This is a genomic window from Tardiphaga sp. 37S4, assembly GCF_021044645.1.
GTDB lineage: Bacteria > Pseudomonadota > Alphaproteobacteria > Rhizobiales > Xanthobacteraceae > Tardiphaga > Tardiphaga robiniae.
The window spans coordinates 4,331,903-4,387,582 of the sequence record NZ_CP088008.1 but is presented as its reverse complement, the minus strand read 5'-3'; the positions used below and the strand labels follow the sequence as shown (position 1 = coordinate 4,387,582).

57 protein-coding genes (2 of these 57 only partly in view) are annotated in these 55,680 nt (G+C 61.8%); 23 read left to right on the top strand and 34 right to left on the bottom strand.

Going from position 1 to position 55,680, the window contains the following annotated elements; genetic code table 11:
- Together LPB73_RS20865 and LPB73_RS20860 are read right to left on the bottom strand one after the other, a co-directional pair.
- Positions 1-930 carry the 5' portion of an MFS transporter gene (locus tag LPB73_RS20865; protein ID WP_231078030.1) on the bottom strand. It extends 288 nt beyond the left edge of the window, so 930 of the gene's 1,218 nt are visible here — the first part of the coding sequence; its start codon is at positions 928-930; its stop codon lies beyond the left edge, outside the window.
- Between the two features lie 241 nt (positions 931-1,171).
- Complete coding sequence (locus LPB73_RS20860; RefSeq protein WP_231078029.1) at positions 1,172-1,729, bottom strand: chlorite dismutase family protein; 558 nt, start codon at positions 1,727-1,729, stop codon at positions 1,172-1,174.
- Positions 1,730-1,906: 177 nt separating this feature from the next.
- Here LPB73_RS20860 and LPB73_RS20855 point away from each other — a divergent pair, with 177 nt between their 5' ends.
- The 4 genes from LPB73_RS20855 to rpoD all read left to right on the top strand — a co-directional run bounded on the left by LPB73_RS20855 (position 1,907) and on the right by rpoD (position 8,416).
- Positions 1,907-2,299, top strand: coding sequence for a hypothetical protein (locus LPB73_RS20855; RefSeq protein WP_231078028.1), 393 nt, complete (start codon positions 1,907-1,909; stop codon positions 2,297-2,299).
- Positions 2,292-3,692: a hypothetical protein gene (locus LPB73_RS20850; protein ID WP_231078027.1), complete on the top strand. Its 1,401-nt coding sequence runs from the start codon at positions 2,292-2,294 to the stop codon at positions 3,690-3,692. Before LPB73_RS20855 ends, LPB73_RS20850 begins: the two co-directional genes overlap by 8 nt.
- A 284-nt stretch (positions 3,693-3,976) precedes the next feature.
- A complete protein-coding gene (gene dnaG, locus LPB73_RS20845; RefSeq protein WP_231078026.1) occupies positions 3,977-6,007 on the top strand; it encodes a DNA primase in 2,031 nt (676 codons plus the stop codon).
- 279 nt (positions 6,008-6,286) lie between these two features.
- Positions 6,287-8,416: an RNA polymerase sigma factor RpoD gene (gene rpoD / locus LPB73_RS20840; RefSeq protein ID WP_175368825.1), complete on the top strand. Its 2,130-nt coding sequence runs from the start codon at positions 6,287-6,289 to the stop codon at positions 8,414-8,416.
- A 188-nt stretch (positions 8,417-8,604) separates the two neighbouring features.
- On the opposite strand, the gene LPB73_RS20835 is transcribed toward rpoD, so the two are convergent.
- The gene (locus LPB73_RS20835) at positions 8,605-9,429 is read right to left on the bottom strand and encodes a LytTR family DNA-binding domain-containing protein (protein ID WP_231078025.1); all 825 of its coding nucleotides are present in this window, start codon (positions 9,427-9,429) and stop codon (positions 8,605-8,607) included.
- A 120-nt stretch (positions 9,430-9,549) separates the two neighbouring features.
- Here LPB73_RS20835 and LPB73_RS20830 point away from each other — a divergent pair, with 120 nt between their 5' ends.
- The 4 genes from LPB73_RS20830 (at position 9,550) to LPB73_RS20815 (ending at position 12,787) form a co-directional block, all read left to right on the top strand.
- Positions 9,550-10,521, top strand: a complete 972-nt coding sequence (locus LPB73_RS20830; RefSeq protein WP_231078024.1) for an alpha/beta hydrolase family protein — start codon at positions 9,550-9,552, stop codon at positions 10,519-10,521.
- A gap of 203 nt (positions 10,522-10,724) precedes the next feature.
- Positions 10,725-11,660, top strand: coding sequence for a Ku protein (locus LPB73_RS20825; RefSeq protein ID WP_231078023.1), 936 nt, complete (start codon positions 10,725-10,727; stop codon positions 11,658-11,660).
- Complete coding sequence (locus LPB73_RS20820; RefSeq protein WP_089262085.1) at positions 11,657-12,004, top strand: hypothetical protein; 348 nt, start codon at positions 11,657-11,659, stop codon at positions 12,002-12,004. Before LPB73_RS20825 ends, LPB73_RS20820 begins: the two co-directional genes overlap by 4 nt.
- A 372-nt stretch (positions 12,005-12,376) precedes the next feature.
- On the top strand, positions 12,377-12,787 hold the full coding sequence (locus LPB73_RS20815; protein WP_231078022.1) for a DUF4345 domain-containing protein: 411 nt from the start codon (positions 12,377-12,379) through the stop codon (positions 12,785-12,787).
- Between the two features lie 78 nt (positions 12,788-12,865).
- Here the strand turns inward: LPB73_RS20815 and LPB73_RS20810 are convergent, their stop codons facing one another.
- From LPB73_RS20810 to LPB73_RS20800, 3 genes are all read right to left on the bottom strand, one after another.
- Positions 12,866-13,726 carry an SIR2 family protein gene (locus LPB73_RS20810; protein ID WP_231078021.1) on the bottom strand — a complete coding sequence of 287 codons (861 nt, stop codon included), beginning with the start codon at positions 13,724-13,726 and terminating at the stop codon, positions 12,866-12,868.
- The gene (locus LPB73_RS20805) at positions 13,723-14,721 is read right to left on the bottom strand and encodes a ParA family protein (protein ID WP_231078020.1); all 999 of its coding nucleotides are present in this window, start codon (positions 14,719-14,721) and stop codon (positions 13,723-13,725) included. Before LPB73_RS20805 ends, LPB73_RS20810 begins: the two co-directional genes overlap by 4 nt.
- Before the next feature lie 358 nt (positions 14,722-15,079).
- The gene (locus tag LPB73_RS20800; protein ID WP_068733419.1) at positions 15,080-15,316 is read right to left on the bottom strand and encodes a hypothetical protein; all 237 of its coding nucleotides are present in this window, start codon (positions 15,314-15,316) and stop codon (positions 15,080-15,082) included.
- Between the two features lie 910 nt (positions 15,317-16,226).
- Here LPB73_RS20800 and LPB73_RS20795 point away from each other — a divergent pair.
- Complete coding sequence (locus LPB73_RS20795; protein WP_231078019.1) at positions 16,227-17,054, top strand: lytic murein transglycosylase; 828 nt, start codon at positions 16,227-16,229, stop codon at positions 17,052-17,054.
- A gap of 260 nt (positions 17,055-17,314) precedes the next feature.
- Positions 17,315-18,544, top strand: coding sequence for a GGDEF domain-containing protein (locus LPB73_RS20790; protein WP_231078018.1), 1,230 nt, complete (start codon positions 17,315-17,317; stop codon positions 18,542-18,544).
- Positions 18,545-18,549: 5 nt separating this feature from the next.
- Here LPB73_RS20790 and LPB73_RS20785 read toward each other — a convergent pair whose 3' ends face one another.
- Positions 18,550-19,062, bottom strand: coding sequence for a PAS domain-containing protein (locus LPB73_RS20785; RefSeq protein WP_089262075.1), 513 nt, complete (start codon positions 19,060-19,062; stop codon positions 18,550-18,552).
- A gap of 173 nt (positions 19,063-19,235) precedes the next feature.
- Between LPB73_RS20785 and LPB73_RS20780 the strand changes: the two genes are divergently transcribed.
- Entirely contained in the window at positions 19,236-19,754 is a 519-nt protein-coding gene (locus LPB73_RS20780) for a DUF4112 domain-containing protein (protein ID WP_414716915.1), read from the top strand.
- A gap of 38 nt (positions 19,755-19,792) precedes the next feature.
- Here LPB73_RS20780 and LPB73_RS20775 read toward each other — a convergent pair whose 3' ends face one another.
- The 6 genes from LPB73_RS20775 to LPB73_RS20750 all read right to left on the bottom strand — a co-directional run bounded on the left by LPB73_RS20775 (position 19,793) and on the right by LPB73_RS20750 (position 23,874).
- Positions 19,793-20,077 carry a hypothetical protein gene (locus LPB73_RS20775; protein ID WP_068733430.1) on the bottom strand — a complete coding sequence of 95 codons (285 nt, stop codon included), beginning with the start codon at positions 20,075-20,077 and terminating at the stop codon, positions 19,793-19,795.
- A gap of 246 nt (positions 20,078-20,323) precedes the next feature.
- Complete coding sequence (locus tag LPB73_RS20770; RefSeq protein WP_139285870.1) at positions 20,324-20,704, bottom strand: hypothetical protein; 381 nt, start codon at positions 20,702-20,704, stop codon at positions 20,324-20,326.
- 165 nt (positions 20,705-20,869) lie between these two features.
- Positions 20,870-21,283: a peptide-methionine (R)-S-oxide reductase MsrB gene (gene msrB, locus LPB73_RS20765; protein ID WP_093759446.1), complete on the bottom strand. Its 414-nt coding sequence runs from the start codon at positions 21,281-21,283 to the stop codon at positions 20,870-20,872.
- Between the two features lie 40 nt (positions 21,284-21,323).
- Positions 21,324-22,040, bottom strand: a complete 717-nt coding sequence (msrA, locus tag LPB73_RS20760; RefSeq protein ID WP_089262069.1) for a peptide-methionine (S)-S-oxide reductase MsrA — start codon at positions 22,038-22,040, stop codon at positions 21,324-21,326.
- Between the two features lie 215 nt (positions 22,041-22,255).
- A complete protein-coding gene (locus LPB73_RS20755) occupies positions 22,256-22,645 on the bottom strand; it encodes a BA14K family protein (protein ID WP_068733438.1) in 390 nt (129 codons plus the stop codon).
- A 119-nt stretch (positions 22,646-22,764) separates the two neighbouring features.
- A complete protein-coding gene (locus LPB73_RS20750; protein ID WP_093759443.1) occupies positions 22,765-23,874 on the bottom strand; it encodes an ATP-dependent DNA helicase in 1,110 nt (369 codons plus the stop codon).
- A gap of 174 nt (positions 23,875-24,048) precedes the next feature.
- On the opposite strand from LPB73_RS20750, the gene LPB73_RS20745 reads away from it, so the two are divergent.
- Together LPB73_RS20745 and LPB73_RS20740 are read left to right on the top strand one after the other, a co-directional pair.
- Entirely contained in the window at positions 24,049-24,435 is a 387-nt protein-coding gene (locus LPB73_RS20745) for a DUF4345 domain-containing protein (RefSeq protein ID WP_231078017.1), read from the top strand.
- Positions 24,432-24,614, top strand: a complete 183-nt coding sequence (locus LPB73_RS20740) for a hypothetical protein (RefSeq protein WP_093759441.1) — start codon at positions 24,432-24,434, stop codon at positions 24,612-24,614. Before LPB73_RS20745 ends, LPB73_RS20740 begins: the two co-directional genes overlap by 4 nt.
- On the opposite strand, the gene LPB73_RS20735 is transcribed toward LPB73_RS20740, so the two are convergent.
- The 8 genes from LPB73_RS20735 to LPB73_RS20700 all read right to left on the bottom strand — a co-directional run bounded on the left by LPB73_RS20735 (position 24,615) and on the right by LPB73_RS20700 (position 32,591).
- Positions 24,615-26,000: a sigma-54 interaction domain-containing protein gene (locus tag LPB73_RS20735; RefSeq protein WP_231078016.1), complete on the bottom strand. Its 1,386-nt coding sequence runs from the start codon at positions 25,998-26,000 to the stop codon at positions 24,615-24,617.
- Between the two features lie 53 nt (positions 26,001-26,053).
- Positions 26,054-26,398, bottom strand: a complete 345-nt coding sequence (gene fliN, locus LPB73_RS20730) for a flagellar motor switch protein FliN (protein WP_089262063.1) — start codon at positions 26,396-26,398, stop codon at positions 26,054-26,056.
- Positions 26,399-26,419: 21 nt separating this feature from the next.
- A complete protein-coding gene (locus LPB73_RS20725; RefSeq protein WP_231078015.1) occupies positions 26,420-27,040 on the bottom strand; it encodes a FliH/SctL family protein in 621 nt (206 codons plus the stop codon).
- On the bottom strand, positions 27,040-28,131 hold the full coding sequence (gene fliG / locus LPB73_RS20720) for a flagellar motor switch protein FliG (protein ID WP_089262059.1): 1,092 nt from the start codon (positions 28,129-28,131) through the stop codon (positions 27,040-27,042). The genes LPB73_RS20725 and fliG overlap by 1 nt, the downstream gene beginning before the upstream one ends.
- Before the next feature lie 5 nt (positions 28,132-28,136).
- Entirely contained in the window at positions 28,137-29,750 is a 1,614-nt protein-coding gene (gene fliF / locus LPB73_RS20715; RefSeq protein ID WP_089263612.1) for a flagellar basal-body MS-ring/collar protein FliF, read from the bottom strand.
- Between the two features lie 171 nt (positions 29,751-29,921).
- On the bottom strand, positions 29,922-30,197 hold the full coding sequence (locus LPB73_RS20710; RefSeq protein ID WP_002714638.1) for a DUF1153 domain-containing protein: 276 nt from the start codon (positions 30,195-30,197) through the stop codon (positions 29,922-29,924).
- A gap of 146 nt (positions 30,198-30,343) precedes the next feature.
- Positions 30,344-31,057, bottom strand: coding sequence for a flagellar hook assembly protein FlgD (locus LPB73_RS20705; RefSeq protein ID WP_231078014.1), 714 nt, complete (start codon positions 31,055-31,057; stop codon positions 30,344-30,346).
- A 10-nt stretch (positions 31,058-31,067) separates the two neighbouring features.
- Entirely contained in the window at positions 31,068-32,591 is a 1,524-nt protein-coding gene (locus LPB73_RS20700; RefSeq protein WP_231078013.1) for a flagellar hook-length control protein FliK, read from the bottom strand.
- Positions 32,592-32,911: 320 nt separating this feature from the next.
- Here LPB73_RS20700 and mnmA point away from each other — a divergent pair, with 320 nt between their 5' ends.
- Genes mnmA through LPB73_RS20685 form a run of 3 tightly spaced genes read left to right on the top strand, consistent with a single transcriptional unit; the run spans position 32,912 to position 35,186 of the window.
- On the top strand, positions 32,912-34,108 hold the full coding sequence (gene mnmA / locus LPB73_RS20695) for a tRNA 2-thiouridine(34) synthase MnmA (protein ID WP_089263611.1): 1,197 nt from the start codon (positions 32,912-32,914) through the stop codon (positions 34,106-34,108).
- Between the two features lie 17 nt (positions 34,109-34,125).
- Positions 34,126-34,764, top strand: a complete 639-nt coding sequence (locus tag LPB73_RS20690; protein ID WP_089262053.1) for a class I SAM-dependent methyltransferase — start codon at positions 34,126-34,128, stop codon at positions 34,762-34,764.
- 50 nt (positions 34,765-34,814) lie between these two features.
- A complete protein-coding gene (locus LPB73_RS20685) occupies positions 34,815-35,186 on the top strand; it encodes a hypothetical protein (RefSeq protein WP_089263610.1) in 372 nt (123 codons plus the stop codon).
- Between the two features lie 15 nt (positions 35,187-35,201).
- Here LPB73_RS20685 and LPB73_RS20680 read toward each other — a convergent pair whose 3' ends face one another.
- The 8 genes from LPB73_RS20680 to LPB73_RS20645 form a co-directional block, all read right to left on the bottom strand.
- Entirely contained in the window at positions 35,202-37,061 is a 1,860-nt protein-coding gene (locus tag LPB73_RS20680) for a bifunctional sugar phosphate isomerase/epimerase/4-hydroxyphenylpyruvate dioxygenase family protein (protein ID WP_231078012.1), read from the bottom strand.
- Complete coding sequence (locus LPB73_RS20675; RefSeq protein WP_231078011.1) at positions 37,058-37,798, bottom strand: ABC transporter ATP-binding protein; 741 nt, start codon at positions 37,796-37,798, stop codon at positions 37,058-37,060. The genes LPB73_RS20680 and LPB73_RS20675 overlap by 4 nt, the downstream gene beginning before the upstream one ends.
- Positions 37,799-37,808: 10 nt before the next feature.
- The gene (locus LPB73_RS20670) at positions 37,809-38,552 is read right to left on the bottom strand and encodes an ABC transporter ATP-binding protein (protein WP_231078010.1); all 744 of its coding nucleotides are present in this window, start codon (positions 38,550-38,552) and stop codon (positions 37,809-37,811) included.
- Positions 38,549-39,544, bottom strand: coding sequence for a branched-chain amino acid ABC transporter permease (locus LPB73_RS20665; protein ID WP_089262043.1), 996 nt, complete (start codon positions 39,542-39,544; stop codon positions 38,549-38,551). The genes LPB73_RS20670 and LPB73_RS20665 overlap by 4 nt, the downstream gene beginning before the upstream one ends.
- Complete coding sequence (locus tag LPB73_RS20660) at positions 39,541-40,416, bottom strand: branched-chain amino acid ABC transporter permease (protein WP_231078009.1); 876 nt, start codon at positions 40,414-40,416, stop codon at positions 39,541-39,543. Before LPB73_RS20660 ends, LPB73_RS20665 begins: the two co-directional genes overlap by 4 nt.
- Positions 40,417-40,599: 183 nt before the next feature.
- A complete protein-coding gene (locus tag LPB73_RS20655; protein ID WP_089262041.1) occupies positions 40,600-41,742 on the bottom strand; it encodes an ABC transporter substrate-binding protein in 1,143 nt (380 codons plus the stop codon).
- A gap of 60 nt (positions 41,743-41,802) precedes the next feature.
- Positions 41,803-42,693 carry a shikimate dehydrogenase gene (locus LPB73_RS20650; RefSeq protein ID WP_231078008.1) on the bottom strand — a complete coding sequence of 297 codons (891 nt, stop codon included), beginning with the start codon at positions 42,691-42,693 and terminating at the stop codon, positions 41,803-41,805.
- A 104-nt stretch (positions 42,694-42,797) separates the two neighbouring features.
- The gene (locus tag LPB73_RS20645; RefSeq protein ID WP_068733475.1) at positions 42,798-43,736 is read right to left on the bottom strand and encodes a LysR family transcriptional regulator; all 939 of its coding nucleotides are present in this window, start codon (positions 43,734-43,736) and stop codon (positions 42,798-42,800) included.
- 264 nt (positions 43,737-44,000) lie between these two features.
- On the opposite strand from LPB73_RS20645, the gene LPB73_RS20640 reads away from it, so the two are divergent.
- Positions 44,001-45,212: a glycosyltransferase gene (locus LPB73_RS20640; protein ID WP_089262037.1), complete on the top strand. Its 1,212-nt coding sequence runs from the start codon at positions 44,001-44,003 to the stop codon at positions 45,210-45,212.
- Positions 45,213-45,222: 10 nt separating this feature from the next.
- Here LPB73_RS20640 and LPB73_RS20635 read toward each other — a convergent pair whose 3' ends face one another.
- Positions 45,223-45,645 (bottom strand): hypothetical protein, encoded by a 423-nt coding sequence (locus LPB73_RS20635; RefSeq protein ID WP_231078007.1) that lies wholly within the window; start codon positions 45,643-45,645, stop codon positions 45,223-45,225.
- Between the two features lie 95 nt (positions 45,646-45,740).
- Entirely contained in the window at positions 45,741-45,878 is a 138-nt protein-coding gene (locus tag LPB73_RS20630) for a hypothetical protein (RefSeq protein WP_231078006.1), read from the bottom strand.
- Positions 45,879-45,956: 78 nt separating this feature from the next.
- On the opposite strand from LPB73_RS20630, the gene LPB73_RS20625 reads away from it, so the two are divergent.
- The 4 genes from LPB73_RS20625 (at position 45,957) to zigA (ending at position 51,544) form a co-directional block, all read left to right on the top strand.
- Positions 45,957-46,970 carry an NAD(P)H-dependent flavin oxidoreductase gene (locus tag LPB73_RS20625; protein WP_231078005.1) on the top strand — a complete coding sequence of 338 codons (1,014 nt, stop codon included), beginning with the start codon at positions 45,957-45,959 and terminating at the stop codon, positions 46,968-46,970.
- A gap of 219 nt (positions 46,971-47,189) precedes the next feature.
- Complete coding sequence (ggt, locus tag LPB73_RS20620; RefSeq protein ID WP_231078004.1) at positions 47,190-48,767, top strand: gamma-glutamyltransferase; 1,578 nt, start codon at positions 47,190-47,192, stop codon at positions 48,765-48,767.
- Between the two features lie 235 nt (positions 48,768-49,002).
- Entirely contained in the window at positions 49,003-50,151 is a 1,149-nt protein-coding gene (locus tag LPB73_RS20615) for a GGDEF domain-containing protein (protein ID WP_231078003.1), read from the top strand.
- Positions 50,152-50,332: 181 nt separating this feature from the next.
- A complete protein-coding gene (gene zigA, locus LPB73_RS20610; RefSeq protein WP_231078002.1) occupies positions 50,333-51,544 on the top strand; it encodes a zinc metallochaperone GTPase ZigA in 1,212 nt (403 codons plus the stop codon).
- A gap of 4 nt (positions 51,545-51,548) precedes the next feature.
- On the opposite strand, the gene LPB73_RS20605 is transcribed toward zigA, so the two are convergent.
- From LPB73_RS20605 to LPB73_RS20595, 3 genes are read right to left on the bottom strand one after another with little or no spacing between them, the layout of a single operon-like run.
- Positions 51,549-52,250 carry a DUF1045 domain-containing protein gene (locus tag LPB73_RS20605; RefSeq protein WP_231078001.1) on the bottom strand — a complete coding sequence of 234 codons (702 nt, stop codon included), beginning with the start codon at positions 52,248-52,250 and terminating at the stop codon, positions 51,549-51,551.
- A gap of 20 nt (positions 52,251-52,270) precedes the next feature.
- Complete coding sequence (locus LPB73_RS20600; protein ID WP_231078000.1) at positions 52,271-53,458, bottom strand: alpha-D-ribose 1-methylphosphonate 5-triphosphate diphosphatase; 1,188 nt, start codon at positions 53,456-53,458, stop codon at positions 52,271-52,273.
- Positions 53,455-54,105, bottom strand: a complete 651-nt coding sequence (locus LPB73_RS20595) for a chloramphenicol acetyltransferase (protein WP_231077999.1) — start codon at positions 54,103-54,105, stop codon at positions 53,455-53,457. The genes LPB73_RS20600 and LPB73_RS20595 overlap by 4 nt, the downstream gene beginning before the upstream one ends.
- Before the next feature lie 224 nt (positions 54,106-54,329).
- Between LPB73_RS20595 and phnC the strand changes: the two genes are divergently transcribed.
- Positions 54,330-55,139 carry a phosphonate ABC transporter ATP-binding protein gene (gene phnC, locus LPB73_RS20590; protein ID WP_231077998.1) on the top strand — a complete coding sequence of 270 codons (810 nt, stop codon included), beginning with the start codon at positions 54,330-54,332 and terminating at the stop codon, positions 55,137-55,139.
- Between the two features lie 112 nt (positions 55,140-55,251).
- Positions 55,252-55,680 carry the 5' portion of a phosphonate ABC transporter substrate-binding protein gene (gene phnD, locus LPB73_RS20585; RefSeq protein WP_231077997.1) on the top strand. It continues 510 nt past the right edge of the window, so the window shows 429 of its 939 coding nt (coding positions 1-429); it begins with the start codon at positions 55,252-55,254; its stop codon lies off the right edge, out of view.

Here is a 55,680-nt window from a genome sequence, read left to right as displayed (position 1 = left end):
CGTCGCGCCGCCGGTGTGGCCGCCGATCCAGGTCAGCACGAAGCTCACCAGCACCAGCAGCATGGCGGTGACGGTGACGAGATCGCCGCGGCCACGATCCGCCAGGCGTCCCGCAAGCGGCGCCACCAATGCGCCGCCGGCACCCGACAGCAGGAAGGCCGACATGGCGATATGGCCGAACGAAAATGGCGGCTGGTCCAGCACCAGCGGCATCGCCGTCCAGAACAGGCTGAAGGATCCATAGAGCAGGCATTGATAGGCCGAGCGCTGCTGCAGCACCCGGGTGGTCAGCATCAGGTCCCACAGCGAGTGGATCAGCGTCGCATAGGTCAACTCATGCTTCGGTTGCCGGCGCGGCAGCGCGATCACCATCAGTGCGAATACCCCGCACATCAGCACTGCGGACATCACGAACACGGCGCGCCAGCCGAACGAGCCGGCCACCATGGTGGCCAGCGGCCGCGACAGCAGGATGCCGAACAGCAGTCCGCTCATCACGGTGCCGACGATCTGCCCGCGCCGTTGCTCCGGCGCCAGATGCGCCACCACCGGCAGGATCATCTGCGTGCCCACGGCGGCGATACCGAGCAGCAAGGTCGAGGCGATGAAGATCGCTGCAGTGGGGGCGGCTGCGGCGATCAGCAGGCTCACGATCAGGCTGCCCAGCGTGATCAGGATCAGCCGCTTGTTCTCGACGAGATCGCCGAGCGGCACCAGGAACAGAAGTCCCAGCACATAGCCGAACATCACCATGGTGAGCATGATGCCGGCCGACGACAGGTCGAGCCCGAAGCTCTCGCTGATCGGCCCCACCAGCGGCTGCGCGTAATAGATATTGGCGACGGTGACGCCGCAGGCGACGGCAAAGGAAAAAATCAGCCAGCCGCCGGGACCGGAGTCGCGGGCGGGATGTTCGGCAGGATGGGACATGGAGGCTTTCGGGTAGGCGGGGCGGTGGGAGAGATATGGCGCATGTGATGCCGTGCCAGAAGTGCGGCGTCTTGAATGGGAGCCATGCAGCGTGCCGTTCCGGTCTAGCCTCGTCATTCCGGGGCGCGCTCTTGCGCGAACCCGGAATCCCGAAATGTTCAGAACATGTCGGGATTCCGGGTCTGAACTTTGGCCGGCTTCGCCGACCGACGTTCATCCCGGAATGACGAGTGGGGCGCGTTTACACCACCGCCTTCACCACCCGCACATCGACCTCGCGCTCGACATAGCTCCATTCTTCCGTCTCGCGCAGGCCGCCGACGAGATCCTCGAATTCCTGCGCGTGTTCCGGCGCGTATTCGAACCAGGTGAGGAAATCGAAGGGCTCGCCGAGATCGCGCGAATGGTAGAGCTGGCGCGCGATGGCGGGCAGGTATTTCAGGCTGTCGGCGATGTGGCGGGATTTGTCCTCGAAAATCCGGCGCCGCTCGTTCTGGGTCATGTCCCACCACGCCGCGTTCTTCCTGATGGGGATCAGCGCGCCATGGGTTGCCTCAGGTCGGCCGAGCCCGGCCTGTGCCGCAACCAGCGCGATCTTCTCGGTGCGTTCGACATAGCGGACATGGCTGGCGACGCCGGCGAGGCGCCAGGATGTCTGCGACGGCAGCAGCGGCAGCGAGATGGCGTCGGCATGGGTGATGGACAGCGCCGCAACGGGTTTGAGCGTCTCGCCCTTGACGGGCGAGATCGAGATCACCTGCCATGTACCGGTATTTCCGCCGCGGAATGTTGTGAACATGGGATATGTGACCGCGGAACCCGGCGGAGTTCAAGTGCATCGCGTGCGACGACCGCGCGTGCCTACCGTGGCGGAGAAAGGCAACGACGCCTTTTCACAAATGATGATTGCAGAAGAGTACGGGATATTCTATCTTGGGTTGTAATTTGAATTATATCCTTTTTAGAGATGTCATTGATGACTGACTTCGCAAGGGTCGTCGAATTGCTTAAGAAGGCCCGTGACGATTGGGCCGTGGCTAATAACCGGCCACCGCGCCTACGCGTGCATGGCGCCACGTTCGGTTGGGACACGCATGCAAAGTTGCTCGCCGCGAAGGCGTTCGGTCTGCCGCTGATCGCGCCTGAGACGATGGCGCCTGGTGAAGGGCGTAAATCCAATCTTGTCGTAGCGCTGCGCACCGGCGTCGACGGCTTTGCGCGGATGCCGCGCGGGGGGCCGTATCTGAGCGACTCCGAGATCGATGAGATCGCTGATTGGATTTCAGACGGTGCAAAACTAGATGCGCCGCCACCGAGCCCGTCTGATGTGGTGGTGGCAGACAAACCTGCGGAGGGCGATGATGCGTAGACTTCTGGCTTTGCTGGTCCCGTTGATGACGTTGACGTCGCCGCTGTCCGCACAGATCATCGAGCCCGGCGGCCGCCCTGAAGACATTGCGCTCGCAGCAAGCAACCCGGACGAATACGCTTGGCGGCTTTTTCTGTTCATGAACCGGCAGGCCGCGCCGAAAACGGCTGGAGTCGCCGATGCCTCCAAAAGCGACATAAAACAATACGATCCCGACAGGCCGGTGGTGTGGGAGACTTGGGCGTTCGCCAGCGGCGGCAGCGCCACCAACAATCGGAGCGAGGTTTTCAAGTATCCTGCGACAGCTCCGGTCGCCTGGAAAGATCTGGATCGCTCTGAGCCGAAAGAGCCGGTGCTGTCGCCGAGTTTCAAATCGAACATTGCGGTGCTGCAAGCGACGACGCGCCTGCGCTCGGCCCTACGCGCCAATCCCGCGAGTCCGCCAGCGGTCCGGTCGGGGGACGTCAGCGTATTTGCCGCGCCGGTCGGCGTTCGACCGAGCGATCAGGAAGTCCGCATGAACGAGTCCACCTACAATACGGTACGCTCAAAAGTGCTTTATAGCGTCGAAGGGCTTGAGGCCGCGGCGCAAAAGGCGAAAGCGTCGGGCGCAACGAGTCTCGTCACCTTCGAACCCGCTTCAAAAGAGGTCAAGGCGGTGTGGCGGCCGCTGCCCGATTGTCAGGTCGAGCAGCCCTGCATGCAAAAGGATCGCTACCATTGGCGTGTCGTCACCAACCCTGGCAACAACAAGAAAGAAGTGTGGGGTCTCGTCGCGCTTCACATCATCACGAAGGATCTGCCGAACTGGTTCTGGTCGGATTTCGGTCACATCGATTGCGAGACCGCGCAGAGCGCTTGCGACAGCCATACATCGACGGGTGAGAGTCCGCTACGCGATGCGACCACAGGAACGTCGGTGCCGGGTGGCATCGGCCCCTCCGGCAAGAACGGCAAGCGCAACGAGACGCTGGGGTCGAAGTGGGAGAACTATCGCCTGCGCGGCACCCAGATCGCGTTCATCTCGGCCGAGGGGCGCCCAACGATTTTGTCGAACCCGGTGATCGAGGACGGGTTTCAGAAATCGTCCTGTATCGCATGCCATGCCCGGGCGACCGTGGCGCTGCGTGCGGATGTGCCGTTTGGTGGAAAGTTCGACTCGTCGGGCATCGCCGTGTTCAGCAGCCTCAACAATTATGCGCGCAATCTCGGATCGGCCCCGGTCCCGGAGGAGGCGATCGGGATGTCGAACGAAGACTGCCTGCAGTTCTTGCCGAAGACCGTTTCAGCCTGCCCGACCGATCGCGAGCCGAAGGTGCCGGTCTATTTCCAGTCCGACTTCTTGTGGTCGCTGCCGTTCCGGGCGTTCAGCAAGGATAAGGAGTCCAAGTAGGTCGACATCCGTGGCTAACAGCGCGGGAGGCGTTAGCCGCACCCGAACTCAGCCATTCCAATTGGAATGGCGGGGAATCCCGAGGTGTTCATCCCCTCTGACCTCACGGCGGGATAGAAGTGCCTAACACTCAGGGATTCCGGGTTCGCCCGCGCCAAGTGGCGCGGACGCCCCGGAATGTCGAGCGGGGCTGAGGTATCTGGTCGGTGAGCCCCTGTGTATAATGGGGCCGGATCGGCGATTTCTGGCCTTTGCCGCCGCGCGCCCTATATGCAGTACACCCCATGCGCTTCACGCCCCAATTCCTCGACGATCTGCGCGCCCGGCTTCCGGTTTCGGAAGTCGTGAGCAAGCGCGTCAAGTTGAAGAAGGCCGGGCGGGAGTGGAAGGGCCTGTCGCCGTTCCAGCAGGAGAAGTCGCCGTCGTTTTTCGTCAATGACGAGAAGGGATTTTACCACGACTTCTCGTCGGGCAAGCACGGCGACATCATCAATTTCGTGATGGAGACCGACGGCGCCAGTTTCGTCGAGGCGGTCGAGCGGCTGGCGCAGATGGCGGGCGTGGCGCTGCCGGCGGCGACGCCGGACGCGGCGCGCCATGAGCAGCGACGGAAAACGCTCTATGACGTGATGGATCTCGCCGCAAAATTCTTCGCGGACACGCTGGTGGGGCGCGAAGGCGCACGCGCGCGCGGCTATCTCGCCGATCGCGGCATTACGCCTGCGGTGCAGCTCCAGTTCCGGATGGGCTTTGCATCCGAAGATCGTTTCGCGCTGAAGGAATATCTCGGCGCCGCCGGCGTACCCGTGCCCGATATGATCGAGGCCGGATTGCTGATCGGCGGCGAAGACATCCCGGTGCCCTATGATCGCTTTCGCGATCGCGTGATGTTTCCGATTTCCGATGTGCGCGGGCGCATCATCGCCTTTGGCGGCCGTGCGCTGAAGAAAGATGCGCCGGCGAAATATCTGAACTCGCCGGAAACCCCGCTGTTTCACAAGGGCGACAATCTCTACAACCTGCCGATGGCGCGGAAGGCCGCGCATGACGGTGCGCCGCTGGTGGTGGTCGAAGGCTATGTCGACGTCATCGCCATGGTCGGCGTCGGCTTTCCCGGTGCCGTCGCGCCGCTCGGCACGGCGCTGACCGAGAACCAGTTGCAGTTGCTCTGGAAGATGGTCGACGAGCCGATCCTGTGTTTCGACGGCGACAAGGCCGGGCAGAAGGCGGCCTGGCGCGCGGCGGAGCTGGCGCTGCCGCACCTCAAGCCCGGCAAGAGTTTGCGCTTTGCGCTGCTGCCCGAAGGACAGGACCCCGACGACCTCGCCCGCTCCGGCGGCCGCGCGGCGATCGAGGATGTGATGGCCGCGGCGGGTACGCTGTCGGACCTGATCTGGGCGCGCGAGATCGCCGGCGGCACCTTTGCGACGCCGGAGCGCCGTGCGGCGCTAGAGGCGCGCATCAACGAATTGTCGAACGGCATCCGCGACGATGTTGTAAAGAAATACTACCGCCAGGATATGACTGAGCGGCTGCAGCGCGCCTTCGGCACCGGCCCAAAAAACTACGGCGGTAACTACGGCGGCAACAACGGCGGCCGCGGCGGCTTCCAGCAGGGTGGCGGAGGCGGCGGTTTTGCGCGCAGTCCGCGTCCGTTTACCCCCGGTCCAGCCGGGCGAATCAGTGGCGGCGGACGCGGCGGGGCCAGTGCCGGGCCCCAGACCATCCAGCGCGGGCCCTATCAGGTGGTCAGTCCACAGCTTGCGACGTCGTCGATCATGCGCGGCCAGCGCAGCGCCATTTCGAGGCGCGAGGCGCTGATCGTGCAGTCGCTGATCAACCATCCCTGGCTGCTGCATGACCGGCTGGAGGAGGTGGCGGCGCTGGAACTCGCCCATCCAGAGATGCACAAGCTGCGCGCGGCGATCATCGCGGCCTTTGCCCATGAGCATCATCACGGCGATGAGGCCGAGCAAAGTGAGCAAATGCGTTCAGATCTGGTTAAAGCCGGATATTCCGAGCAATTACAACACGTTGAGCAGGCAGTGACCACTCAGGCGGTGTGGGCGGCGCGGCCCGGCGCGGCCCGCGAGGATGTTCTTTCCACCTGGACGCAGCTCGTTGCCTTGCATCGCCAGTGGCACTCATTACTTAGGGAGCTTAAAGACGCGGAGCTTGCTCTGGGCGCAGAAGCGAGTGAAACGAACTACGGCTGGTTGCGCGATGTGAAGGCCCGGTTGGCTGAGGTCGACGGGATCGAGGCGCTGATCGAGGGGTTCGGAGAATCCTCGGGGCGGTTCCAGCGCAGTTCGTGAAGCAACTTTGCTGCGGATGGTGCCCGGGCAAACCGCGAAAAGACTCGCCAAACCCATGGTTTGGCTGCAAAAACAGGGTTAATCCGGGCTTAAGGCTCTCCACGTTAAGGGTCTGGGCTTAAGTAGCGAAAACCGCGAAGACGACGTCGGGGTGGCGATGGATATGCGCCGCCCTTTGTGCGTCAAGCGGTGACGATGATTGGATCGGGGCGCGTGCGCCCCCTGGATTGATAGTGGGGCGGTGACGCCCCCGGCGTGAGCGCGTTTCAGGAGCATTGAATGGCCACCAAGGCAAAGACGCTGCAGACCAAGGACAAGGAAAAAGACGACAAGGCAGCTGACACGCCGGAGAAGGACTCCGCAGACGCGCCGTCACCTTTGCTCGACCTGTCCGACGCTGCCGTCAAGAAGATGATCAAGCAGGCCAAGAAGCGCGGCTTCGTGACCTTCGATCAGCTCAACGACGTCTTGCCATCTGATACCACCTCTCCTGAACAGATCGAAGACATCATGTCGATGCTCTCCGACATGGGCATCAACGTTTCCGAAAACGAAGACTCCGACGGCGAGGAAGAGAGCAAGGACGAGGACGACGATACCGACAACGAACTCGTCGAAGTCACGCAGAAGGCCGTCACCGAAGTCAAGAAGTCGGAGCCCGGCGAGCGCACCGACGATCCCGTCCGCATGTATCTGCGCGAGATGGGCACCGTCGAGCTGCTGTCGCGCGAAGGCGAAATCGCCATCGCGAAGCGCATCGAGGCCGGCCGCGAGGCGATGATCGCAGGTCTCTGCGAAAGCCCGCTGACCTTCCAGGCCATCATCATCTGGCGCGATGAACTCAACGAAGGAAAGATCTTCCTTCGCGACATCATCGATCTCGAAGCGACTTACGCTGGCCCCGACGCCAAGAACAACATGAACCCGGCGCTGATCGCTCCGCCCACGGGCGATGGCGAAGCAGTGGCCGAGGGCGCCGAAGCCGTTGCCGCGCCGCCTGCGGCCCCGCCGTCCGCCACGCCGTTCCGCCCCGCGCCGCCGCGTTCGGCGCCTGCTGCGGCTCCCGCCGGCGAAAGCACGTCGGAAAGCGCTGCTGACGGCGACATGGACGACGACGAGTTCGAGAACCAGATGTCGCTCGCCGCCATCGAGGCCGAGCTGAAGCCGAAGGTGGTCGAGACCTTCGACAAGATCGCCGACAGCTACAAGAAGCTGCGCAAGCTGCAGGAACAGGACATCGCGAACCAGCTCGAGAGCGCCTCGCAGGGCCCCTCGCTGTCGCCGTCGCAGGAGCGCAAGTACAAGAAGCTCAAGGACGAGATCATCGTTGAGGTGAAGTCGCTGCGCCTCAACCAGGCGCGTATCGATTCACTCGTCGAGCAGCTCTACGACATCAACAAGCGCCTCGTGTCGTTCGAAGGCCGCCTGCTGCGCCTCGGCGACAGCCACGGCGTCGCGCGCGAGGACTTCCTGCGCAACTATCAGGGCTCGGAGCTCGATCCGCGCTGGCTCAACCGCGTCTCGAAACTCTCGGCCAAGGGCTGGAAGAACTTCGTCGCCATCGAGAAGGACCGCATCAAGGAACTGCGCGGCGAAATCCAGCAGCTCGCGGCGCTCACGGGTCTTGAGATCGGCGAATTCCGCAAGATCGTGCACGGCGTGCAGAAGGGCGAGCGTGAAGCCCGCCAGGCCAAGAAGGAGATGGTGGAAGCCAACCTCCGTCTCGTGATCTCGATCGCCAAGAAGTATACGAACCGCGGCCTGCAGTTCCTGGATCTGATCCAGGAAGGCAATATCGGTCTGATGAAGGCCGTCGATAAATTTGAATATCGCCGCGGCTACAAGTTCTCGACCTATGCGACCTGGTGGATCCGGCAGGCGATCACGCGTTCGATCGCCGACCAGGCCCGCACCATCCGCATTCCCGTGCACATGATCGAGACGATCAACAAGATCGTGCGCACCAGCCGCCAGATGCTCAACGAGATCGGCCGCGAGCCGACCCCGGAAGAGCTCGCCGAAAAGCTCGGCATGCCGCTGGAGAAGGTGCGCAAGGTTCTGAAGATCGCCAAGGAGCCGCTGTCGCTCGAAACCCCGGTGGGTGACGAGGAAGACTCGCATCTCGGCGATTTCATCGAGGACAAGAACGCGATCCTGCCGATCGATGCGGCGATCCAGTCCAACCTGCGCGAAACCACTACGCGCGTTTTGGCCTCGCTCACCCCGCGCGAAGAGCGCGTGCTGCGCATGCGCTTCGGCATCGGCATGAACACCGACCACACGCTGGAAGAAGTCGGCCAGCAGTTCTCGGTGACGCGCGAACGTATCCGCCAGATCGAAGCCAAGGCGCTGCGCAAGCTGAAGCACCCGTCGCGCAGCCGCAAGCTGCGGTCGTTCCTGGATAACTAACGGTCGCTGTCGATCCTCGATCCTTCTGATGATGCCCGGCCTCGCGCCGGGCATTTTCGTGTGTGCGTGCCGCGCTTTCACGCGCTCGTTGCCAAGGTACGTGGCTGCAAATATGTTCATGATTTGTTCTTTTCGTCAAGAGGCTTTGTGTCGCGTGTGTCCTTCACCCGCCGCGGAGCGGAGGCGGATTAGGTGTCGCCAATCGGTCCTGCGCGCGCTGGTTCGACGCCGCGGTTGTCCGGCGCGGTCTCTGTCGTGAGCCAGCCGGCCTCGCGCACCATGGCCACGGCCGAGCGGGAGACAGGAGCGGTGATCCCGTTGACGAGTTGCAGGCGCAGATTGCGGCCCTCGGTCACGGCGCACGCAACGGCCTTCCGCGCGACCCACCATGACCGGTGCACCTGCAGGCCGTCAGCGGTGCCGAGAGCCGTCATGGCCTGATTGAGCGTTGCCAGCACCAACCGGGAGTGGCCGGCGATATGGTGGACGCGGACATAGTGATCTTCCATCTGCAGGCAAAGCACCGCGAAGGGCGGCGCACCGAGCAGGCCGAAAGCAGTTGGTGGCGCGTCGTCGGCTTCCTTGGCCTGGTGCCGCTTGTGTCGTCGCGCCTGAAGCAACAGGGTGAAGCCGAGCACGACAGGCAAGGCGGTGATCAGTCCTTGCACATACCAGTCGAGCGGGCCCAGCCTTCTCAGGAACGGCCATATCGATACGCCGATCCACGCGGTCCAGATCTGAAATGGGACGGTCAGGATGGCGACGCCGAGGACGATCGCGGTCCACGTCATCCACGGCCTCAACTGGAATCGCAGCACCACGCGGATCAGGGACCCATACAGCAGGATTCCCGACCAGAAGCAGGCAAGCTGAAACGCCACGCGCTGCCATGCCGGTCCATTCAGATAGCTGCCGAATGGTCCGATCAGGCCGAGGAAGATGGCGCAGACGGTCGCGATCGCCAGGTCGACGGCCCAATCCCGCAGAAAATCACGTTGCCAAGCGTTGCTCATGACGTCTCATCGCAGCGGTTCGCCCACCGGCGAACCCGTTCGCCCATTGGCGAACAACGGCTGGCGCAGGGCGGCGCCCTTTGCAGAACTCGCGTGTCATCCCAATCCGCAGGAGGTTCCATGCGCAGCATCATCGCACAGGTTTTCGTCGCATTCATCGCTATCGCCGCCGCCAGCCAGGCCGACGCCGCGGTCGGCTTCCAGCATTTCAGCATCAGTGATCCACAAGGGCCACCCATCGAGGTCGGCGTTTGGTATCCCACCGGCGCTGCGCCGAAGCTGCAGGCGATTGAGTCCGATCAACAGATGGTTGCCCGCGATGCGGCACTCGCGGGCGACCGCCTGCCGCTGGTGGTCATATCCCATGGTCACGGCGGCTCCTATGCCGGGCATCTCGACACCGCCATGGCTCTGGCCAATGCAGGTTTCGTCGTCGCCGCCCTCACGCATAACGGCGATAGCTGGCGCGACCCGAGCAACCCCACCGCGATCTGGGAACGGCCGCGCCAATTCAAGCTGGTCACGGATTACATGCTGGACGCATGGGGCGACCATGGGCGTATCGATGCGACGCGCGTCGGCGCGTTCGGCTTCTCGGCCGGCGGATTCACCGTGCTCGCGGTGGCCGGTGGCGAGCCGGACCTGCGGACTCTCGGGGATCACTGCAGGGCGCATCCCGCTTTCGAAGATTGCCAGATCGTCGAGCGGCACCCGCTTCCGCTGGATGCCGCTATCGTCTGGGCCCACGATCCGCGCATCAAGGCGGTCGTCTCCGCGGCGCCCGCCCTTGGTTTTGCCTTCGGTCGCAAGGGCCTGGCGGCGGTCCGTCAGCCGGTCCAGCTTTGGCGGGCCGAGGACGACCAGGTCCTGCCACATCCCTATTATGCGGAGGCCGTCCGCCTCGCTTTGCCGACGTCGCCCGAGGCGCATGTCGTGGCGAATGCCGGGCACTACGATTTTTTGACGCCATGCTCCGCGCAACTGGCAACACGCGTGCCGGCGATCTGCACCAGCAGGCCGGGGTTCGACCGCGCTGCATTTCATGAGCGCTTCGATCGCGACATCGTCGCGTTCTTTACACGGGCGCTGTAGTCGCGGCCTGGATTTGGTTCGCCCGACAGCTCTCTTCATCGAGATGGGCGCGCGCACCTGCGGTGCGCGTCGGCGGCCTCGGCCGCGTGCTGTCGATCTCGGAAGGTCGGTCTGCCCGAACTGTGGTTCCGGCGCCGGGAACAAATCGGGCGGGTCCCGCTTGAGTCGGGATTGTGTCGCGTCGTGTGAGTTGGAGTATTGCCATGGCCCCGCGTGCCAATTGGAAGGGCTTTTTGCGCCTGTCCCTCGTGAGCTGTCCGGTCGCGCTGTATCCCGCCACGTCGGATTCCGAGAAGATCAGCTTCAACCAGATCAACCGCAACACCGGCCATCGCATCAAATATCTGAAAGTCGATGCGGATACCGGCGAGGAGGTGGCGGCAGACGACATCATGAAGGGCTTCAAGGTCGATACCGATACCTATGTCGAGGTGTCGAAAGACGAACTCGACAACATTGCGCTGGACTCCACCCGGACCATCGAGATCGACGAATTCGTGCCGAAGGCGGATATCGACCCGCGCTACGCCATCCGTCCCTATTACCTCGTGCCCGACGGCAAGATCGGCCACGACGCCTATGCGGTGATCCGCGAGACCATTCGCGACATGGGCAAGGTGGCCATCGGCCGGCTCGTGCTCACCAATCGCGAGCACATCATCGCGCTGGAGCCGCTGAAGAACGGGCTAATGGGCACGCTGCTGCGCTATCCCTATGAGGTGCGTGACGAGGCGGAGTATTTCGACGACATCCAGGACGTCAAGGTCACCAAGGACATGCTCGATCTGGCGCGGCATATCGTGGAGCAGAAGGCCGCCGAATTCGAGCCCGGCAAATTCGAGGATCGCTACGAGTCCGCGCTGGTCGATCTCGTCAACCAGAAGCGTAGCGGCGTCGCCCTCAAGCCGCATGGCAAGGCGCGGCCCGGCACCAATGTGGTCGATCTGATGACTGCTCTGCAGCAGAGCCTCAAGGGCGGCGGCGCCGCGCCGAAGCCGAAGGCGAAGAAGCCCCCGAAACGCGCCACCGGCCAGAAGGAAATGCTGCTGCCGATCACCGGCAAGAAGGAGCCCGCGCCGGCGAAGAAGGCGGTGCGGCCGGTGGCCAAAGGGGTGACCAAGGGCAGGAGGGCGGGATGACGCGCGCCTGGACCCCGTCGCTGGTGCCCGATGCCGGCGAGCAGACCGTCTATCTCGTGCTGGATTGTTTCGACCGCGCCGGCTGCGCCTGGCGCGAGGCCGATGTCGCGGCGACCGATCTCGAAACCGTCATCGCCGACCTGATGTCCGGCCAGTACAACGATCCGCAGCGCGTGATCGCCTTCAACACGGCCGAACGCTGGGCCGACGACGTGTCGGAAGACGTCGCCCGCGAGATCCGCCGCCGCGCCGACCGCAATTACGAGGACGTCACCTCGTCGCTCGACGACTTCGTCCAGCGCCACGCCGGCCGCGAGCAGCAGCTCACGCTCAGGCTGGCGTGACGCGGGGTCTGAGATACTTCTCCGCGACAAGCGGGGTGACCGAATAAAAAAGGCGGACCGCAACGTCCGCCTTTTTTATCGTGCGCGCTCTTAACCTCTCCCCGCAATGCGGGGAGAGGTCGACCGGCGGAGCCGGTCGGGTGAGGGGCCGTCACCAACGCAGCCGCAATCACCACCTTTCGGGTCGCACCGTCTCGAACCGGGAGAATGTCCGCATCCCGCCTGGCACAGCTCGCTGTGCGCGGGAGCGGGAGAGGGGCGCCGCACACGATGATAACTCCGCCACACCCTTTGATTGTGCCGCGTCCCGCGCTAGCGTCACGCATTGCCCGATCAATTTTCCTGAAGCACATTTCACCCGAGGACATTGCCATGACGTCGCTCGCCCCGATGCTGCTCAGCCAGCGCGTTGCCCAGGTCTGCCTGTTTCTGGTCGGCGCCATCGCCATCTTCGGCGGCTCGCTGCAGATGTATCTCGGCCAGCCCGAGACGGCGCCGCGGCTCGACAATGTGCATCGCTTCATGGGCGGCATCTATCTGATGTCGGGCGTCATGGGCCTGTGGGCGGCGTCGACCATTCGCGAGCACAACACGCTGATCTTCCTGATGGCGGCGACGGTGTTCGTCGGCGGCCTCGGCCGCGTGCTGTCGATATCCAAGGTCGGCCTGCCCGAACCGCACATCGTGTGGATCACCTATCTCGTGCCGGAGCTGGTGATCCCGTGGATCATCATCGCGGCGCAGGTGACGACGAACAGGCAGATCGTGGGCGGGGCGGGGTGAGGGGCGTAGGGTGGGTTAGCAAAGCAAAATCCATCACTGATCGGATCGCCTATTGAGCTTGGCTGATCCCTGCGCTTACTACCAGTCCGTTGTTCGTTGGAAGAAATCGCGCTTTTCACCGACCAGTTTCACAAGATCTGATAATGATTCAACGAGGGCGGCATGATTTAATTTCGCCGAGTAAGGTAAAACTTTTATATTTCGTGTCTTCCTGATAGTCGCGATCATGTCTTCGTGGAAGTTGTCGCCTGACGTCATGTAATGAGGTAGTCCAGAAGAAAACCGTGCGGCGCTGTCTTCGAACAGAAGCTGAAAATCAGGATCATCAAGTCCTGCTCCTACTATTAGTAGAGTGTTAGTCGTAATAAGTGCATCAAGGAGCGAATAAAAACCGGAATGTGTAGTTCTGGCTAAAGCGTAGTCGCTTCTAGTAAAGATCATTTTCCCCGGTTCGCTGATTGACCCGTGAACTTTCAAAACAACGCGATCGTTTCTTCGAATTCCATCGATTATGTCTGCGTCGTCATAGTTTTTTATCAGAGTGGTGTGTTGGGATTCGGTTGATGCAAAGCCGTCGTAAATGACATCAAAGTTCGGTGTCAGAACGATGCGGCAATCAAGCTGGTATAGTAGCTTGTGTACTTCTGCGGGCTGAAACTTGGGCTGCATAAACGATTGACGTAGCAATGGTACCCATTCGTCATCCAAATGTTTCTTGAGCCATTCGCAGGCATCCAGGTATTGCCCCTTTTGAATCGCTTTCTTGATGTGAGCGCTCTTCCCGTTGCATTTTTCTAGGGCGGCTTCTAGAAAACCGCGCCAAGTTGGCGGGCGTGCGCTTTGTTCTCCGACCGAATGTCGCGATATACCCGAGCCAATCATCAGTACGGCTCGACGTCTTGCGATATCCGAAACTAACTGGTCTGGCCAACTAATCATCCCAGGCTCTGCAGGTTCTTCTCAAAGAGATCTGATATTCCCTCAAAAAGATCGTAAGCTTCTTTCACTTTTGAAAAGTGTGCGCCACGGACTCCGTCACTTGATCGGAGAGCAAATATTGGCCTCCTAGCGAATTGCGCCATGGGTATAAGACTGTGAAGATTTGGGATTGTCCCCAGTTGATACTTTAGCTTCGAACTTTTGGGCTGCAATTTGTCAACAAAATTCGCCTTAATAATCGGGGCGACTTTCTTCATTATGCGTTCGTAGGCGTTGACGGCGACTGTTCCGCCCAAGCCATCGGTCTTGGCTTTATATTGTTGAGTTACGTACCCGGCAAAACGGATGCGCATCTCCGGTGTGATGCCTTCCGGAAGTGCATCTTCGTCTTCAAGGTTTTCAAGGGCTGTCGAGAGCTGCTTCTTCCAGGTTTCGATGGAGATCTGAATATTCTCGACAGCCTTCAGGCTGAAAATGTCAATCGTCATGGGGCTTACGAAATAATCGCAAGCGAGAAGAACTGATCTATTGATCGACCCAAGTGAAGGGCCGACATCGAAGAAAACGTAGTCATACTGTTCGCAGCGGGTAAGTAATTCTGCAAACAAGTATCCTGTTCTAATGCCTCGACCATCGCCTCCAAGCCCGCTGCTCCAGTCTCTGGCAAGGAGGTCTTCTTTTAAGGAAAGTCGAGGGTCCCCTATTAGAATATCGAAGCCAAAATCCTCGCGCGCGCGCGCGACGATCTCTTTATTGTATCCTTTTCCGAGCGAAAGTGGATGAATGACGCTGTAGATCGTGAAGGTGTTGCTCTTCTCGTAAAGTGCTTCGGTCTCGTCGTCATCGAAGGTGAGTTGTGTTGCGTTGCACTGTGGATCAGCGTCAATAACTAGCACCTTCTTCTTTTTCTCTAGCGCGAGGAAAGCAGCAAGATTGCAAAGAAGGGTGGTTTTTCCAACGCCTCCTTTGTTGTTGAATACAGCTATCGATCTCATCTTGCCTCTCACGTTCTATTAGTTCGTTGGCCGAAGCGTAGATAATTGGCTACATCTCAAGTTTCTTGGCAAGAGTACGATGTTAGGTTCGCAAGATTTTTTTCCGAAAGCCGTTTGCTGTTCGGCCGGGATGGCATCGCAATGTTGATGGGGCTCGAACAGTTAGCTGTAGATCAGATTGCCTCACAGCCAGTCGCACTCGGGAGGCCGGAGCGGCTTTGGTTTGAGCGTTAGTTGGTCGCAAATTTGAGGGCTGCCATCGGCAGTTCGGCCACTCTCGCTAACGTCGTTTAGCGTAAAAAAAAGCGGCAGGCTTTGCCTACCGCTTTTCGTTTTATGATGTTCGATTGAACAGCGCCTACTTCTTCTTCGCGCCCACGCGCTCGACGCTCTTGATCTCCAGCGCCGGACGGCCGGACTTTTCGGCGATCTCGCGGTCCTGCTCGGCGATGGCGGCCTTGGCCGGCTCATCGCCGTCGAGTCCGCCCAGCAATTCGGAGGGCACACGGCGGTTGGAACGCTGCGAGCCGTCTTCATAGAAGACGTTGAAGAAGGCGAATTCGCCTTTGGGATTGGTACCGGGTTTCTTGGCCATGGCGGTTAAGTGGGGGATGGCGCAGGCGAAGTCAAAGCCTTAGCGCGCAAAGCGTGCATGCATCTGTGGGCAAAAGCGGGCAGTGGTTACCGGCGGGACGCGCCGCCGGGTCTGCGACAAAATGTTCATGATCTGTTCTTGATGATTTCGGAATAAGGACTATTATCCCCTCTGTCCTGCCCCACCGAGAGGGGCGATCGCGATCGTCACGTTCGCGGGGTGGGATGCGGTGGACGCCGGAGATGCGGCGTTACGCGGTTCATGGGGGACGTCTGTCTTCGGGCAGGACGGATCTGCGCCAGCACTGCCACTGGCAAGGACACGGCCGACCTTCGGATGGAAAGACCCCTGGACAGTGTGACGGACGACCAAGTCAAAACGTGTCCGGCCAAGTGCTTTGCGGCTACCCTGTCCCTCCGCCCTGGGACATTAATTTTGGTGATGGGACCGTTCGCCATGGCAGATGTGCAAGCAACCGAAAAAACACCGCATGCGGAACGCCGGGCACTTGCTCGGCGCCTCCGAAAGTCCTGATGCACTCTCAATTGCGGAAGACCGCATTCGCATCAGGCCCAAGGGTGCAACGGGCACCTGGCGTTCCGCACGCCCTCTCACAAGAGGGCGGGAATGCAAGACACGACGGCGCCCCCGCGCCGCAAATAATGGGGGCGATGACGCATGTCTGAAGATCCCACGCACGTCATTCCGGGGCGCGGCCGGCGCTTGCCGGACGCGAGCCCGGAATCCCGACATGGGAGGCTCAGATAGCGCTAGGCCATGTCGGGATTCCGGGTTCACGCTTGCCGCCTTCGGCGTCGCGCGCGCCCCGGAATGACGAGAACAAGGCGCGCCGTTGTTCGGACACACCGGTCATGCCACACTCCGGTATCGCCAACCCAACAGGTTTTTCATGACCAATCGTATCACCGCCATTGCCATTGCCGCTGTGTCCTTCGTCTCGGTTGCGCTGACGGCCACGTCCTCGCAGGCCGCCAAATGCGGCGGCGACTTCCAGACCTTCATCGCGGCCATGTCGCAGGAGGCGGCCGCCGCCGGCGTGTCGCAGGGCGTGATTGCGCAGGCCTTTGCCGGCGTGACGCAGGACCCCGCGGTGCTGTCGTTCGATCGCCGCCAGCGCGGCACCTTCAACAAGAGTTTCGAGCAATATGTCTCGACCCGCGTCGGCCAGGGCCGCATCTCCATGGGCCTGCAGATGATGCAGCGTCACGCCTCGCTGCTGTCGCGCATCGAGCAACGCTTCGGCGTGCCGCCTGAAATCGTGGTGGCGATCTGGGGCCTGGAGTCGGATTTCGGCAAGGGCGACATCGGCAAGATGCCGGTGATCCGCACGCTCTCCACCATGGCGCATGACTGCCGCCGCACCGAGCTGTTTCAGGGCGAACTGATCGCGGCGCTGAAGATCCTGCAGCGCGGCGACCTGCCGCAGCGCGACCTGATCGGCGCCTATGCCGGCGAGCTCGGCCAGACGCAATTCCTGCCGTCGAGCTACATCAAATACGGCGTCGATTTCGACGGCAACGGCCATGTGGATCTCAGGCATTCGGTGCCGGACGTGCTGGCCTCGACCGCGAACCTGCTCAAGACCGCAGGCTTCAAAGGCGGCCAGCCCTACGGCGAGGGCACGGCGAATTTCGAGGCGATGCGCGAATGGAACAGGGCCACGATCTATCGCAAGACCATCGGCTATTTCGCCGACCGTCTCGCGGCTGGCCGATAGAGGGAGGTCGCGCGCGGCGTTAAGCTTTCGTTAGGCCGCGCGACCGCCGGGCGAACTTTGGGAACCCCGATGGTGAAAGTCGGATTAACTCATTCCCTTTCACTCTTTCAAAACCACACTGGGGATTATCCGCGGCCAGTCAGATTCCGTTAAGCGTCGCCGACGCATTTTACCACCTGCTGGGAACGAGTGGTGAGAGTGATGGCGGGGATCGACAGCAGCGCGCAGAAGCGCGACGCACAACGTGGCGGGTGCCGCCGATGTTGAACGTCGGCACGCTGTTCACGGTGTTCACCGTCAACTTTTTGGCCCTCGGCGTGGTCTGGGCCTATGTGGCCACCAGCTATCCCAATCTGCACGCGGCGCGTTACTGGACCGCCGCCGCGTTCGCCGCGGCGCTCGGCAACAGCATCTCGGTGCTGCGCGGCGTCGGCGTCGATCCGCTGATCGCCATCGTGCTGGGTAACGGCCTACTGCTGCTGGCCACCAGCCTCGCCGCCATCGGCATGAATCAGTTTTACGGCCGCCCGGCGGGCTGGCGCGCGCAAGCCGTCATCATCGCCACCAGCCTGGCCGGCCTGCTGCTGTTCACGCTGTGGCACGACAACATGACGATGCGCGTGCTGATCTATTCCGCCGGCCAGTCGGTCACCGTTGTCATGACTGTGCCGCTGTTGTTGTCGCGCAAGGATGGCGGCGGCAATGCCGGCGCCCGTCTCGCCGGCTGGCTCGCCATCACGCTCGTCGCTGCGCATGCCGTGCGTTCGGCCGCGGCGCTGGCGAATATCGGCGGCAATATGACCTTTGCCGATTTCAACAATCTCCAGGCCATGATGGTGCTGGTGCTGGTGTTCCTGGCGATGTCGTGGAATTTCGGATTCCTGCTGATGGCCATCGACCGCCTGCGCGGCGAGGTCGCCGAACTCGCACTGGTCGACGATCTCACCGGCGTCGCCAATCGCCGCCATCTGGTGCAGCGTCTCACCGAGGAATGCGCGCTGGCGCGTCGCACGCAAAAACAGTTCGCGCTGCTGGCGATCGATCTCGACGGCTTCAAGGAAATCAATGACGGCCACGGCCACGCGGCCGGCGACGATTGCCTGCGACACTTCACGGTGATGACTCAGAGCAAGCTCCGCCCCGGCGATCTGCTCGCGCGTTCCGGCGGCGACGAGTTCAGCATCATCCTGCCGGCGACGACGCTACATGAAGCGGCAAACATCGCGCGCCGCATTCTGGATGTGTGCCGCATCGACGCCGCAGGCTGTGCGCCCGGCGAGATTCCGATTGCGGCGTCCATCGGCGTGGCGCAGTGGCACCCGCAGGTCGGGCAGTATCCGGAGCGACTGATCGCGGCTGCCGACCAGGCGCTCTATGCCGCCAAGAACGACGGCAAGAACCGCTTCGCCCTCTGCGATCTCGAAGCGCCGTCGATGGTGCCGGCTCTCAACATGGACGAAGCCATCGACCGCGCCCGCAAGCTGGCCTGATCGCCTCAGTTCATCGTCTTGTCGTGGGTGATGTCGATGATCGCGCCGGGCAGGCGGACGGGGCGGCCATGTCCGTCCAGCGTGCAACTGCCGCGCGCGAGAACCCAACTGATCCGGTCGTTCTTGATCAGCCGACACTCGCACTCAAAGATGCCGCCTGATCGCATCGCGGCCGCGACCGCCGCGTGCACCCGGTCAACGTCATCGGGATGGACTGCTGCGAGATAGGCCATGTTCGGCAGACCGCGCGCGGCCGTTTCGGGATCGACATTGAAGAAGCGGGCAGCCCCGGCATCGAGATAGTTGCGGTCGTTGCTGATGTCCCAGTCCCAGAAACCGGCGATCAGTTCACGGGCGGCGAGCCGGCGCGGCATCGGCATCTCGAACGCGTCGTCCTCGGCCGTGGTCTGGTAGGCCTCTGCTGCCGCGAGCCGCAGGATGTAGGAGAGAAATTCGTGCTTCCGCTCCCGGGCGAAGCTTGCAATATCGAGGCACACGTCACCCAAGGGTCGTCGCATCGCTCATCCCCACCCGTTCCCGGCGCGGGCAGAATATAGCGGGCTCCCTGCAATTCAACCGGTGGTTGGAGAATTTCTGCGCGGCAAATATGGGGATCGCGGTGGATCGCCCGATGAGGCGTGACGCGATGCCGCTTGCAGAGTTGGCGCCTGTCCCCCATGTCATGGCCATGATGAGCACAGGTCAATCAACCACTTACGACGCCGGCCGCCCGCGCAAACCGGCGTCCGCGCATGGTCCGATCATCGATCAGGATGGTTTTGAGGTTCGGCCCGAGCAACTTCGGCCGGATGTGCAGGGCTTTCGGTTCGACTTCGGAGCGGGCGCCAATCCGTTTGCCAATCTCACGCGCGAGCAACGGCTGGCGCGGCTGGATGCGCTGGCGAAACTGCTCGACGTCGCCTTCATCGTGCCGGGCACCAAGATCCGCTACGGCATCGATGGCCTGATCGGCTTGATTCCGATCGTGGGCGACATCATCACCACGGCGATCTCACTATGGGTGGTGCGCGAGGCGCGGGCGCTCGGCGCGCCGTGGCATCTCACGGCGCGGATGCTGGGCAATGTTGCTGTCGACGGCGCTGTCGGCATCGTGCCGTTTATCGGCGATGCGTTCGACGTGATGTTCCGGGCCAATGTCCGCAACGTCAGAATGCTGCGCAAGTGGCTCGAAAAACAGCCCAGACTCTAGTTCAGAGTCCGGGCTGCGATCGTCTCAATTCGTAAAGCTCAAGCTGCGTCGGCGTCGTCGGTCGCCGGCTCTTCGGCGCGCACGCGGCGCTCGAGCGGGAAGTCCTGGCTCTCATAGAGCGAGCGAATGCCGCTCTGGTCGAAACGCGCTTCCTCGACCTGCAGATAGGCGCCGTTCAGCGAGTCAGCCGGCAGCTCCTCGATCGCGAACTGGACGGCGGCGGCGGCCGTATCGAAACGACGATAGGCGAAACCGGCGCGCTTTTTCTTGCGGATCGCGGCGGGGAAGAGTTCGGCTGCGGTGTTGTAGCTGAAAGCTGCCATGGTCGGGGACCTCATCTGAATACGCAACGAAACGACGCTTCATTCGCAATGCAGCCGATCCGGCGGCGCGCGGAACATCATTTCAGGACAGACCCCAATATAAGCACGTTTTGGCCGATTGCGACACCTGCGATACAGCATGATGAATCGCAGTGCGCGGACGGTATTGCCGTAATAGCTTTGTGATTCAAAGAGCTTAGCGCGCGCTTAAGGCATGGGCAGCGGCGCGCGCGGCGCAATATTTGCCTATTGTCCGGTCACGTCCGGCAGCGGCACGATTTTCAGGGGGGTGGTATAGGGCTCGACCCGCAGCGCCTCAGTCGACATAAGCCCCACCTGCCGCAAAGGCGCCTGCTCCAGCGCCCCGGCCTCAGCCTTGCGCACGGCATATTGCCAGGCCGTCAGCGTACCCTTCTGGACCAAATGCTTGGCGACACCGCCGGCGTTCTTGGCTTCGAAAGTGGAGAGCTGGTCATCGTTAATGCCGATGATGATCTCGTCCTTGGCCGTGATCACCTTGAACAGCGACACCTTGTCGGTCGCCAGTGCGGGGTGGGACACCAAGCTTTCGAGAATGAGACCCGCAAGGGCAATGCCGAGCAACAAACGGTTTGAACGGGTAGACATCTTGGTACTTTCTTATTCTTCTTCGCGAACGTGCATGCCGCTGAGGCATGTTCAAGTAACAGGCAATAGGCGAAGCCGCTTACGGACAAGTATTGGACAGAAATGCCCCGCGAGACTTCGATGAGTCGCACGGGGCATGGAAACAGTTCGATACGGGATACGTATTTATTTAGGCTGAAGTTTCAAGGCCGCGGAGTTGATGCAGTAGCGCAATCCCGTGGGTCCGGGGCCGTCGTCAAACACATGTCCGAGATGACCATTGCACTTGGAGCACAGCACTTCCGTGCGGATCATGCCGTGGGTCACATCGCGTTCTTCGTCGATATGACTTTCTCGTGAGGGCTGCGTGAAGCTCGGCCAGCCGCAGCCGGAATCGAACTTGGCATCGGACTCGAACAGCGTCTGGCCGCAGCCGGCGCAGACGAAGGTGCCCGGCGTATGGTCATGTTCGTACTCGCCGGTGAACGGACGCTCCGTCGCCTTTTCGCGCAGTACCGCATACTGCATCGGGGTCAGTTCGCGGCGCCATTCGGCTTCGCTCTTTTCGACCTTGCCGGATGTGGTCTTGGTGTCGGTCATTCTCTCTCCTTCCCGATCGGCCCTGCTGCGAGCGCTCAGGTCAATTTGTGACCTTCGACGCGCTCACCAGCGTCGGCTTCTCGATATAGTTCTGGGCAAAGATCTTCTTCAGGTTCTCGACCTTCGGAATATCGTTATAGGCAATATAGGGCTGGTTCGGGTGCAGCGTCAGGTAGTCCTGATGATAAGCTTCCGCCGGATAGAAGGCTTCAAGCATTCCGAGCTTGGTGACGATCGGCTTCTTGTAGACCTTTGCGGCATTGAGCTGCGCGATATAGGCTTCCGCCACTTTCTTCTGCTCCGGCGTCGTCGCGAAAATTTCCGACCGATATTGCGTTCCCGAATCCGGGCCCTGGCGATTCAGCTGGGTCGGGTCATGCGCCACCGAGAAATAGATCTGCAGGATCTTGCCGTAGCTGATCTTTTGCGGGTCGTATTTGATCTCGACCGCTTCGGCGTGCCCGGTCGAGCCGGTGCTGACCGCGGTGTAATTGGCCGAGCTCTTGGAGCCGCCGGCATAGCCGGACACAGCGTTAACGACGCCTGCCGTGTGCTGGAATACGCCCTGGACGCCCCAGAAGCACCCACCCGCAATCACCGCAGTCTGAATGCCGGTCGCGGCCGGCGTGTCCGCTGCGGGTGCGGGAATGATGACAGCCTCTTCGGCAGCAAAAGTGGGGGCCACGATGGCGGTTGAAATCGCCAATGCGCCGGCAAAGGCGCAGAGCGAGAGGCGGCTGAACAGGGAGCGGCGCATAGCAGGTCCTCTTGGATGATCGATGGCCGGATATCGGCAGTCTAGACCGGAGCCCGCGGTTCGCAATCGGCATTTCCGGGCGGCGTATCGGAGATACGGAGAAGGATCTCGCTTGTTACGCGATACCGGACACGAGTTCGTGAGGATCTGGATGGCAGGAAAAAGCCGCGGAACATGCGTCCCGCGGCTTTCTGATTGACTATGACGCTAACCGCTTATGGGCAGGGATAGCGATTGCCGTCGTTGTTCAGATAAGTGCCTGACGCCGGATCGTAGGAACGATAGCGCTGCGAGCAATAGGCTGCGTTCTGCTGGGCTGCCGCGTTGGCCTGGCTGGCCGCAATCGCGCCGCCGATGATGGCGCCAGCTGCGAGGCCGCCGACGACGGCGCCAGCGCTGGGTCCGCGGCGATAGTAGCCAGGACCGTAGCCGTAGCGTGGGCCATAACCGTAGCGGCGATAATACTGCACGTTCTCGGTGGCCGAGGGTACGGCGCTGGCGAGGCTGGGCTGACTCAGCAGTGGCGCTGATGTTGCCGGCGCCGAAAACGCCAGCGCGCTTGCGCCGATCATCGTAGCCATCGTCAAGATTTTCGCGGGATGCATATCGAGCTCCTTGTTGTGCGTAAGTGGCCGAAACGTGCGGGCGGCCTTATGGTTCCACAATGCACAATGATGGGGGATGCGTCAGATCAACCCATGCTGTGAATTGCAAAACGCGGGCGTTACACCACGATGCTTAACCGCTTCGCTGCCCGGGTTATGCCGGTGTAGAGCCAGCGGGCGCGACTCTCCTGAAATGCAAAGCTCTCGTCGAACAGGACGACATCATCCCATTGCGAGCCCTGGCTCTTGTGTACGGTCAGCACGTAGCCGTAGTCGAATTCATCGTAAGGCTTGCGTTGCTCCCATGGCAGCGTCTCAACACCGCCGGAGAAACAGTCCGCGCGCACCGAGACCTTGGTGACCTTGCCGCCGAAATCCTCATCCGGCGAAATCCGCATGGTGATGATCTGCGACTTCGAGGCAGCACGCGCCTTCACGCGCCACAAGCCGCCGTTGAACAGCACCTTCTTGCGGTTGTTGCGCAGGCAGACCAGCTTGTCATTGGCCACCGGCAGCAGGTCCTCGATGCCAAGTTTCTGTCGCACACGCATATTGTAGGCGCGCCGCGTGTTGTTGCGGCCGACCAGTACCTGATCCGCGGCCATCACGCGGTCCGGATCGAGTGCCTTGCGCGACACGATTTCGCTCAGGCCGTATTGCCCGGGCTGCAGCGACCGACCCTCGCGGACATCCATCGACATGCGCACGATCGGATCGTGTTCGGCCTGCCGATGCACTTCGGTCAGCATCACGTCGGGCTCGGTCTCGGTGAAGAAGCCGCCACCCTGGATCGGCGGCAACTGCGCGGGATCGCCGAGCACCAGCAGAGGGCAGTCGAATGACAGGAGGTCGCGGCCGAGTTCGGCGTCCACCATGGAGCATTCGTCAATGACGATCAGCTTGGCCTTCGAGGCCGGTGCGTCATCCCACAATTCGAAATTCGGCTGCTCCTCGCCGCTCTCACGGGCGCGATAGATCAGCGAGTGAATCGTGGACGCGCCGTCGCAGCCCTTGTTGCGCATCACCAGCGCCGCCTTACCGGTAAAGGCTGCGAATTTCACCTCGCCGTCCACATTGTCGGCGACGTGCCGCGCCAATGTCGTCTTGCCGGTACCGGCAAAGCCGAACAGCCGGAACACCTGCGGTGTGCCGTTGCGGCCTGGCTTCGCCTTCAGCCAGTCGTCGACGGCTTTCAGCGCGGCATCCTGATGCGGGGTAAAGGTCGGCATTGCGTCTCTGGAAAGCGGTGCGCAGCCATTTTGCCGCGACTCAGCGGGGAAAGCTAACCATTCAGGCGTCTGACGCAAGCCGGAGACCCCCAAGTTGTGTGCGCCAACGTGGCCGGTTGCTCATTGTCGTTCCATGACGCAGTTATTAGGCTGCTTGAGCCTAGGGAGCCCAATTTGGAACGCAGACTGCTTCAGATCGCACTGGCGATTGTCGGCCTCGTGGCCATCCTGTTCGGCCTGACCGGCGTGCTGTTCGGCACCAGCCTGTCGGGCGTCAGGCTGGGCGTGACGATGGAAGGCTATGTGCGCTTCATCAAGGGCGTGCTGGTGGCGGTCGGGCTGATCTACTGGTCGGCAGTCCCGCAGATCGAAAAACGCTTTGAGCGGATTTCGATCGTGACCTTCATCCTCGTGTTCGGCGCTGCCGCGCGTCTACTGGCCGTGCTCAGTCATGGCTTTCCGACCGTGGGACTCCTGATCAGTCTGATCGGCGAACTCGTGGTCGTCCCGATGATCTGGCTGTGGCTCCGCCATCTCGTGCGGCGGGGTGCGGTCGCATGAAGCGGATCGGCATTGGGATCGTCTATGTGATCGGCGCGATTTCGATCGGTTATCTCGCGCTCTACGCCTATGCGATGTTCACCCGGCAGGAGCTGACGCCGGGCGATCCGATCAAGATTTTTCGCAAGCAGGACGCGCCGAGCTATTCGCAGGGCGCGTCGTTGTCGTTCTTCGCGTAATTACATCGCGCCCATGGCGGCACGATAGTCGCCGGCGCCCGCTCCGGCCGGTGTGATCGGCAGCCCGCCATCGGCATATTCGTTCAGCTTGTTGCGCAGCGTGCGGATCGAGATGCCAAGAATATTGGCCGCATGGGTGCGGTTGCCGAGGCAATGCTTCAGCGTTTCAAGGATCAGATCGCGTTCGACATCGGCCACGGTGCGGCCGACCAGCGCGCGGGTCACCGTCTCGGCCGCCAGCGTTGCATGCGCCACGGCGGGCACCGTCTTGGCGAGATCGAGGCGATCGCCGTCCGGAGTTAGGATCGCATCCGCGCCGATCTCGTCGCCGTTGGCCATCAGCACCGAACGGTGGATCGTGTTTTCGAGTTCACGGACGTTGCCCTGCCAGCGATTGGCGGTGAGTACGCGCCGCGCCTCGGCGGAGATCGGACGCACCGGCACGCCATTGGCGTCGGCATATTTTTTGGCGAAGTGTTGCGCCAGTTCGAGAATGTCGGCCGGGCGATCGCGCAGCGGCGGGATCTTCAGGTTCACGACGTTGAGGCGGAACAGCAGATCTTCGCGGAACGTGCCTTCGCGTACGGCGTCGGACAGGTTGCGGTTCGAGGTTGCGATGATGCGAATGTCCACCGGCACCGGCTTGGTGCCGCCGACGCGGTCGATGACGCGCTCCTGAATGGCGCGCAGCAGCTTCGACTGCAGCCGCACGTCCATTTCCGAGATTTCGTCCAGCAAGAGCGTGCCGCCGGTGGCTTCCTCGAATTTACCGATGCGGCGTGCGATCGCGCCGGTGAAGGCACCCTTCTCGTGGCCGAACAGTTCGGACTCCAGGAGATGCTCGGGGATTGCAGCGCAGTTAATGCTGATGAACGGCTTCTTGGCGCGGTTGGAGCGGGTGTGGACGTAGCGCGCCAGCACTTCCTTGCCGGTGCCCGATTCGCCCGTGATCATCACCGACGCATCGGAGCCGGCGATCTGCTGCGCCAGCTTGACCACCTTGCCCATCATCTCGTCGCGATAGATCAGGTCGCGGCTGTCATTGGCGACAGCAGCGAGAACGGCGGCGATCAGTTCCGGATCCGGCGGCAGCGGGATGTATTCTTTGGCGCCGGCATGGATCGCGGCGACCGCGGCGCGGGCATCGGTGGTGATGCCGCAGGCGACGATCGGCACATGGATGTGTTCGGCTTCCAGCCGCATCACGAGGTCGCGGATGTCGAGGGCGACATCGACCAGCAGGAGGTCTGCGCCCTTGCCGCCGCGCAACACGCCCATCGCCTGATCATGGCCTTCGGCATGAACCACGGAGGCGCCGTTATCCATGGCGATCTTGGTGGCGGTGGTGAGTTGGCCCTTGAGGGTACCAACGATGAGAAGCCGCATGGTGATCTCCTGTTATATCCTGGTCGCGCCCTTGAGGCGCCGTTTGTCCCGAGTTAGCTGCGTTCAGCCTTGATGATTTCAGTCATGGTGACGCCGAGCTTTTCTTCGACGAGAACGACTTCGCCGCGCGCCACCAGGCGGTTGTTCACGTAGATGTCGATCGCTTCGCCAACGCGGCGGTCGAGTTCGAGCACGGTGCCGGGCCCGAGCTTCAGCAATTCGCCCACACCCATTTTGGAGCGGCCAAGCACGGCCGAGACCTGGACTGGAACGTCGAAGACCGCTTCGAGATCGGCGGCAATACGCGTGACCTGTTCTTCGTCAGCATAGCCAACGTCTCCCATTGCGCCGGGATCGGTGGCATTGAGATCGGGAAGCGGCACCTGGGGATCGCTCATATTCTAGTCCTCACAGCCCTTTCAGGCCTGATTGCGCGACGCCATATAGCGTCCGACGAGTTCGTTGATCTTGGCGTCGATGGTTGCGCGTTCGAGCACGACGCCGCCATCCGCCCATTCGATTTTGCAGTCACCGTTCTCGATATCCGGCTCGGCGAGGATAACGAGGCGACCGGCGAAGCCGCTTTGTTTGGCCTGTTTCTCGATGCGTTCGCGTGCTTCGTCATAGAGCTTATCGTTGATGCGCACCACGAGATGCGGCGTCGACACCAGATTCTTGAAACAGTCGTGGACCAGGGCCATGACTTCGGTGAGCGGCTCAACGGCGATCAATTCACTGCAGAGTTTGCGTGCCACCGACACCGCGACATCGACAGCTTCGGTTTCCATCTTTTCTTCGATGGCCCCGAAGCGCGACGAGATCGAGGAGATCGCAACACCGATCTGTTCCAGCGCCAATGCGGCGCGACGGTCGCTTTCAGCCTTGGCTTCGCGCTGGGCCGCATCGAATCCGGTGCGATAGGCCTGGGCTTCGGCGTTGGCAACCTTCTCCGCGATCTCGGCCGGCGTGATCGCGGGCGCACGCGTCTTGTCGGGCGCTGCGAAGTCCATATCGAACAGAAATTTTGCGGGGGCGGCCATCAATACACCAGCTCGTCGTCGGCGCGGTTCTTGGTCAGCACGATTTCGCCCTTGGCGGCGAGATCCTTGGCGAGATTGACGAGTAGTGCCTGGGCCTCGTCGACATCGCGCAGACGGACCGGGCCGAGCGCGGCCATATCGTCGGTCAGCATCTTGGCGGCGCGGGACGACATATTGCCCATGAAGAAGGCGCGAACTTCCTCGTTGGCGCTCTTCAGTGCGATACCCAGCTTGTCCTTGTCGATGCTGCGCATCAGGGTCTGTGCCGAGCCGGCATCGAGCTTGATGAGGTCGTCGAAGGTAAACATCAGCGCCTTGATGCGCTCGGCCGCCTCGCGATTGTCTTCTTCCAGCGAGGTGATGAAGCGTGTTTCGGTCTGGCGATCGAAGTTATTGAAGATTTCCGCCATGACTTCGTGCGCGTCGCGACGACGGGTCTGCGAGAGGTTCGACATGAACTCGACGCGCAGCGTCTGTTCGACGCGCTCGATGACTTCTTTTTGCACCGCTTCCATCTTGAGCATGCGGTTGATGACGTCGAGCGCGAGATCCTCCGGCAGGATGCCGAGCACGCGTGCCGCATGCTCTGGCTTCAGCTTCGACAGCACCACAGCGACGGTCTGCGGATATTCGTTCTTCAGGTAGTTCGCGAGAACCTCTTCCTGCACGTTGGAGAGTTTTTCCCACATGTTGCGGCCGGCGGGGCCGCGGATTTCTTCCATGATACCGCTGACGCGCTCGGACGGCAGATACTGGGTCAGTAGACGCTCGGTGGCATCGAAAGTGCCCATCAGGGCGCCGGAGGCGGACATCCGTGACACGAATTCGAGCAGCAGATCTTCGACAGTCTCCGGCTCGATGGTGCCGAGCGATGACATGTGGAGTGAAAGCTCGCGCACTTCGTCGTCGTCGAGCTGCGCCCAGACCTTCCCACCATATTGTTCACCCAGCGCCAGCATCAGGATGGCTGCGCGCTTCGGGCCGCTCAGCGGCTTTGCTGGCGCACGGCCACCCTGGCGCTGTGCGAGCGAAGCGACGACGCTGGCGATGTCGCTGCTGTTGTCGCCGGTGGTTTGCGGAACGGATGCCATTCAGATCACGCCGGTTCCTGCAGCCATGCGCGAACAATGGCTGCGGTTTCGTTGGGGTTACGATCGGCCAGTTCGCCCACGCGATGCACGGATTGCGCGTGGACCTGACCCTGGATGGTGGCGACGTCGATCATGTTGGGGCCGCTGGCGGGAATGACGGTCTGTCCGTCAGCGCTGAGAGCGACACCGTCGGGAAGAACGAGAGCGTTGGCTGCAGGGAGCGCCGGCACGGGCTCAGAGGCGAGGACACGGCGGACCAGCGGGCGGATGACCATGAACATCACGACCAGGCCGAGCAGCATCATGACCGCGAGTTCGATGACGTGCATCACGTCATCCTTGGTGAATTGCATCATGCCGAGCAGACCGGTCGGCTCCGGCGTCGGAACGACAGTTGGGCCCTCGGCGAATTTCAGGTTGACGACCTCGACCTGATCGCCGCGCTTCTGGTCGAAGCCAATGGCCGAACGGACCAGCGCTGCGATGCGATCGAGTTCTTCCTTGGGGCGTTGGGCGTAGACCTGCTCGCCCTTCTCGTTCTTGCTGTAGCTGCCGTCGACCAGTACCGCGACCGAGATGCGATTGACACGGCCTGCTTCGGTAACTTCGGTCTTGGTGACGCGGGAGATTTCGTAATTGTTGGTTTCTTCGGACTTCTTGCTTTGATCCTTCGCCGTCCCCGTGTTGCCGGCCGCCTGATTGCCTGGCAGTTCGTTGTTGACGGTGACTTGGCCATCCCGCTCGCCGACGGCGGAGGATTCTTCGCGGCTCTGGCTGGAGCGCAAGACCCGGCCTTCCGGGTCGAATTTGTCGGAAGTCTGCGTGACCTTGTTGTAGTCGAAGTCGGCTGTGAGCTGGACCCGGGCCCGGCCTGCGCCCACCACCGAGGAAACGATCGCTTCGACCTGGCTGCGCATCCGCTTCTCGAAGCCGGCGCGGCGTTCGTCGCCGGTGGCGCCTTCCATGGTCGCGTCAGCGGCGCCGTCGGCGAGCAGCTGTCCCGCTTCGTCGACGATCGAAACCCGGGCCGGCTTCAGGCCGTTGACGGCCGAGGCGACGACATGGCGGATCGCCCGGACCTGCTGCGGGTCGAGGGCGCCGCGGACGCGGACGACGATCGAGGCCGAAGGCTCGGGAGCTTCGCGGGAGAACAGGGGACGTTCCGGCAGGACGAGGTGAACGCGGGCGAACTGTACCCGGTCGATCGCCCGAATGGTTCGCGCCAATTCACCTTCGAGAGCGCGCAAGTGATTGATATTTTGGACAAAACTTGTTGTTCCGAGAGCGTCCGACTTATCGAAGATCTCGTAGCCGACCCCGCCACCCTTGGGCAGGCCGCCTTCGGCCAGCTTCATGCGCAGGCGGGTCACCTTGTCCTTCGGCACCATGATGGCGGCACCGTCGTTCTTCAGCTCATAGGGGATAGCCTGACGTTCCAGGTCCTTGATGATCGCCGAGGAGTCCTCGACGCTCAGGTCCGTGAACAGGGTGGTCATCTGCGGCGTGGTGACCCGCATGATGACGAAAGCAAAGAAGCCGATGAGCGCGGCCGTCACCGCAACCATCGCCATCAGGCGCGCCGCGCCGAGACCTTTAAGGAAACTTAGAAGACTCTGCACGAACCAGCCCCTGAGATTCGGCCTCAAAGACCGACTGGGCAAATTTTGCCGGGGTATGGTTTCGATATGGTTAACGGCGGTTAACGGGTGGCAAAAATATGGCCAAATGACGAAAACCGGCTTCCCATGAGGGAGCCGGTTTTCATCGAATTGGAGATATTAACGATTCGTTTACTGACGATACTGCTGGATGCGGGTGGTCCGCAGTCCTGCCAGACCGTGCTGGTCGATCGAGAACTGCCAGGAGAGGAATTCGTCGACTGTCAGCGTATAGCGGCTGCAGGCTTCCTCAAGAGACAGAAGGCCACCGCGGACGGCGGCGACAACTTCGGCTTTACGGCGGATGACCCACCGTTTGGTTCCGGGCGCGGGCAGATCCGCAATTGTTAACGGACTGCCGTCAGGCCCGATGACGTATTTGACCCTCGGGCGATGGGGTTCTGTCATGGCGTACTCACAAACTCTCAACCACTGAACTCACTTCAACAATCTACGCCCAGCGACTTAAAATTTGCCTAAGCCTACAACTCCAATGCGAATAGAACTGGATTTGGTTCGAAATAATCGTCCCGAGAAGATGATGCGGCGCAGCGTCAGGTTGTCGGTGTGGTTGGCGTCGTCGGAGTCGTCGGACGCACCACGCGCTTGATCTTGTCGACGGTATAGTTGGCGCCGTTGATTGAGAGCAGGGCGGGGCTCGCTGACAGATCGACGGAATCCACAACGCCCTGGACTTCCGTGGAGATGGCGACGTCGCGGCCGTTGTCATCCTTGCCCGTTGCAGTCAGCGTATAGGCCCCTTCGGGATACTGAACACCATCATTGCCCTTGCCATCCCATACGAAAGTGCCGTTGCCGGACTTCAACGTGTACTTGCCGGTGTAGACAACGTTACCAGCGGAATTCGTAATGTTGACGGTGGCTGTCGAGTCCTTGTCGGCGAGAAGATTCCATGTCGCCGACGTCTTGAATTGCGCCGTGCTGCCATCGACAGCGACGTTGTTGCCGACATAGATAAGCGCCTGTGTCGCTTCCGTAGCTTTGCCAAGATCGACCAGGGCTTTCAACTGATCGTTCGACTTGAGTTGCTGTTCGACGCCCGCGAACTGCACCAGCTGCTGCGTGAACTGGTTGGTATCGAGCGGATCGAGCGGGTTCTGATTCTGCAGCTGCGTTGTCAGCAATGTCAGGAACGTCTGGAAATTATCCGCAATGCCGGTCGTCGTCGAGCCGGAGCTGCTGCTCGAGTTCGATACCGGTGTGGTACCGGATACGACAGGGGGTGGAGTCGTTGCGTCAACTGCCATGGTTCGCTCCTCAAATACTGATGTCGACGCCGCTGCTGGATCCCAGCATGCGGCCATAACCGCGGCCCGCAGCGATCGCAGGCACGGACTCGTCTTCGTGGATCACAAGGCGCTGGGCGTTGCGGCCCGAATTCTCGCCACTGTTCTGTTGCTGGCCTTGCGACTGATCGCGCAGGCTGAATTGTAGTCCGCTGTCGTTGGTCTTGAGGCCGGCCTGTTCGAGTGCGCGCTGCAGTTGCGGTGCATCCTGGCGCAACATGGTCAGGGTTTCCGGCTTCTCGACGGTGAGATGCGAGGTGACATTGCCATGCTTGTCGACTTCGAGGCGGACATCGATACGGCCAAGCTCGGCAGGGTCGAGCCGGATGTCGAAGCTGCTCTTGCCCGATTTGGCGTTCTGGGCGATCTCGACAGCGACGCCGTTCAAAGGCACGGGAGCGTTGGTCGCGATCGTGGCGGTCAATTGCGGGCTCGCAGCTGCAATCGGCGTCGGTGTGGTCTGCAACGGTTGCTGCTGCAAGCTATTGGTGGTCGGCGCAGCTACATCCGGTATTGCAGCCTGGGCGGTGTGTTCGGTACGACGCTCATGGGCAGCGCCAGCCGCAGGCTTTGCAGCTTCCGGTGCAACGGCGGTCGGGTCGGTTGCTACGCCATCGACGGGTTTGTCGCCCGGCTTGGCGTCCTTGCCGACTGTTGCCGCTGCGGCCGCGTCGACTGGCTGCGTGGACGTCGTCGTGGCCGCCTTCGTCTTGTCTTCTGATTTGACCTCAGGCGTTGATCCCGTTGTGGCATCGGCTCCGCTGGTCTTCTTCGTGCCGGCTTTGCCGCCCGCGGGCGTCGCGGATGCGATTAGTGCCGCGAAATTCGCTTCGGCTTCCGGGGGCGTCGTTGCAGGCGCCGCTTCGGTATCAGCCGTTGCAGCTTCGGTCACTGCCGTCTGGGCTTTCAAAACGGCTGCAGCGATGGCGAGAGGCTGTGCAACGCCGGTGGTTTCTGGCGCTGTCGGAGCTACTGCAACATCGGTCGTGGCCACGGGCACGGGGATCGCAACGGCGACGGCGGCGACCGCGACGGGCTTCTCGGTTGAGCCCGTTGCATCGACATCGGTCGTTGCGGTCTTGTCGGTATCCTTGGACGAGGCGTCCTTGGTGTCGGTCTTGTCGCCCGTCTTCGCGTCGGCCTTGGAATCGGCCTTCGTGTCGCTCGGGTCGCTCTTCTTTGCCTTGCGGGAGTCCTGCGCGGCATCGGCTGCCTGGGTGTCGCGGTCACGTGCATTGGCGGCCGCGTTGTCGGCGCGATCGTCGGACTGCCGTGTGCGGTCATTGCTCGAGGAGCGCGTGTCGTCGCGCCGTGCGGGTGCTGGCAGATCAGGCTGGGCTGCCGCGGCGCGGTCGCTATTGGCGCTGGCAACGGTGTTGCTGTCGACCAGCGAGCCGAAGCTGTCGGCATCCGACCGCTGATCGTCGCGGGACGAATTCGATCGTGCGTTCTGAAACGAGACGTTTGAGACGATATCGGACGTGACGCTAACCACGGGCGGCCTTTCCAGAAGAGTTCTATCCTCCTTTCAGCAAGGACCGGGCCACCTCTCGCTTTATAAAAATATCTATATAAATCAGTATGTTGTAATTCGGATGGAACCTCCGTGGGGACCGTCGCGGCATTATCTTTTCTGCCCGGCGGCAAGAATTGCCGTTTCCGGCGAGGCGCCGTGATTGATTGAGCGCAAGGCGGCCTATATTAAAGTGCCATATCCCAACCCATCGTCGGACCGACCTTAAGTTCCGGGATTTGGCTCCGTTTTCCTGATCGCGACGGTTTGCAGCCAGCGCGGTCGCATCAGTGACCGAAACCATGCTCAACAGTCTCGATCTCGAAGGCCGTCCGCAGGACACCAGGGTCGTGGTCGCCATGTCCGGCGGCGTCGACTCCTCGGCGACGGCTGCGCTGTTGAAGTCGCAGGGCTACGACGTCGTCGGTATTACTCTGCAACTCTACGATCACGGCGCCGCCACCCATCGCAAGGGCGCCTGCTGCGCCGGCCGTGACATCCATGATGCCCGCGACGTGGCCGAGCGGATCGGGATACCGCATTATGTGCTGGATTACGAAAGCCGGTTCCGCGAGTCCGTCATCGACAATTTCGCCGCGAGCTATGCCTCCGGCGAAACGCCGGTGCCGTGCATCGAATGCAATCGTTCGGTCAAGTTCCGCGATCTGCTGGCGACCGCGCGCGATCTCGGCGCGCAGGCGCTGGCGACCGGGCATTACGTGGCCTCACGCCGCCTTGCTGACGGCTCGCGTGCTATGGTCTGCGCTGCCGATGCCGATCGCGACCAGAGCTATTTCCTGTTCGCGACTACGCAGGAACAGCTCGATTATCTCCGCTTTCCGCTCGGCGACATGAGCAAGCCGCAGACCCGCGAACTGGCCCGGCAGTTCGATCTGTCGGTCGCCGACAAGCAGGACAGCCAGGACATCTGTTTCGTGCCGTCCGGCCGCTACACCGACGTGATCGAGCGTCTGAAGCCGAATGCGCTCGAGCCGGGCGAGATCGTTGATATGGATGGCCATGTCATCGGCCGCCACGATGGCATTATCCATTTCACCATCGGCCAGCGCCGCGGCCTCGGTATCGCAGCGAGCGCGCCGCTCTATGTGATCAAGCTCGATGCCGTCACCCGGCGCGTGGTGGTCGGCCCGCGCGAGGCCTTGCGGATGCACCGCATTGTGCTGCGCGACGTCAACTGGATCGGCGGCGGCACGCTCGATCGCGCCGTTGGCAATGGCCTCGAGCTGTTCGTCAAGGTTCGCTCGACCCGTGGACCACAGCCAGCCTGGTTGCGTGCTGTGAATGGCGGCTACGAGATCGAACTGGTCGGCGGCGAGGAGGGCGTGTCGCCCGGTCAGGCCTGTGTGTTCTACGACGCGCCGGACGGGCAGGCCCGCGTGCTCGGCGGCGGCTTCATCAAGAGCGCTGCGGCGAAAAGCCCTGTCAGCACCTCCCCCCGCGATGCTAATGTCCCCGCCGTCGCAGCGATGCGTGTGTAAGAGTTCAGGGTAGGGGCATGGCTGGCGATATCGACCGCGCGGGGGTCGCGAAGGCTTACGGGCGCTGGGCGCCGATTTACGATCTCGTTTTTGGCAAGGTGTTCGATAGCGGTCGGCAATCGACCATCATCGAGGCCGATCGCATCGGCGGTCGCATCCTTGATGTCGGTGTCGGCACAGGTCTGTCGCTGGTCGATTACGCCCGCACCACGAAGATTTGCGGCGTCGATATTTCCGAGCCGATGCTGCGCAAGGCGCATGAGCGCGTCCGCACCCACAACCTCACCAATGTCGAAACGCTGGCGGTTATGGATGCGAAGAATCTCGCATTCCCCGACAATCATTTCGATGCCGTGGTGGCGCAATATGTCATCACAGCCGTACCCGATCCGGAAGCGACGCTGGACGATTTCATCCGTGTGTTGAAACCAGGCGGCGAGCTCATTCTCGTCAATCACATCGGCGCCGAAAGCGGTCCGCGCAAGATTTTCGAACTGGCCTTTGCGCCACTGGCGCGCCGACTCGGCTGGCGACCGGAATTTCCGTGGAAGCGGCTGGTGGACTGGGCAACGGTCCATGGCGGGATCACACTGGCCGAGCGGCGGCCGATGCCGCCGATGGGGCATTTTTCGCTGATCCGCTACATTAAATCCTGACTGTGGAGCGCGGGACCGGAACCTCCGTTCGCGCCCGCGGTTGGCTCCGGATGCAGATCAAACAGTCGCTTGTCATCGCAGGTCTAGTCATCGCCGGTTCCAGCGCCGCCTTCGCGCAGGCGCCGCCGACGCCTGCCACACCTCCCGCACAGACCGCGCCGCCATCGGCCGAGCGCGCAAATGCCAATTGTGCACCCACACAAACGACCCCGCAGGGGACGATTGCTCCGAGCGGTACGACGACCGGCCAGAGCCCGGAGCCGTTGGGCGATAAACTCGCGAAATCAGATGGCGTTCTGTGCCCGCCGAGCAATGTCGATCCCGCGATGCGGGCACGCGGGCCGAATTCAGATAGTAGCAATACGCCGGTGATTCCCCCGCCCGGCAGTCCCGGTGGCGATCAAAGCGTTCGGCCGAAGTAAGCCTTAACGAGTTCGTCAGGCGCGCGGCACGGACACAGGCCGCGCGTCACGCGTTTGAGCTGCGAGACGGATACCGGCGTTAGCCGCACCAAATCCCTGATAGTTGCGGCGCTCGACAATCTCGAAGAAGAAGCGCTCATCGAAGCTCGGCGTGTAGATCTGGAAGAATTCGCCGTCGCCTTCGCGATCATACAGGATCTGGTTGTCGCGTAGCGCAGCCATCAGCTCGGCATCGAGCCCATATTTGGCTTCCACGTCATCGTAATAATTGTCGGGAATGCGCAGGAATTTGGCGCCGCGTTTGCGCATATCGGCCACAGCAGCAAAGATATTGTCGCACAAGAACGCGATATGTTGCACGCCGGAACCGAAGAACTCCGAGATGAAGCGGTTCGACAGCGTACGCGTTGCGGATGATCCGTTCAGGATGACGCGCAGCGACTGATTGGCTGATATCAGCGCCTGGCTTTGCACGAGGCCGACCGGGTCCGGAATTTCCATCTGCGGCAGGCGCTGCAGGTCGAGAATGCCGGTGTAAAATAGAAGCCACGACAGCATCTCGTCATAGGGCATCGATTGCGAGATGTGATCCACGACGGAAAGATGATCTGAACCGGCATTGCTCCGCAGCGGCTCGAAATCTACGTCCCAGTTCTTGCCGGCCGCTTCCAGGAAGTAGAGCAGACTGCCGCCGACGCCGTGGATCGCCGGAATTTCCAGTTCGCCCGGTCCGACCGGCTGATAGAATGTCCGCGCCTGCAAGGCTTCCGCGCGCGCCATGGCCTGCTTGGTATTGCCGACGTCCAGTGCGATGGCGCACACGCCGGGGCCATGCGTTACGTAATGCGAATGCGCGAAACCGTCCGGCTCTGAATTGATCACGAGTTCGATGGCGCCTTGCGACCAGCGTTCGACGTCCTTGCTGCGATGGGCGCCAGTCTTGTGAAAGCCAAGTTGGCTGAGCAGCGTCGCAAGGTCTGTCGCCTTGGTCTCATTGACGGCGAATTCGATGAAGCCGACGCCGCGGGTGGATGTCTTTGGTTGCAGGGCGTCGGCCGGTGTCTTTGCCAGTTGATCCTGCAACAGGATCAGTGAGCGCAATCCGTCAGTGGCTGTGCGAACGGCAGAGCCTGCGCGGAACTGGTCGTTGAAAATCTCGAGGGACCACGCGCCGCTATAGCCGGTGGCTTGCACCGCTTCCATGAACTCAGCCACGGGCAGGTCGCCCTGACCGGGGAAGCAGCGAAAATGCCGGCTCCAGGACAAGACATCGAGGCCCAGCTTCGGCGCGTCGGCGAGTTGCACCAGAAAGATTTTATCGGCCGGGATGGATGCAATGGCGCTGACGGGAAATGCCGGAGCCAGTGCATGGAAGCTGTCGAGGATCACGCCGATGGACGGGTGATTGGCGCGGCGCACGATCTCCCAGGCATCGCGATAGTCGTTGACATGAGCGCCCCATGCGAGCGCTTCGAAGCCGACACGCATGTCGTGCTTCGCGGCGAGGTCCCCAAGCTCGCGAAAATCCGCTGCGGCTCGGTCGATACCGCCAAGCGAGGCCGGCGAGATGTTGCTGCAGATCAGCATCAAGTCCGTCTGCAACTCTTTCATCAGGTCGAACTTGCGCGCCGCGCGCGCGAAGTTGCGGCCGCGCTGCGGCTCCGGCATGCCCTCGAAGTCGCGGAACGGCTGGAAGGCGCAGATGGTCAGGCCGAGATCGCGGCACATCTGGCCGACGTCCCTTGGGCTTCCATTGAAGGACAGAAGGTCCGCTTCAAAGATCTCGACCTCGTCGAAGCCGGCCGCAGCGATGGCGCGGAGTTTTTCGTCCAGTGCGCCTGATAGCGAGACGGTGGCGATTGAGAGCTTGGTCATGCAGCGGGCTCCGTCATGGCGCCGCCCAGGAACAGTTGCCCGATACGGGGGTCGTTGAGCACGCGGTCGGCCTTGTCCATCAGACGGGTCTGGCCGAGCTCCAGCACGATGCCGAAATCGGAAATCTCCAGTGCCGAGCGTGCATTCTGCTCGATCATCAGGATCGAGACGCCGCGGTCGCGCAGCTCTTTCAGGATGTTGAACGTCTGCAGCACCATCAGCGGCGACAGCCCAATGGAAGGTTCATCGATCAGCACCAGTTGCGGATTGAGCAGCAGGCCGCGAGCGATTTCGAGCTGTTTCTGCTCGCCTCCGGATAGAGTGGAAGCCTGTTGCTTGGCTTTGGTACGCAGTACGGGGAATTTGTCGAGAGCGGCCTCGATACGGGCCGGCAGATCGGTGATGTCACGACCGGCAGCGACGGCACCGAGTTCGATATTGTGACGGACCGTGAGTTCCGGGAAGATGTTGCGGCCCTGCGGGACATAGCAGATGCCTGCCGTCAGCAGTGCGCGCTGGCTGAGACCGGTGACGTCCTTGCCTTTGAATACGACTTTGCCTTCGCGCAACTTCAGCAGACCGAAGATCGCCTTGAACACCGTGGACTTGCCGGCGCCGTTTGGCCCGATGACGGTGGTGATCGACCCAGCCGGCACCGAGAAGGTGGTGCCATTCAAGATCGTCATCTTGCCGTAGCCGCCGACAAGGTTCTGAACGTCCAGGATTGCATCGCTCATGGCACTATCCTCAATGTCCCAGATAGGCTTCGATTACGGCAGGGTTGGCGCGGATTTCGTCCGGTCGCCCAACCGCCAGAACCTTTCCTTCGGCCATCACCATTACGCGCGTGCAGAGCGACATCACGAATTCCATGTTGTGCTCGATGACAACGAAAGTGGCACGTTTCTCCCGGTTGATCGCCGCGAGGCGGTCCTTGAGATCCGCGAGCATGGTCAGGTTGACGCCGCCGGCAGGCTCGTCGAGCAGCACGAGGCGCGGGCCGCCCATGAAGGCCATCGCGGCATCGAGCAGTTTCTGCTGGCCATAAGAGAGGCCGCCCGCGGGCTCATCGGCGAGATGGTCGAGCTTGAAGAAGCCGATCATCTGGTTGGCCGCCTCGGTCAGTCCGGCATCGGATGGGCCGAGCAGGCGTGACAGCATGTTACCTTCGTGTTCCTGACCAGCGAGGATCAGGTTCTCGCGCACCGACAGCTTCGGGAATACCTGCAGCAATTGAAACGTGCGGCTGACACCGAGGCCGTTCAGCTCTGACGGCCGCATGCCGGTGACCACCTTGCCGTCGACCTTCACTTCGCCGGCGCTTGGCGTGAGCTGGCCGAGGATGCAGTTGAACAAAGTGGACTTGCCGCAGCCGTTCGGGCCGATGAGGCCGAGGATTTCGCCTTCCTGGACATCGAACGAGACGCCGTTCACGGCGGTGATGCCGCCAAAGCTCTTGCGGATATTGCTGACTTCGAGAACCGCGGTCATGGCGCCGTTTCCAGTTTCGCTTTGGCGACCGCACGTAATGCGGACGCTGCCTTGGTGCGGCGTTCGGAGATGTAACGATCGAGAATGCCGAGAATACCGGTGGGTGAGTAGATCAGCAGCAGGATCACTGCGATGGCATAGAGCATCAGATAGTAACCCTGCGTGAAGCGCAGCCATTCAGGCAACAGCACGGCGATCATCGCGCCAAGGAACGGCCCGAAGAAGAAACCGGAGCCGCCGACGATCACCATCATCAGGAGATCGAGGGACAGCGACAGGTGGAACGGCACGGGATCAACATATTGGGTCAGCGGCGCATAGAGCGTGCCGGCGACACCACCGAGCGCGGAACCGATCGCAAAGGCCATCAGCGTATAGCGCCGTGTGTCGATGCCGAGCGAGAGCGCACGAACGGGGTTCTCGCGCAGCGCAATGAAAGCGCGGCCCCAGGGCGAACGGATCAGCCACCAAACGGCCAGTGAGACGATACCGAGCGATCCCAGACAGACATAATAGAACGGCAACGGCCGCCGCGTCGGATAGCCGAAAATCTCCGGGCGAGGGATGTTGCTGATGCCGTAGATGCCCTTGGTCAGCCAATCCTCGTTGCGGAAGACAAGGAATGCTAGCGTCGAAAATGCGAGGGTGACAAAAGCCAGATAGTGGTGCTGTACGCGCAGGGCGGGATAGCCGAGGATCCAGCCGATGGCGAAGCACAGCACGATGGCAACGCCGAGCGCTCCGATGAGCGGCAGACCATTCGATGTCATGATCGCAGCCGTATAAGCGCCGATGCCGACAAAGGCGCCCTGCGCCAGCGAAACCTGCCCGGCATAGCCGAGCGTGAGGTTAAGCCCCATGGCGGCAATGGTCATCACCGCCCACTGGCTCAGGATGAACAGACCGTAGCGGTTGAAATTCATCGGGACGATGATCAGCGCGGCAATGACAACGATGCCGAAGCCGATCTTGAGGGTCTTCGCCGCGGTCATACGGTGCGCTCCTCGGGCCGGCCGAGCATGCCCTGCGGCCGAAACAGAATGATCGCGATCAGCAGAACCAATGGCACGGCGGCGCGATACTGGGTGGAGACATAGGCGGCTGACAGATTGTCGACGACGCCGATCAGCAGGCCGCCGGCGATGGCGCCGCGAACCTGGTTGAAGCCGCCGACAATGGCGGCGATGAATGCGGCCTGGCCAAGCACTTCGCCGTTGGAGAATTTAGCGAGATAGATCGGAGTGATGAGCAGCGACGCCAGCGCGACCAGAAACGCGTTGATCAGGAAGGTCAGCAGGATCATGCGTTCAACGGGCACGCCGATGATGCGCGCGACGGTCGGGTTTTGCGCGGCAGCCTGCATCTGGTGACCGATGGAAGTGCGGTTCAGCAGCGTTGTCAGGCCGAGTACGGCGAGGATCGCCAGCACCAGCACGCCAATGCTCTGCAGGGCGACGACGCGACCGAAAATCGTGATGTCACCGCCCGGGATGATCGATGGAAATGGCGAGGCTTCGGCACTCCAGAATTGCTTGGCGGCTTCCTTGATGCCGATGGCCAGGGCCATGGTCGCAATCGCCAGCGGCAGCACGCCATGGCGTAGCATTGGATCGACCAGCAGTATCTTGAAGCCGAGGCCCAGCAGCAGCAGCGACAGTGCGATACCAATCAGGATCGCCAGCCAGAACGGTGCGCCAGCATGCATCACCGCCAGCATCAGGAAGGCCGGCAGCATGACGAATTCGCCCTGCGCGAAATTGATGGTCTGTGAGGTCTGCCACAGCAGCGTGAAGCCGACGGCGACGATCGCGTAGATCGCCCCGGTGGCAAGACCTGCGATGAGGAGATCGAGAAGGTTGGACATGTGGTTCTCCAAATGGCCGGCAGCTAAAGCACCGGCCGCGCGCTCCCTCGCCCCGCTTGCGGGGAGAGGGCTGGGGTGAGGGGTTCTTGCAAGTAAAACACTCGCTCCCCCTCACCCGAAGCCTCGCTTCCGTTTGGCTCCGACCTCTCCCCGCAAGCGGGGAGAGCTTAAGTACGCGAGGCCTCAGTTGCCGAGCTTTGGCAGCACCTGCTTGACGACCTGCTTGCCCTCGACGATCTCGACGAGGAAACCCTGTCTATCGATGTCGCCATTGGCGTCGAAGGTCGCGTCCATCAGGATGCCCGGCTCCTTGGCGGCGGTGATTGTGAAGCCGTGCAGGGCATCGGCGAAGCCCTTGGAATCGACCTTGCCCATCTTCTCGGTGGTGGCCTTGATCATGTAGATCGCGAGCCAGCCCTTGAGGCCGTTATGGTCCGGGACGTAGTTGTACTTCTTCACGAACTTGTCGCGGAACGCCTTGATCAGTTCGACCGGCGCGTCGGTGGTGAGGCCGACATGGCCGCGCGCGCCATTGGCCGCGTCGCCGGCGAGTTCGACGACCTTCTGTCCGACCAGCGTGGTTTCGCCGACCAGCGGCACAGTGATGCCCTGGCGTTTCAACTCCTTGAGTATGCGCGCGCTCTCTTCTTCGTTGACGTAAACGAAGACTGCATCCGGCGCTGCCGACTTGATCTTGCTGACATCGGCCGCGAAGTCGGCCTGGCCGGCTTCGGTGGAGAGATCGGCCGCGACTTTGATATTGTACTTGGCGAATTCCTTGCTGATGGAATCGCGCCCGCCCTTGCCGAAGTCATTGTTAACCCAAACGATGGCGACCGACTTCGCCTTCAATTCGTCATTGATGTATTTGGCGACCTTGGGCATGGACGACTGCTGGCCAAACGACGTCCGGAACAGAAACTTGTTGCCGGTTGTCGTGAGTTCAGCGGCTTCGCCGCCCATGATTTGTGCGATGCCGGCTTCGGCGGCGAGCGGCGCGGTGACCTTCACCGAACCGGAATAGCCGGGCCCGAGCAGCACATAAGGCTCGGCGTCCAGTGCCTTCTGAACCTGAGCGCGGGCGACACCGGGGTTGGACTGCGAGTCTGCATGGGTCACTTCCAGCTTGCGGCCGAGTACACCGCCCTTGGAATTGATTTCTTCGATCGCGAGATCGATGCCGTTCTTCCAGTTGGTGCCGACGGTGGCGCCGCCGCCGGACAATTCGGCGACATTGGCGAGTTTAATAGGGGCTCCGGACTGCGCGATGGCAGCACCGGTCAATACAGTCGCGAGCAGGGCGCTCGCCAAGAACACTGGCTTCATGGAATCCTCCTGTTGCTATTGTTGTGTTTGTGGGTGCGGCCTTATGAGCGGCCGCTTCATTCAGGCTGCGTTTGGTGTCGGGTACCTTTTGACCATGACGGCGTCGAAAGCAATTCCCATTTCAGTCGGTGAAGGCGCAAATCCTGTAAACAACTCAAAGGCATCGGCGGCCTGGTAGATCGCCAGATCGCGGCCGGTCATGACCGGCGCGCCTTTGGCCTTGGCCGCGTTGAGCAGCGGCGTCCACAGCGGGGAATACACGGCATCCGCAACCCACGCTTCCGCATGCAGCAGCGCATCGGGCACTGGCGTGCCGCGGTTGGGCAACATGCCGATGGGTGTGCCGTTGACGATGCCGACCGCGCCGCGAACGGCGTCATCGACGCTGTCCGCCACGCGGATGCTTTGCTTGTTGTGGAGCAGGGAAACGAGATGCCGGGCCTTGGCCGCGTCCGTATCAAAGATCCTGATCTCGGAAACGCCGAGATCAGCCAGCGCAAAGGCGATGGCCTTGCCGACGCCGCCGGTGCCGATGACCGCGACCGGGCCGTGGTTGGAATTGGCGACCAGTTGCCTGGCGGCCCGTGCAAAGCCCGTGGTGTCGGTGTTGTGCCCAGTGAGCCTGCCGTCGCGGACCACGACCGTGTTGACGGCGCCGATGGCCTTGGCCCCGGGCGAGAGCTCGTCGAGCAGATCGACCACGGCTTCCTTATAGGGGAAGGTCACGTTTATGCCGGCAAAACCGAGGCGACGGACGCCGTCCAGAATGGCGCGCAAATCGCCGCGGTCGGCACCGGGGATCTCGATCAGCTGATAGTGACAGCGGGCGCCCATGGCCTCGGCGGCCCGCTCATGCATCGCCGGTGACGCTGAATGCGCGATCGGCGCGCCGAGCAGGCCGGTGAGGAAACGTTGGCCCGTCGCCGGGGTATGGGGCGTCGAAGAGGTCATGAACGGATGGCCAATACTGTCAATCATCATCAGAAACAGGACAGAAGATAGCGCGGCGGCGATCTAACACAATTACCCTGTTATACAACAAACATAACATGATGTTATTTTTTACGGACGCGCGAGGCCGGCTTTGCAGCGGCAATCTTGTGAGAGCCGACTGCACGCATCTCGGTGCGCAGGCAGTCGATGAAATGCTCAATATGCAGTGACAGCGGCGCGCCGCGTTTCACGGCGACATAGGTATCGAACCGGGTGGGTTCGACGATGCGGATCACCTCGACGCCGGGATAGCCGCCATGGGCCACCGTGAACTGGTCGATGACCGCGATGCCCAATCCTGCCTTCACCAGGGCACAGACCGTGGTGCCAAATCTCGCTCGAATGGTGATGTCGTATTTGAGTTTATTGCGGGCGAAGATCTCGGCCATGATCCGACCGTAGGGGTCGTTGGGGTCGATGCCGATGAGGGGATACCGGATGATCTCCTTGGCCGACACCTGCTTGCGACCTGCGAGTTCGTGTCCCTCCGGCACGATGCAGAACAATTCGCCGGACGCCAGCGGCATGAAGTCGAGCCCGGGATGTTCGAGCCGATAGCTCATGGCGACGCAGTCGCCGCGACCGAGCAGCAGATAGTCGATCGCCTCCTCAAGCTTGAGAATGTTGATGTCGATCCGCAGACCGGGATAACGCCGCCGCACCTGCTCGATGGCACGTGGCACCATCACCTGCGAGATACTGGGAACCGATCCGATGCGCAATTCCGACAGTGTTCCGTGGCCGATCTTCGAGATGATCTCGGTAAGATCGTCGACTTTCTTGTAAACACCGTTGATCTGCTCGAAAATATTCTGCGCTTCAGGCGTCGGGAAGTAGCGTCCGTTCTGGCGCTGGAAGAAGCGGATGCCGAGCGACTTCTCGGTGTATTTGACCAAGCGGCTGATGCCGGGCGCGGACACATTCAGGAGTTTGGCAGCGCCGCCAATGGTGCCCGTCACCATGACGGCGCGGATCACTTCAACCTGGCGTAACGTCATCATGCGCAAGAACTCTCGTTATGCTGAATGGCGCGGATGGTGCGCCAGAATGCGCGCTCTTCTGCCCTGGATGGATATGGTGCCGACCGCGTCCGGCGAACCGGGTAGCATTTTCCGTAGAGGTTATCAGAACACATCTGAATTGATTCAATTTTTACCGACAGTTCGCAATCGAATTAACGCAAGTTGTAGGAGTGGATTGTAGAAGGGGCGCATTGGTCTATTTTCAGGTCAGCCCACATTCGTCGTTTCCGCCGTTGAGGTCCTATGCGCGTCGCTGTCGTCCACGATTGGCTCTACACGCTGGGCGGTGCCGAGCAGGTGCTGCGCGAGATATTGCAGTGCTATCCGGAAGCGGACGTGTTCACGCTGTTCGATGTGCTGACGCCGGAAGATCGCGCCAAGATCGGCTTCAAGAAGGCGCGTACCAGCTTCCTGCAGAAGATGCCGTTCATCCGCAAACGTCATCGGTCATATTTGCCACTCATGCCGATCGCGATCGAGCAGTTCGATCTGTCGGGCTACGACCTGGTTATTTCCAGCAGTTATGCGGTGGCCAAGGGCGTGATTACCGGTCCGAACCAGCTCCACGTGTCCTATGTGCATTCGCCGATGCGTTATGCGTGGGATCTGCAGCACGCTTATCTGAATGAAAGCGGCTACACCGCCGGCATCAAGAGCGCGTTGGCGCGGGCACTGCTGCACCGCATCCGGATCTGGGACGTGCGCACGGCCCACGGTCCGGACGCCATGCTGGCGAACTCCAATTTCGTCGCCAAGCGGATCAAGAAGGTCTATGGCCGCGACGCCAAGGTCATCTATCCGCCGGTGACCATGTCGAAGCTGCCGCCCGATCTGCCGGTCGGGGACCACTTCCTCGCGGCAAGTCGCCTGGTGCCCTACAAGAAGATCGAGGCCGTGATCCAAGCCTTTGCCGAACTGCCGGATCAGAAGCTGATCGTTGCAGGCGACGGCCCGGATGCGGAACGGCTGAAGGCAATCGCTGGCCCGAACGTGACATTTGTCGGCTTCGTCAGTGATGAGAAGCTGCGCGAATTGATGGCAACGGCGCGTGCCTTCGTCTTTGCCGCCGAGGAGGACTTCGGGATCATCGTTGTCGAAGCGGAATCCGAGGGGGCGCCGGTTCTGGCGTTCGGCCGCGGCGGCGCGCGAGAGACGGTCTCGGCCTCTCCGGAATTGCGCACCGGCATGTTTTTCGATTCCAACGAACCGAAAGCGATTGCGGAATGTGTCCGTGCCTTCGTGGCGAATGAAAGCTCATTTTCGCGTGCTGACTGCCGGATGCAGGCCGAGAAATTCTCGGCCGAGCGTTTCCGCAACGAACTGATGTCATTTGTGAACGACCACATGCGGACATTCAGCGGTGAGCGGCGGCGCAATCGCGATGGCAGTTCGCCGGATGCGGCGGGCTTCAAGCGGCGTTGGAGCGATGCCAAGGATTCCGCCCGAAGCGAATAGGCATCTGCCGTTACGATGACGCCCGCGACGCGGGGCCTTTGTAATCCGGAAACCGCGACAGCATGGCGGTCTTCAGGAACTTGAAGTGCGAGATGCTGACAGCAAGGTCGCGCAACCGGCGCTGGCCGTTTGAAATTTCGGTCTCGAACAGGTCCAGGTGATCGCTGTCGAGCTTCTCCCGGGTCAGATACTCATCGTCCCCATTGCCGAAGGTTACAGCCGCGCGCGCCAGCACATCGTCGACGCGGCGGGTGAGGCCGGTCTGCTCGGCTTCGGCATTGCTGAGTGCGCTATCGAGGGCCGAAAGGACGTAATCCAGCCGCTCGCGATCAGTTTCGGCATCGCGTTCAGCCGAACGCGCCCTGAACTCACGCTCGCCGACAAGGCTGCGAAGATAGTTCTGGGCACGAGCCCGCAGGAACATCTGGAACATGCCGTATCCGGTCCAAGCGCGCGCGGCGGCATGCCGCGCAATGGCGCAGCTTGGCCGATTATGGTGATCAATCGGTTAAGAAATCGGATGCGTGATCAGGCAGGCTCGCGGAACATCGCGATCCCCACGTCGATCAGCGTGTTGAGTATGCGCCGGTTGAGGCGATAGCTGTTATCCGCCATCAGCCTGAAATGATCATTGGCGAACACCATGCCGGGCAGTAGCCGCGTCATGCCGGACATTCCGCCCGGCTTATAGCGGTCACCGGGGAATTCCGGCTATCCTCCCGAAAATGAGAGGGATGGAAAAAGATGCCGCTGTCTTCGGGCGACCGCCACGGGATCGACGACCTCAGCGGCAAAGCGAGTGCTGCGCGTTTTGCGGAAACAGTTCGGCCGCGGCTGTCAGTGCCGTTGGTCGCGGCGCCGATGTTTCGCGTGTCAGGCCCGGAACTCGTCATTGCCGCGTGTAAGGCTGGCGTGATCGGTTCGTTTCCAACGGCCAATTGCCGAACCGACGAAGAGCTCGATCACTGGATAGCGCGTATTCTCGGCGCGCTCGGGCCGGACGACGCGCCGTTCTGTCCGAATCTCATCATCCGCCGCGAGAGCTTGCAGGATGATCTTGCCACGGTGATCCGGCATGGCTGCGAGATGGTGATCACCAGCGTCGGACCGCCGGACGCCGTCGTCGCACCGCTGCATGAGGCAGGCTGTATGGTGTTTGCCGATGTCGCTTCGATCCGTCATGCGAAGAAGGCCATTGCGGCCGGTGTCGATGGTCTCGTCTTGCTGACGGCGGGTGCTGGCGGGCAGACGGGCTGGGTCAACGGCTTTTCCTTCGTGCGGGCGGTTCGCTCCTTCTATGAAGGGCCGATCGTGCTGGCCGGCGGCGTGTCGGACGGGCAGGCGGTGTTTGCCGCCGAGGTGCTCGGCTGCGATCTCAGCTATATGGGTACCAAGTTCATTGCCACCGAGGAGAGCATGGCGGTGGACGAGTACAAGCGGATGCTCGTCACGTCCGAACTCGACGATGTCCTGCTGTCACGGGCCTTCACAGGCCTGGAAACCAATACGCTGGTTCCCTCGATTGTCGCCGCGGGCCTTGATCCGAAAGATCTGCCGACGGACATGACCAAAGAACGCGCCGATGCGCTCTATGGCCGGCAAGCGACGTCCGGGGTCAAGCGATGGCGCGACGTTTGGAGCGCAGGCCACTCTGTCTCAGGTATTGCTGCAATCGAGCCCGTAGCGACGCTGGTCGCCCGCACGCGCGATGAATATGAGACCGCGCGTTCGACGCCGCGCCGTTCACTCGGGAGCTAGCTCGTCATATGCACGGCTGGGTTGCGGCGCGATATCGTATTCGCGGTAGCGGCTGCCAGTCTCATTGTTGTCATAACGGCTACCACGCTGCCGATTCACGCGCTAAACCACACGCCATCCCCGCGCGCCTGGGGGCCGATCTGCTCGGCGCTCGACCGCATCTCTCCCGCCTCATCGCGCGATCTGCGCCAGGCGGCTTCGTACCGATAGAGGACTCTCATGCGTGATTTCATGGCCGTTGCCCGTTCCGTCGCCGTTGCCGAGCACGGGATGGCCGCAACCTCGCATCCGCTGGCGACGCTGGCTGCAGTGGAGATGCTGAAATCAGGCGGCAATGCCATCGATGCGGCGCTGGCGGCGGTCGCCGTGCAATGCGTGGCCGATCCGGCGATGACCGGTATTGGCGGCGACTGTTTTGCCCTCTATTCGCGGAAGGGCGGCGCGCCGATCGCGCTGAACGGCTCCGGCCGTACCCCGGCCAAGATCGATTCCGAGAAATATGCGGCGTCCGGCGTCCGCGACATTCCCGAGACCTGCGTTGAGACCGTCACCGTGCCCGGCGCCATCGATGCCTGGTGCACGCTCAGCAAGGATCATGGCTCGAAGCCGCTGGCCGACGTGTTTGCCGCAGCCATCGATGCCGCCGAGAACGGCTTCCTCATCACCCCGCGCGTGTCCGCCGACTGGGCCAAATGGCGCCGCAAGCTGGAACTGCATCCCGACGCGACCGCGCAGTACCTGCCGGGCGGCCATGCCCCCGCGGTCGGCGACAAGCGCGTCCAGCCGGCGCTCGCTGCCACGCTGCGCCGGGTCGCGCGCGAGGGCCGCAACGGCTTCTATCAGGGTCAGGTGGCCGACGACATCATCACCACGCTGCGTGCCGTCGGCGGCGTGCACGAGGCCGATGATTTCAATGAGCAGCGCTCCGACTATGTGACACCGATCTCGGCCAATCATCACGGCTATGATGTCGCCGAATGCCCGCCAAACGGCCAGGGACTCGCCGCACTGATGATTCTGCGCGTGCTGGCCGGCTACGACATGGCCAATCTGAGTGAGGCCGACCGCATCCATGTGCTTGCCGAGGCGACCAAGGCGGCCTATCGCACGCGCGATGCCTATTTCTGCGATCCGGCCTATGGCCAGGTCGATGTTGAGCGCTTCCTGTCGGACAAGTTCATCGGCGACCTTCGCGCCAAGATCGACATGAAGCACGCTTCGCCGGAAGAGCATTGGGACTCGGTCATCCACAAGGACACGGTCTATCTGACCGTGGTCGACCGCGATCTCAACGCCGTGTCGCTGATCAATTCGCTGTTCGGTCCGTTCGGCAGCGGCATCTATGCGAAGAAGTCCGGCGTCCTGCTGCATCACCGCGGCTGGAGTTTCCGCGCCAAGCCCGGCCATGTGAATTCGCTTGGCCCGCGCAAGCGTCCGATGCACACGATCATCCCGGGCATGCTGATGAAAGACGGTCGCGCGGTCATGCCATTCGGCGTGATGGGTGGCCATTATCAGGCCACCGGCCATGCCCAGTTCATATCCGATGTGATCGACCGCAAGATGGACATCCAGGCCGCTGCCGAGGCGCCGCGCTCGTTCGCGACCAACAATCTGCTGCAGCTTGAAAAGACCATCCCGGAAGCGGTGCGCAAGGATCTGGCCGGCCGCGGCCATACGCTGCAGATGATGGATACCGGCATCGGTGGCTGCCAGGCCATCCAGATCGATTACGAGCGTGGCGTGCTGCTCGGCGCCTCGGACCACCGCAAGGACGGCCTCGCACTCGGCTTCTGATCGATCAGGACAAGGCGCGATGGCGAGCTTCAGGTCCCATCGCGCCGTGACTGGTCCGGAGTTCGCCAGTCTTCTACCGATAAGCTCGAATTCTCTGCATCCAGCGGAAGAGGCTCTGCGCCTGGCGGACAAGCGTGCGATTGGTAACTGCCAGTTAACTCAGTTAGATTTTGACCGAGTTCGCCGATGAAAATTTCAGACTTTGGCGGTATCGGGTGCTTCGGGGAGAAGCGACGTGGTCAAATTCTGGAGATCAATTTTCGTAGGCGTTCCGGACCATGTCCGGATCGAACTCATCGACATGCTCTTCCAGACGCGTGTGCCGCTCTCGATCGCCGGCTTCACACTGGCCATCGTCTCGTGTCACGTCGCTATTAGTTCTGCAAATCCATGGTTCTACGGGTTGAGCGCAGCCGGAGTGATCGTCACGATCTTCCGCGTGGCCACCGAAGGCGTCTATCATCGCAGTAAGGGTCAACGCAGCTTCACAATCGCCGCGGCCGAGCGATGGGAGCGGCTTTACGCGTGGAGCAGCTACGTCTTCGCAGGGCTGATCGGAATACTCGGCGCAGCAACCTTCTGGGCGAAGAATCCGGCTCATCAACTCCTGGCGACCGCGTTGGTGTTCGGCTATGCGGCCGGCATCGTCTGTCGGATTTCCGTCCGGCCGGGGATCGCATTGCCTGCCTTGATGCTGGTCGCCTTGCCGACGGCGTTCGCGGCGCTCGCCCGCGTCGATAGCAATCTGGCTTTCTATGCGGTGATCCTGATCGCGTTCCTGCTCGGCAGCTTCGAGACCGTGCGTTTCATCTATCGGCAGAATATCGAGCAGATCTCGCTCAAGCACGAATTCTCGACCCTCGCGCGGCACGATGCGCTGACGGGCCTGGCCAATCGGCTTGGCTTTCAGGAGCGCCTCGCGATCATCGCCGCGCGCGCCAGGGCGGTGGGCTGTCTCATTGCCGTTCACAGCGTCGACCTCGATCGGTTCAAGGAGGTCAACGACGTGCATGGCCATCCCGTGGGCGACGCGCTGCTGCAGGCAGTCGCGAGCCGGCTCAGCGGAATTTTGCGCGACGGCGACTTCGCGGTGCGCATGGGCGGTGACGAATTCGTCGTGGTGCAATCCGTCGTCGGCAATCGCGAGGAGGCCATGTTGCTGGGCCGCCGCATCATTCGGACGCTCTCGGAGCCGTTCGTCATCGATGACCTGGAACTGACCGTTGGCGCCAGCGTCGGCATTGCTATTGGCCGCGAGGGCGACGACCCCTGCGATCTCACGCCTGCCGCGGACCGGGCGCTTTACGCCTCGAAAGCCAGCGGTCGAAACCGTGTGACCTTTGCCAAGCCGGTGGATGCCGAGACAATCGCGCGGGCAGGCTAGCGTCCACGCAATGAGCGTGGGCTGAGCCGCGCCAGATAAGATTTTCTGCAGATCGGAAAAGCCGACAACGCATCGACGGGATCCGCGCTAGCGGGTTGACATGCGCTAGATATGTAATGTTATAACGTTACATACGAGAAGAGTCCAATGTCCCGCACCCTCAAAAGACTGTTCGATCTCGATGCAAAAACTCCCCGTCACAGTCTTGTCCGGCTTCCTCGGGGCTGGAAAGACAACTTTGCTAAACCATGTGCTGAACAACCGTCACGGCCTGAAAGTGGCGGTGATTGTGAACGACATGAGCGAGGTGAACATCGATGCGGCCCTGGTTCGCGATGGCGGTGCCAACCTGTCGCGGACGGATGAGAAGCTGGTCGAGATGACCAATGGCTGCATCTGCTGCACGCTCCGCGACGATCTGCTGAAGGAGGTGCGTGCGCTCGCCGAGAGCCGGCGGTTCGATTACCTGCTGATCGAATCCACCGGAATTGCAGAGCCGCTGCCGGTGGCCGCGACTTTCGATTTCCGTGACGAGAACGGCGACAGCCTGTCGGACGTGGCGCAGCTCGACACCATGGTGACGGTGGTCGATGCGGTGAACCTGTTGAAAGACTATTCCTCGACCGACTTTCTGCAGGACCGCGGCGAGGCCCTCGACGGCGACAAACGCACGCTGGTGGATCTGCTGGTGGAGCAGATCGAATTCGCGGACGTCGTGGTGCTGAACAAGGTCAATGACGCGACGCCCGAGCAATGCAACAGCGCGCGCAAGATCATCTGCGCACTCAATCCCGACGCCGATATCATCGAGACGAATTTTGCCAATGTGCCGTTCGATCGCGTGCTCGATACCGGCCGTTTTGATTTTGAAAAGGCGCAGCAGCATCCGCTCTGGCACAAGGAGCTCTATGGTTTTGCCGACCACGTGCCCGAGACCGAAGAATATGGCGTGACGAACTTCGTCTATCGCGCGCGACGGCCGTTCGATCCCATGAAGTTTCAGGCCTTCCTGCGCGAGAGCTGGGCCGGCGTGATCCGCAGCAAGGGGCATTTCTGGCTGGCGACGCGGCCGCAATGGGTCGGGGAGCTCAGCCAGGCCGGTGCCATCGTGCGCACCGAGGGCATGGGATTCTGGTGGGCCAATGTCCCCGTCGATCGCTGGCCGGACGATCCGTATTGGCGGCAGTCCCTGAAGAAGAACTGGAACGAGATCTATGGCGACCGGCGTCAGGAGATCGTCTTCATCGGTTCCGACATGGATGAAAGCGATATCCGTCGTCGGCTCGATGCCTGTCTCGTGCCTGGCAAGCCCGGCATGGATATCGCCGGTTGGGCCAAGCTCGCCGATCCGTTTCCGGCCTGGAAACGGGCCGACGAGATGGCATCCTCGTGACGCGTCAAGTCGCCGTCAGCGGCGCGTGACGCAGCACCTGGAAGCGCGACGTCGCAGATGTCTGGTGGAACAGGCCGATGCGGTCGATCCGCAGTGAGGTGAGATCAAGTGTCGCGAACCGCTGCTGCAGCATCGCCAGTACCGCGGCGCTGCGCTCGGGTGCAAGCCGTCCGGTCAGCGTCATGTGAAAGCGGAAGTCGTCGCGCACATAGGGATAGCCGAAACGATCCAGCTGCTCGACCTGCCGCGGCGTCAGGTTCTCCGGTTTGCGGCGCGCGCGATCGCTGGGCGTCATCGGTGCGCGGAACACCTCGAATCCCTCAACGCAGGCCTGAGCCAGTGTGGAAAGTTCAGCAGAGGGGGCATCCGGCACCACAGCCGTGAAGCCGCTGATGATACGAACCACAGGCGAGATTTCCGGGATGGCGCGGGGCATTCGCGCGAAGTCATCGAAGGCTGCGATCAGGTCGGCTTCGGTGGCTTCCGCCGCCAGCGAAAATGGTGCCTTCAGCGTGGCGTGAAAGCCGTATTTGCGCGGGTCCTTGATGACAGCCGGCCAGTCCGGCGCCTGCATGATGAGATCGCCGGGCACCAGCACGTCATTGCCGGTGAAAGGATCGTAACCGAGGGTCTCGGCGCCGAAGCGGGCGAGGGCACTGTCGGCGTCGGGGGCGTAATAGAGCGCGTAGCGCGGGAATTCACTCATGGCCGCACCATAAAGCCGCGTTACGCCGCGGCAATGGCTTTGCGTTGCATGGCACGCGCCGGCTGCAGGCGCGTGGCATCGGTGAGATGCACGAGCTTGCCCTGTGCGATCACGGCGACGATGCGGGGACGCATTGCGGTGCTGTCATCGACGAGCAGGAGATCGGCGCGGCGCCCGCCCGCGATCTCGCCGCGGTCGGTGAGCCCGGCAGCCCTAGCTGGTGCGGACGAGATCAGCGCCCAGGCCTGCGGCAGTGACAGGATACGATCCTCGACCAGCCGGAATGCGGCCAGCAATTGCGCGGGATAATAATAGTCCGATGCGAGGATCGAGCAGAGGCCCTTGGCGATCATGTCCGACGCCTTGGTCCAGCCCGTGTGGCTGCCGCCGCGCACCACATTGGGCGCGCCGAACACGATGAAGTCATCGGCCGCGGCTGCGGCCTTGGCGGTCTCTTCATTGATCGGGAATTCGGCGATGTTGACGCCGAGCTTGCGGAAGTCATCGCGCATCGCAGGCGTCGCGTCGTCGTGCGAGAGCGTCGGCACGCCGGCAGCGCTCGCCGCTTTGGCGAGGCGGGCAATCGAGGCAGGCACCTCATCGGCGCGCGACAGCACGCGATCGACCAACTGGTCGAAGGCATCGCTGCTGAGCCCGGTACGTTCGACCATCCGCGCGCGCTTTGCCGGCTTTGAGATGCCGGCGATGTCCATATGATCGTTGAAGGCGAGCAGATCGATGCGGCCGGCCTGCAGCCAGCCGACGATCTCATCTTCGGCGTCGAGATTGAACGTTTCCTGCCGCAGATGGAAGCGCGTGTCGGAGGCGAGCTTCGGCCGCAGCGTCTCGATGGCATCCAGCAGCTTGCGGGCGTTCTCCGCGCCGCGCAGGCCCGGCTCCCAGGACCACGTGGTGCCGTGAAACACTGTGGTGATGCCATTGGCGATGGCCTGCCGGTCGCTGTCGATCAGCGCGATATCGACCGGGAAGTCGACGCCGGGGCGCGGCATCAACTGCCGCTCGAAGGCGTCGCCATGCAGATCGACGATTCCCGGCAGCACCAGCAGATCGGAGGCATCGAGGCCGAGCGCGCCATGGGGCGCATCCGATCCGATGTCCGCAATCACGCCATCCCCAATCTGCAGCGAAGTCTCGGCGATGTCCTGGCCGAGCAAAGTGCGTCCGCCGTCGATGAAAAGTCCAGTCATGTCACTGCCATCTGCCTGGGCGCCTTGACGCCTTTATACTTGCTCAGGAAATCCTCGACCGGGAGCTTGCGGAAATCCGGTAGCGCCTGTCGTAGCATCTCGTGGTCCCAGTTCCACCAGGCGAGGTCCATCAGCCCGTCTTCCACGGCTTCCGAAAATCGTCGCCGCACCGGCCGCGCCGGATTGCCGGCGACGATCGTATAGGGGGCGACGTCCTTGGTCACGATGGCCCCGGCGGCGATCACCGCGCCGGTGCCGATATTGCGGCCGGGCAGCACGATGGCGCCATGGCCGAGCCACACATCGTGGCCGATAGTGCAATGATGTTCGCTTCGCCAGGCAAAGAAGTCGGCGTCGTCGCTTTCGCCGGGGAAGTAGGCACTGGCGCGATAGGTGAAGTGCGCCTGTGTCGCCCGGTGCATCGGGTGATTGCCGGGATTGATCCGGATCATCGCCGCGATCGAGCAGAACTTGCCGATCGTCGTGTAGGTGATCTGGCCGTCATTCACGACATATGAATAGTCGCCCATCGTCACTTCATTGAGGATCGTGCGCGCGCCGACTTCGGTATAGGCGCCGAGCTCGGTATCGACGAGTTTCGCGGTGGGATCGACCGCTGGCGTGAGCGAGAGTTGTTTTCCGGCCATGTGACGCTCGTGCGACGGAAGAGGAATCGGTGGGTGATATATCAGAGTGTGCGCTGGCGCGCGGGCACCTCTTCGGTCGGTTTCGTGACGGTGTCGTGACATCAGCATGAATTCGGGCGTCCTTTTCCCGCAACGACGATAACCCGTATGCGCAGGGCACATGTCACATCATTGTTAAACGCGGGCGTTACCGGTGGCGATGTTTATTGTCATTGGAGTGCCTCATGCTGGTGGTGGATAAGCTGACGTGCCGTTTCGGCGCCAAGGCTGCCGTCGATAACGCGTCGTTCGAGATCAAGCCGGGCGCATTCGTCGGCGTGATCGGCCGTTCCGGTGCCGGCAAGTCGACCATGCTGCGCATGATCAATCGCCTGTGCGAGCCGACCGAAGGCCGTATCGTATTTGATGGCACCGATGTTACCGCACTCAAGGGCCGCGATCTGCGCAAGTGGCGCGCGCGCTCGGCGATGATCTTCCAGCAGTTCAATCTCGTCGGCCGTCTCGACGTGCTGACCAATGTGCTGATGGGCCGTCTGGCCGAGATGCCGCAGTGGCGCTCGCTGACCCAGATGTGGCCCGAGGACGACCGTGCGCTGGCGATGTCGGCGCTGGAGCAGTTCGACATGGCGCAATACGCCTCGCAACGCGCGGATCAGCTCTCCGGCGGTCAGCAGCAGCGCGTCGCCATCGCCCGTGCACTGGTGCAGCAGCCCGACATTATTCTCGCGGATGAGCCGATCGCCTCGCTCGATCCGCGCAACACCCGCATCGTCATGGATGCGCTGCTGCGGATCAACAAGCACTTCGGCATCACCGTGATGTGCAACCTGCATTCGCTCGATCTGGCGCGCACCTATTGCGATCGCCTGATCGGCATGTCCGCCGGCCGCGTCGTGTTCGATGGCGCGCCGTCCGCGCTCACCGAGCATATCGCCCGTGAACTCTACGATCTCGAAGCCGATGAGGTGATGGGATCGGCGCATATGCCGACGCCTGTCCGCGTTCCCGAATACGGTGTTGCTGCCGTCGCGTGATTGCAGTGCGTTGAAATTATCGCGGTGACGTCATCGTAACGATGGCATGGCCGCGATAGACGCGCCTTCTACCAAGAAAAACGTTTCACCTCAGATCAAAACAGGGACTGTCATGATCAACCGTCGCTCCATTCTGCTCAGCGCTGCGGCGCTGGCTTTCGCCGCCACCTCGGCCTCGGGCCAGGATTACAAGGCCAAGTATCCGGAACTGACCTTCGCCATCATCCCGGCGGAAAACGCCTCGGGTGTCACCGAGCGCTGGGCGCCCTTTGTCGCCTATCTGTCGAAAGAACTCGGCGTGAAGGTCAATTTGCGCATCGCCAATGACTACGCAGCCGTCATCGAAGGCCAGCGCTCCGGCAACATCCACATCGCCAGCTATGGTTCGGCCTCGTTCGCGCGCGCCCGCCTCACCGGCGTGAAGACCGATGCCTTTGCCAACGACATCAACATCGATGGCTCGACGGGCTATTACTCGGTGTTCTTCGTCAAGGCGAACAGCGCTTACAAGACCATCGATAATCTGAAGGGCAAGAACCTC

Coding starts and splice junctions, on each gene's coding strand:
- LPB73_RS20860 (WP_231078029.1), bottom strand. CDS start 1,729: ATGTTCACAACATTCCGCGGCGGAAATACCGGTACATGGCAGGTGATC.
- LPB73_RS20855 (WP_231078028.1), top strand. CDS start 1,907: ATGACTGACTTCGCAAGGGTCGTCGAATTGCTTAAGAAGGCCCGTGAC.
- LPB73_RS20850 (WP_231078027.1), top strand. CDS start 2,292: ATGCGTAGACTTCTGGCTTTGCTGGTCCCGTTGATGACGTTGACGTCG.
- dnaG (WP_231078026.1), top strand. CDS start 3,977: ATGCGCTTCACGCCCCAATTCCTCGACGATCTGCGCGCCCGGCTTCCG.
- rpoD (WP_175368825.1), top strand. CDS start 6,287: ATGGCCACCAAGGCAAAGACGCTGCAGACCAAGGACAAGGAAAAAGAC.
- LPB73_RS20835 (WP_231078025.1), bottom strand. CDS start 9,429: ATGAGCAACGCTTGGCAACGTGATTTTCTGCGGGATTGGGCCGTCGAC.
- LPB73_RS20830 (WP_231078024.1), top strand. CDS start 9,550: ATGCGCAGCATCATCGCACAGGTTTTCGTCGCATTCATCGCTATCGCC.
- LPB73_RS20825 (WP_231078023.1), top strand. CDS start 10,725: ATGGCCCCGCGTGCCAATTGGAAGGGCTTTTTGCGCCTGTCCCTCGTG.
- LPB73_RS20820 (WP_089262085.1), top strand. CDS start 11,657: ATGACGCGCGCCTGGACCCCGTCGCTGGTGCCCGATGCCGGCGAGCAG.
- LPB73_RS20815 (WP_231078022.1), top strand. CDS start 12,377: ATGACGTCGCTCGCCCCGATGCTGCTCAGCCAGCGCGTTGCCCAGGTC.
- LPB73_RS20810 (WP_231078021.1), bottom strand. CDS start 13,726: ATGATTAGTTGGCCAGACCAGTTAGTTTCGGATATCGCAAGACGTCGA.
- LPB73_RS20805 (WP_231078020.1), bottom strand. CDS start 14,721: ATGAGATCGATAGCTGTATTCAACAACAAAGGAGGCGTTGGAAAAACC.
- LPB73_RS20800 (WP_068733419.1), bottom strand. CDS start 15,316: ATGGCCAAGAAACCCGGTACCAATCCCAAAGGCGAATTCGCCTTCTTC.
- LPB73_RS20795 (WP_231078019.1), top strand. CDS start 16,227: ATGACCAATCGTATCACCGCCATTGCCATTGCCGCTGTGTCCTTCGTC.
- LPB73_RS20790 (WP_231078018.1), top strand. CDS start 17,315: ATGTTGAACGTCGGCACGCTGTTCACGGTGTTCACCGTCAACTTTTTG.
- LPB73_RS20785 (WP_089262075.1), bottom strand. CDS start 19,062: ATGCGACGACCCTTGGGTGACGTGTGCCTCGATATTGCAAGCTTCGCC.
- LPB73_RS20780 (WP_414716915.1), top strand. CDS start 19,236: ATGAGCACAGGTCAATCAACCACTTACGACGCCGGCCGCCCGCGCAAA.
- LPB73_RS20775 (WP_068733430.1), bottom strand. CDS start 20,077: ATGGCAGCTTTCAGCTACAACACCGCAGCCGAACTCTTCCCCGCCGCG.
- LPB73_RS20770 (WP_139285870.1), bottom strand. CDS start 20,704: ATGTCTACCCGTTCAAACCGTTTGTTGCTCGGCATTGCCCTTGCGGGT.
- msrB (WP_093759446.1), bottom strand. CDS start 21,283: ATGACCGACACCAAGACCACATCCGGCAAGGTCGAAAAGAGCGAAGCC.
- msrA (WP_089262069.1), bottom strand. CDS start 22,040: ATGCGCCGCTCCCTGTTCAGCCGCCTCTCGCTCTGCGCCTTTGCCGGC.
- LPB73_RS20755 (WP_068733438.1), bottom strand. CDS start 22,645: ATGCATCCCGCGAAAATCTTGACGATGGCTACGATGATCGGCGCAAGC.
- LPB73_RS20750 (WP_093759443.1), bottom strand. CDS start 23,874: ATGCCGACCTTTACCCCGCATCAGGATGCCGCGCTGAAAGCCGTCGAC.
- LPB73_RS20740 (WP_093759441.1), top strand. CDS start 24,432: ATGAAGCGGATCGGCATTGGGATCGTCTATGTGATCGGCGCGATTTCG.
- LPB73_RS20735 (WP_231078016.1), bottom strand. CDS start 26,000: ATGCGGCTTCTCATCGTTGGTACCCTCAAGGGCCAACTCACCACCGCC.
- fliN (WP_089262063.1), bottom strand. CDS start 26,398: ATGAGCGATCCCCAGGTGCCGCTTCCCGATCTCAATGCCACCGATCCC.
- LPB73_RS20725 (WP_231078015.1), bottom strand. CDS start 27,040: ATGGCCGCCCCCGCAAAATTTCTGTTCGATATGGACTTCGCAGCGCCC.
- fliG (WP_089262059.1), bottom strand. CDS start 28,131: ATGGCATCCGTTCCGCAAACCACCGGCGACAACAGCAGCGACATCGCC.
- LPB73_RS20710 (WP_002714638.1), bottom strand. CDS start 30,197: ATGACAGAACCCCATCGCCCGAGGGTCAAATACGTCATCGGGCCTGAC.
- LPB73_RS20705 (WP_231078014.1), bottom strand. CDS start 31,057: ATGGCAGTTGACGCAACGACTCCACCCCCTGTCGTATCCGGTACCACA.
- mnmA (WP_089263611.1), top strand. CDS start 32,912: ATGCTCAACAGTCTCGATCTCGAAGGCCGTCCGCAGGACACCAGGGTC.
- LPB73_RS20690 (WP_089262053.1), top strand. CDS start 34,126: ATGGCTGGCGATATCGACCGCGCGGGGGTCGCGAAGGCTTACGGGCGC.
- LPB73_RS20685 (WP_089263610.1), top strand. CDS start 34,815: ATGCAGATCAAACAGTCGCTTGTCATCGCAGGTCTAGTCATCGCCGGT.
- LPB73_RS20680 (WP_231078012.1), bottom strand. CDS start 37,061: ATGACCAAGCTCTCAATCGCCACCGTCTCGCTATCAGGCGCACTGGAC.
- LPB73_RS20675 (WP_231078011.1), bottom strand. CDS start 37,798: ATGAGCGATGCAATCCTGGACGTTCAGAACCTTGTCGGCGGCTACGGC.
- LPB73_RS20670 (WP_231078010.1), bottom strand. CDS start 38,552: ATGACCGCGGTTCTCGAAGTCAGCAATATCCGCAAGAGCTTTGGCGGC.
- LPB73_RS20665 (WP_089262043.1), bottom strand. CDS start 39,544: ATGACCGCGGCGAAGACCCTCAAGATCGGCTTCGGCATCGTTGTCATT.
- LPB73_RS20660 (WP_231078009.1), bottom strand. CDS start 40,416: ATGTCCAACCTTCTCGATCTCCTCATCGCAGGTCTTGCCACCGGGGCG.
- LPB73_RS20655 (WP_089262041.1), bottom strand. CDS start 41,742: ATGAAGCCAGTGTTCTTGGCGAGCGCCCTGCTCGCGACTGTATTGACC.
- LPB73_RS20650 (WP_231078008.1), bottom strand. CDS start 42,693: ATGACCTCTTCGACGCCCCATACCCCGGCGACGGGCCAACGTTTCCTC.
- LPB73_RS20645 (WP_068733475.1), bottom strand. CDS start 43,736: ATGATGACGTTACGCCAGGTTGAAGTGATCCGCGCCGTCATGGTGACG.
- LPB73_RS20640 (WP_089262037.1), top strand. CDS start 44,001: ATGCGCGTCGCTGTCGTCCACGATTGGCTCTACACGCTGGGCGGTGCC.
- LPB73_RS20635 (WP_231078007.1), bottom strand. CDS start 45,645: ATGTTCCAGATGTTCCTGCGGGCTCGTGCCCAGAACTATCTTCGCAGC.
- LPB73_RS20630 (WP_231078006.1), bottom strand. CDS start 45,878: ATGACGCGGCTACTGCCCGGCATGGTGTTCGCCAATGATCATTTCAGG.
- LPB73_RS20625 (WP_231078005.1), top strand. CDS start 45,957: ATGCCGCTGTCTTCGGGCGACCGCCACGGGATCGACGACCTCAGCGGC.
- ggt (WP_231078004.1), top strand. CDS start 47,190: ATGCGTGATTTCATGGCCGTTGCCCGTTCCGTCGCCGTTGCCGAGCAC.
- zigA (WP_231078002.1), top strand. CDS start 50,333: ATGCAAAAACTCCCCGTCACAGTCTTGTCCGGCTTCCTCGGGGCTGGA.
- LPB73_RS20605 (WP_231078001.1), bottom strand. CDS start 52,250: ATGAGTGAATTCCCGCGCTACGCGCTCTATTACGCCCCCGACGCCGAC.
- LPB73_RS20600 (WP_231078000.1), bottom strand. CDS start 53,458: ATGACTGGACTTTTCATCGACGGCGGACGCACTTTGCTCGGCCAGGAC.
- LPB73_RS20595 (WP_231077999.1), bottom strand. CDS start 54,105: ATGGCCGGAAAACAACTCTCGCTCACGCCAGCGGTCGATCCCACCGCG.
- phnC (WP_231077998.1), top strand. CDS start 54,330: ATGCTGGTGGTGGATAAGCTGACGTGCCGTTTCGGCGCCAAGGCTGCC.